We start from the raw sequence: 52,105 nt of genomic DNA on the forward strand, positions 1-52,105 counted from the left end.
TGGTAGAGCAAGTGACTGTTAATCACTGGGTCGCAGGTTCGAGTCCTGCTCGAGGAGCCAGCTTCACTCCCGAGGCATCAGGTACACTGCAGCAACCGGCCATTCCTCGATAGCTCAGTTGGTAGAGCAAGTGACTGTTAATCACTGGGTCGCAGGTTCGAGTCCTGCTCGAGGAGCCATCCAGCGCCAAGCGAAGGTCGCTGCCTGCCGCAGCTGCATGACCTCGTCTTCGTTACTATCCTCTTCTTCATTACTATCCGATGTTCCTGCTTCCGGCACTTCCGCGCCAGCCCCTTTCGGCCAGTTTCCATCGATAAGTCCTTGGTAAGTTCTCTTCGATTGGCTGGCAGGGAAGGGCAAGCATGGACGGCGGGAAGATTCCCCTCCGGAGCGAGCCCGGAGGGGAGGGGGTCAGAACCGAGTCGCCAGCCGCCGCCGGGTAAGCTCGGCATAGTCGGCAAGGATGGCGGCCGCTTCGGTCACCTGGACCCGTTCCACGGGCTCGTCTTCATCGCTATCCTCCTCGCGAGCGTCGATCAACTCTTCGAGAGGGTCGAGGCCCAGCGCTTCGCGACGTTGATTCTCCAGCGCAAGCTGCTCGGCATCCCTGGCCTCCACTTCACGCTGTCGCAGCTCGCGGTTGAGGCTGACACTGGTGTGTTCCTCGCGAAGCCGTCGAGCCAGTTCGGCGCGGCGCTCCAGGTAGACGAAGTTGGGTTGTATGTCGGCCCGCTCACGATGCCGCGAGCGCAGGGTTTCCATGTATTCCCACGGTTCTCCGTAGAGTCGGTACTGGACCTCTTGCACGGTGTCCCACTCGAGTGCGTTGTCCAGGCTGCTCTCGCCGATCCGCTCGGGGTCCACCAGGTCGGGGAAGAGGATGTCCGGTTCAACGCCACGGTGCTGGGTGCTCTCCCCGGAGATGCGATAGAACTTGGCGCGAGTGAGCTTGATCTGACCATGGCTGAGGTCGCTCAGGGTCTGGACCGTACCCTTGCCGAAGGTGGCGTTGCCGAGTACCAGGCCGCGACCATAATCCTGGATGGCGCCAGCGAAGATCTCCGAGGCCGAGGCGGACAACCGGTTCACCAGTACCGCCAGGGGGCCGTCATAGAGGGTGCCGGTCTCGGTATCGCCATAGAGGCTGATACGACCACGTGCATCACGCACCTGCACGGTGGGGCCGCGATCGATGAAGAGGCCGATCAGGGAATTGGCTTCCTGTAGCGCTCCGCCGCCATTGTTGCGCAGGTCGAGCATGATGCCGTCGATGCCTTCGGACTTGAGTCGTTCGACTTCACGGGCGACGTCCCGGGTGGTACTGCGGAATTCCTCCTCGCCGGCCTGCCAGGCATCGAAGTCGACGTAGAACGTGGGGATCTTGATGACGCCGATGCGCTTGGTGCCGCCTTCCTGCTCGACCTCGATCACCTCGCCTTTTGCCGCCTGATCCTCGAGGTTCACGGTGTCGCGGGTAATCTCGACCTCATGGGAGCGGGTCATGTCCACGGCTTCGGCTGGCACGACTTCCAGGCGAACCACGGTACCCTTGGGGCCGCGAATGAGGTCCACGACCTCGTCCAGGCGCATGCCCACCACGTTGACGGTGTCGTCACTGTCCTCCTGGCCCACGCCAACGATGCGGTCGGCGGGCTCCAGCACGCCGGCTCGATCGGCGGGGCCGCCGGGCACCAGGCTGGAAACCTCCACGTACTCGCCGTCGGACTGCAGCATGGCGCCGATGCCCTCCAGCGACAGCCGCATCTGGATATCGAAGGACTCGCCCTGACGGGGAGACAGGTACTCGGTATGTGGATCGATGCTACTGGTCACCGCGGCCATGAACAGCCCGAAGACATCCTCGCCATTGGTCTGGCGAAGGCGTGACAGCTGACCCTCGTAGCGCTGCCGCAGGTTGGCTTCGACCTGCTCGTCATCCTGGCCACTGATGTCCAGGGTCAGGGCCGCGTTCTTGAGTCGCTTGCGCCACAGCTCGTCCAGTTCGTCTTCACTGTCGGCCCAGGATGCGTCGCGCCGATCGATCTCGAGACGCATGTCGTTGTCATAGGTGAAGTCCAGTCCGTGGTCCAGCTTTTCCAGCAGCCACTCGAAGCGAGACTCGGCCCGGTCATGATAGCGCTGATACAGCTCGTAGGCGGGGGCGAGATTGCCTTCGAAGACCATGTCGTCGATGCGATCTTCCAGGTGTCGGAAGTCGTCCACATCGTGGCTCAACAGGAAGGCCCGCTGTCCATCGAGAACGTCGAGGTAGCGCTCGAAGGCCAGGCGCGACCATTCATCATCAAGGGGGGCATCGGAATAGTGGCCATAGCGTAATGATTCGGCCACCTCCACCGATGCCTGACGCTGAGCGTCGCTGGGCTGAATCTTCGCCCATGCCGCGTTGCTGGTCAGCATCAGCAGCACCAGCAGAGTGACTGAATGCCGGAAAACGGCTGTCAGGCTCATCAATGAAGGACTCCTGGTTTCGTGTACACTTCCTTCCCTAGACACGCGCATGGCTTGCGAGTTGCGTAAGGCCGATGTGGCATTGTAGCAGTTGTCTCGTCAACCACGACCCCCCTGAAGAGGATTCACATGTCTCGGGAAGCCCGTCTTGAGCGGTTGCTCGATTTTCTGCAGCGTTCTCCTACCCCCTGGCACGCCGTTTCGGCCATGGCCGAGCGCCTCGAGGCCGCCGGCTTCCGCCGGCTCGACGAGTCGCAGCCCTGGGAGCTGTCTGCGGGGGAGCGGGCCTACGTCACTCGCAATGATTCGTCGATCGTTGCCTTGCAGTTGCCCCGGGCTGGGCTCGACGCCCTGCGCATGATCGGCGCCCATACCGATAGCCCCGGGCTGCGCCTGAAGCCCAACGCCGGCCAGGTTTCGGCCGGCTGGTTGCAGCTGGGTGTCGAGCTCTACGGTGGGGCGCTGCTGTCGCCCTGGTTCGACCGCGAGCTTGGCCTGGCGGGCCGTGTCCACCTGCGTCACGCCGATGGGCGGATCGAGGGATGGCTGCTGCGCGTGGAGCGCCCGGTGGCCATCATCCCGAGTCTGGCGATCCACCTCGACCGCGACGTGAACAGTGGGCGTCCCATCAATGCCCAGACGCAGATGGCGCCGGTCTTCCTGCAGGGCGGCGAGGAAGCCGATCTGCAGCGGCTGCTGCTGGAGTGGCTGGAAGCCGAACATGGCATCCGCGATGCCGAGATCCTCGACTTCGAGCTGGCGTTCCATGATATTCAGCCGCCGGCGAGGATCGGAGTGCAGGGTGAACTGATTGCCAGCGCCCGCCTCGACAACCTGCTCTCCTGCTTTATCGGCCTGGAGGCCTTGCTCGAGTCCGATGGAACCCAGGGCGCCTTGCTGGTAGCCAACGATCACGAGGAGGTCGGCAGCGCCAGCGCCTGCGGCGCCCAGGGGCCGTTTCTCGGCGATGTGTTGCGGCGGGTCAATGCGCAGCTCGGTGAGCCCGGCGACGAAGGCTTCATTCGGCTGATCCAGGCTTCGCGCATGATTTCCTGCGACAACGCCCACGGTCTGCATCCCAATTTCCTCGACAAGCACGATGCGGCTCATGGGCCGGCCCTGAATGGCGGGCCAGTGATCAAGGTCAATGCCAATCAGCGTTACGCTACCAACAGTGCCACCTCTGCCCTCTTTCGCGGCCTATGCCGCGAGGCCGGTGTGCCCGTGCAGACCTTCGTGACCCGGGCCGACATGGGGTGTGGCAGCACCATCGGGCCGATCACCGCCACCGAGCTTGGAGTGCCGACCCTGGATGTGGGGGTGGCGCAGTGGGCGATGCACTCGATCCGCGAGACTGCCGGCGCCCTGGACGTGGAATACCTGACGCGGGCGCTCATGGCCTTCTGCAATCGTGCCGAGCTGGCCTGAGCGACGTGCGAGAGGCGCCGGGGGCAGGGCGAAGAGGAGGTCCTGCGCCAGGGATGGCGTCGGTAGCGTACAGGGATGTATTTACAGCGCCTCCTCGCAGGCCTGGTCCCGGAGCTCAAATAGCGAGGATGCTGGTCGTACAAAACCCCCACGCCTGGGGGCGCCGGGGGTTTTTTCGGACTCTGGTGGCTACGCCCTGATTCGAACAGGGGACCCCATCATTATGAGTGATGTGCTCTAACCAGCTGAGCTACGTAGCCTTCTAGCGGGGGCAGATCATACCGACAAGCATATGGTGCGTCAATTATCTTGCCGCCGATGTATGCGTATTTGCCCAAGGGACAGTGGATCGGATAAGAAGATGTTTTCCTGGGCGCCAACCAGACAGTATGCGGAGAGTCATGAAACCACACCATTTGTCATCACGACCCGCCGCCATGTGGATGATCGCCAGCATTCTTGGCGTGGCGGCACTCCATTGGATCCAGGTGATCGCCGTGCCGATCGCCTTCTCCCTGTTCCTGATCGCGCTCGTATGGCCCATACATGACAGGCTCACGGCACTGACCCGTCAATGGGTCGCGCTGACGGTGTCGGTGCTGTTGTTGATCTTGGTGATGGTGGGGTTCTTCCTGGCGACCGGTTACGGCATCAATGCCATCACCAAGGGTCTTTCACCATACGCGCCGCGCATGCACGAAGTCTATGCGGCCGTTGCGCACTGGCTGGAAGGGCAGGGCATGCCGCTTTCCCCCGCCCTGGCCAACCAGATCGGCCCCGGTTGGGTCTTCGGGCTACTGCAGGGCGCGGCGACACGTATCAACGCTGTCGCGGGTTTTCTCACCCTCATCCTGATCTTCCTGATATTGGGGCTGCTGGAGGTCGCCGACGTTCGGAGTCGCTTGCCTCACGCCTTCGGTGACGCCACCGCGGCGCGGCTGGCGGAGGCCTGCGGGGAAACCGCCTGGAAGTTTCGCCGCTACATCCTTGTCAGAACCTTTATTAGCGTGTTGACGGGGCTGCTGACCTGGCTGTTCGCGCTGCTGGTGGGACTGGACCTGGCCGGCGTCTGGGGCGGGCTGGCATTCGTGCTCAATTACATTCCGTTCATCGGGCCGATCATCGCCGTCATCCCGCCGGTGATCTTCGCCTTCGTCCAGTTCGAGCCCTGGCTGTTGCCGCTGCTGGTGCTGGCTGGGATGACCCTCATCCAGTTCTCGCTGGGCAATCTTCTCGAACCGCGTCTTGAAGGCCGCGCACTTGCTATCTCGCCCTTCGTGGTGGTGGTGTCGGTGTTCTTCTGGGGGCTGGTATGGGGCATTCCCGGTGCCTTCATCGGGGTGCCCCTGACGATCGCATTCGTCACCGTCTGTCACCAATTTCACGAGACCCGCTGGATAGCACGGCTGCTCACGCCAAGGATGGAGCGACAGGAGGTTGCGGAACGCGATAGTGAATAGGCGGTCTGCGATGGCGCCCAACCTGTTGAACCGCCAGTTCACGGTGGCGGCACCGAATCGGGCCTGGGTGGCCGATATCACGGCGATCTGGACACTGGAAGGATGGCTCTATCTGGCGGCGGTGCTCGACCTCCACGATCGGCAGTTGGTGGGCTGGGCGATGGCCGACCACATGCGTACGCAGCTGGTCCTGGACGCCTTGGAAATGGCGGTAGGTCGCCGGCAGCCCGAGAGAGGACTGAGCCATCACAGCGATCGCGGTAGCCAATACGCGTCGCACCAGACGCCGAGGGAGATTGAATTGGCAGCTGCGGCTTGAAAATGTGTTCGCTCTGACTTGACCAGAACATTACCCGGAGACGCCGGGAAATGTCCACGGTGCGGGCGTGCACCTCAGAACAAGTTTCTTAGTCGTATGCCGAGCCGCTCAGCCGCGCGGACCATATGCATTTGAATGTAATAGGCTGCGCCGTCCGGGTCGCGCTGCAGCATCGCTTCCAGAATTTTTCCGTGCTCCATAACAGGTTCCCAAAGCCTTTGATGACGAGAAAAGGGAAGAATCTGACTTTGATGGAACACCTCTTGGAACTTTTCATAAAGGCTTGAATATACGCGGTTGCGAGAAAAAATCATGATCGAACGATGAAAAAGACAGTCATACTCGCCGCTTGCAACCAAATCGAGAGCCTGAATGGCTTTCTTGTAGTTTTCATGCAGCTCCTTCAATTCCTTCAGCTCGCCTTCGGTGGCCTGGAGCGTCGCCAGTCGTATCGCCGATGCCTCGGTGAAATAGCGAAATTCGTAAACTTCTTCCAGCTTGAATCTTTCCGAAAAGCGCCAGTTTCCTATGGGCTGCATATCATCGTCACTGTTATACGTGACGAATGTTCCTCTGTTCGCTTCCGTGCGTACGAATCCAAGCGCTTCGAGAGTGGACAATGCCTCACGAAGCGAGGCGCGGCTGACATTTAAATCTTCCGCAAGAACTCTCTGTGCAGGCAGCTTTTCCCCTGACTTGTAGACATGGCGACGAATGAGGTCCTGAATGGCCCTTGCCGTCTTCTGTGGAACCGGGTCACTACTGCCTTTCTTGCTCTGTTCCATTGAGTTTTCCGATGAATGCCGAGGGTCCGTGTGTCAAGGATAGATATGCCGATCTTATCGGCATGCCGGATATCCCGGGAATGTTCGATTCGATGGATATGTTTGGTTCAAACGAGCCTGGAGATCGTGGGTGTTCGAGGAAGAGCGACATGAACCGCTACCGGGCCTTTGGATACCACGAAACGAAAATTGTGTCAATCTGTTTTCAGGCGGTGGTTTGTTAGTTGCAAAAGATTTTCTTGTGTAATTCGTGCCTGACGCCAGGGCGAGGCGGACGGTACCCGTTCGCATCATGCCGAAGCCATTTCAATGGCATGTTTCAGTGCGTCGCCGGACATCCCCGCGCCCAGGAGAATGGCCAGCAGTATTCTCGCCTTGATGCCGCCCAGATCTCCGGCAAATACGGCGCCGGCCCGCGAGAGGGCAACTCCGCCGCTGATGCCGTAAACGGGAGCCACGCGGCCACGTGGACAACGCGAGGCAATGACGACTGAGACACTGGCGGCGATGGCTTGTTCGATGCCATTCAGCACGTCGGGCGTCACGTTGCCGCGGCCGAAGGCCTCTATCACTATGCCTCGAGCGCCGCTTTCGATGGCACAGTCGATAAAGCGCCTGTCGCTGCCCATGGCCAGCTTGACGATGTCCACCCTGGGCTCGATCGCTCCATTGGGAAAAGTTGCTCGAATCAGTGGGGCGCGATGAAAAAGGACCGCGTCCTGGTCGATCTCCCCGAGTTTGCCATGTTCGGCGGACTGGAATGTGTTTAGCTGCGAGGTGTGTGTCTTCGTGACATCTCTTGCGGCATGAATCTCGTGATCGAAGACGACGAGAACGCCCTTCCCCTGACTGCTCCCGTCTGCTGCGACCCTGATCGCGTCGAGGACATTGCGTGGGCCATCCGGCTCGAAATCGTCGGCGGCTTTCTGGGCGCCGGTAAAGACGACCGGCTTGGAAGCATCGAGAAGAAGATCTGCCATGTACGCCGTTTCTTCCAGAGTGTCGGTGCCATGCGTGACCACCACTCCCATGATGTCCTTTCGTTTCAGCAAGTCTCCGATCATTCGAATCAATTCGAATGCTCTCTCGAGGCTCATCATATAACTGCCGATGCTGGAAAACTCGAAAGTCTCCACAGGGATACTGGGAAGCCGCAGAGCCGCTAGTTCCTGAAAGGGCTCGCTGGAGTTGCCAACGCTCACCTCTCTCGTTTCCGGTTTGAAACGAGAGGCAATGGTCCCCCCCGTCGATATGATTACAACTTTCTTCATTCGGAGTTCCTCGTCTCGGGTGTCGGCATGAGCGGCCCATATCTACCATGGCCGGTCATACGATATGTTATCCGGTCAGACCAAATCAAGAGGCGGCGCTCCACTCTCGTGGACGAAATGGTGAAAATCCATGAAAATTTTGTTTTAAGTTATTGATATACAATATTTTTTATGCTATTTTTGAGTAGTATCGGAGGTAGGGCTTGACATGTGGAGGGGTTGCTATAGGATGAAATTATGGTCTGACCAATGATGGCCGTTTGAATTCGCTTCTGGTCGTCGATTTACAATTACAAGTGTTAGAGCAAGGAAGATGGACCCATAGAGACTTCATGCGGACGCTGCTTCGTCACCATGCGTTATTAGTGCATGAGCTCTTCGGGATGACGAGAAGTTGTACGAGACTTGCCGCATCGCCTTTTTGGCTTCCATGGATTGTTCAAACAAAAAGTTGAGATGTCATGAATAAAGCGAACCACAGTGCCGATCGTGAAAACCTTTCAGCAGCCTTCAATAGCATCCTTAACAGGTTGCTCAAGGAGACCAAGGCCAGTCGTACGACGCTGCGCATCGACTTGCCGCAGGCCGCTTTTCATGTGGACGACCCGGCAGGCGAAGCCTTGGAGCCAGGGATCAAGCCGCTCTCGGGAGAGACTGCGCTGGATCAGCGGAAACTGGACACGGTGGGATGGCTCGAGCGGCACAGGGAGATACTGATTCAAGCGTCTTGTCTGAACGTCTCCCCCGCGCCTCCGCAAGCGCTCATGGATATCTACGGCGTCAAGGCGCAGATGCTGGGGCCCGTCATTCGAGATGAAGAGCTGGTGGGGTGGGTCTCGGTACATGAGAACAATGCCACAAGAGAGTGGACGCCCGAAGAAGTGGGCTACTTGAAACAGGCCGTTCAAGAGATCCATGAAATTCTGGATTCTAAAAAAACCAATAATTGAGCAAGCGACTTTAAGTGAGGATATTTTTATGAAAATGGTTCGATACGCTACGTTGGCCGCTGCACTGGGCTTTTTGGGAATGAGTGGGCTGACTGCTGCCCAGGAAGTTACGCTGAGGGCTTCGGGGAGTTTTCAGCCCGACCACTCCAGCAGTCTGGCAATGGAGAGATTTCGCGATTCGGTAGCCGAAAGAACCAATGGCGAGGTTCGCATCGACCTCTTCCCTTCCAATCAGTTGGGAGGCGCCTCGCAGCAGGTGGATCAAGTGCGTCGTGGCTCCATTTTCATGTCTTGGTCGGGCCCATCGTTTTGGACGGGCGTGGTGCCGGAGATAGAGGCCCTGTCCCTTCCGTTCGTGCTGCCCGACCCGGAAAGCGCTTTCAACCTCGTGGATGGTCCCCTGGGGGGTATCTTGTCCGAGGGGTTCGAGGAACGGAACGTCATCGCTCTGGGGTGGGGGGATCTCGGTGCGCGTCATGTGACCAACTCTCGCAGGGCATTGAACTCGGTCGAAGATTTCAATGGGCTCAGGATCCGCATGCAGCCCAACGAGGTGCATCTGAGCACGTTCCGCGCACTTGGCGCCAATCCGGCGCCGCTCGATATCGCGGAGTTGTTTTCCGCGCTTCAGCAAGGCGTCATGGATGGGCAGGAGAATCCTTACAGCATCACCCTGACGAATCGCTTCCAGGAGATACAAGGCCACCTCTCCGACACCGCCCACTTCTACGATTACGTGGTTTACCTGGTGAACAAGGAGGCATTCGAAGGCCTTGATCCCGAGTACCAGGAAGCGATCCGCACCTCCATGGAAGAAGCCATCGAATGGCAGCGCAGCTACAATCAGGAAGCTAATGAGGCGGCATTGGAGGAACTCATCGAGGCCGGCATGACCTTTACTCCCATCTCGGATGAGCTGCGCGACGAAATGCGTGAAATGACGAGTGGTGTCATCGACGATGTCCGCGCGCGCATTGGTTCCGACTTGGTCGATATGGTCCTCGAGGAGGCCGGTGTTGAACAATAACCCCAAAGATTCCAAGTCTCCTGCGGCATATACTGCCGCAGGACTTTTTCTCAATCGCCTTCTCGACATGTTGGATGAGGCCGTATCCCGTGTGGTCATCGCTTTTCTGGCCGTACTCGTTACGGTCGTTTCCGCGCAAGTCGTATTGAGGTACTTTTTCAACTCCTCCATAGACTGGGCGTGGGAGTTTTCCCGGCTCTGCTTCGTGGCGGTGATCTTCTTCGCCATTCCCTTGGCTCTCAAGACGAGGGGGCATGTGGGAATAGATATCTTGCAAAAATGCCTTCCTCCTCTTGTTCAAAGGGGACTTATCATCGGATTGAATGTCATAGGAATTTTCTTGATGATGGTCGTGACGCTCGTAGGAGCACGGGCGACCATGTCCACTTGGGATCAGACGCTTTCGTCCCTGCCCTTGAGCAGCGGATGGTTCTATATTCCGGTGTTGTGGGCGGGATTCCATTGCTCCTTGCATTTTGCTGCGCAAAGTCTCGACTTGGCTCTTGGTGGTGAGCTGCCAGCAAGCTTCGTGGAAGAAGTGAAGGAGAGGATGGAGTCATGATCGCCGTCGCTATCGGACTTTTCGTGTTGTTGGCGTTGCTGGGCATGCCTCTTGCCTTCGCCATTGGCGCGGCTTCACTCGCGGGGCTCTGGTATGGAGAGATGGGATTGTCCATTCTGCCGGAGCGCATGCTGTATGCCGTGGACTCCTTTCCCCTGATGGCGATTCCCTTCTTTATCTTGGCCGGGGAGCTCATGGTCGCGGGCGGGGCGATGAACCGCATCGTATCGCTTGCCAATAGCTTGATCGGGCGTGTGCGTGGCGGGTTGGCGCATGTCACCATTCTTTCAGCCATGGGGTTGTCGGCCGTTTCGGGAACTGCCATCGCGACGGCGAGTGCCCTCGGTTCCACGCTGGTGCCCAGCCTTTCCCGGTCCTACGATAAGAAATTCGCTGCGGGTGTCGTAATCGCCTCTGCCAATCTCGGGCCCATCATTCCTCCCAGTGCAGGCATGATCGTCTATGCCATCATGGCGGGCCCTTCGGTATCGGTTAGCGCACTGTTTCTTTCCGGGGTATTGCCGGGAATTCTGCTCGCCATTCTCATCATGGGTTACGTTTCCTGGGTGGCATGGCGTCGCGATTATCCGCCCACCGGCGACCCTATCAGCCTCAAGCGGATCCTGTACGAGTGCCGCCGCGGCCTGGTCATCATCCTGATGCCCGTCGTTATCATCGGCGGCATCATCAGTGGGGCGTTTACCGCGACGGAGGGGAGTGCGATTGCGGTTCTGTACGCCCTGTTCATCGGCTTTGCCGTGACACGGGAATTGAAGATAAAGGATATCCCTGGCGTGCTCCTCCGCGCCGCCGTGACCTCCTCGATCGTCGGGGCGCTGATTGCCTTCGCTTCAACCATTACCTTCCTGTTCACCATCGAGCTCGTTCCGCAGACGCTTGCCGAATGGCTGCGCGGCGTGACGGACAACAAATACCTCATGTTGGCCCTGGTGATGCTCATTCTGGCCGTGGTGGGGATGTTCATTGAGGCGAATGCCGCTTTCATCATGCTGGTTCCCCTCTTCGCGCCATTGGCGATCGAGTATGGGCTGGACCCTCTGCACTTCGCTTTCCTGTTCGTGCTAAACATCGTGATCGGGTCCATCACTCCGCCCATCGGCGTGCTGCTCTTCGTCATGTCCGGCATAAGCCGTCTTTCTATTGGGCAGGTCGTGTCGGCCGTCTGGCCGTACGTGATACTGCAGTTCGGTTTTCTTGTGCTTTGCATGTTCTGGCCGGCGCTGGTGACAACACTTCCGAGAATGTTTGGGTTTTGACAAATGAATGCAACCGACTCACTGAATGTGCTTGTGACTGGCGTGTCCGGCATGCTGGGCCGCAGTCTCGCCATGAGACTAGCCACTTCGGGCCACGAGGTTCTAGGCATGGATATTCACCCTTGCGATTTGCAGCACGCGAGGATAAAGACGGAAGTTCTAGACGTCAGGGATCTCCATCAACTGTATAGGCTCTTAAAAGATAGCCCACCCATTGATGTCGTCGTGCATGGAGGCGGCATTTCAGGCTCCATGGTACTGAAGGATCGGCCTGCCGAAGTGGCGGATATCAATGTTGGCGGGACGATGAATCTCTTGGAAGCGATGCGCCTGTATGGGATTCCCCGGATCGTGCAGTGCTCTACGATCATGGTCTACGGAGAAGTGGAGGAGGGTCCCGTGGACGAAGAGCGTTCCCTGGCACCGACCAATGTATACGGGGCGACCAAGGCCGCATGCGAGGCATTGATCACCAGCTACGTGGCTCAGTTCGGCATGTCCGCCGCGCTACTGCGCATCGCTCATGTCTATGGGCCTGCCAGGAAGACGTATTGTCCGTTGCGGGCCATGATCGAAGGGGCTCTCGACAAGCGCGACGTGAGCATGCATGAGAATGCTGGGGCGAAACGGCAATTGATCCATGCCGACGACGTCGTGCATGCAATGGAACTGGCGACGCTCGACAGGAACCCCGGGCGAGTCGTGGCGAATATCGCGCCTGGAGTGGAGTGGCGGATGGATGAGGTCGCAGAGATCGTGCGCGGAGAGATTGGGCCGCTAGCTGTCGAGTTTGGCAATGAGGCGATAAAAAGGGAGTACCTGACCGCACCCCTGGCGATTGATCGAGCGCGCGAACGCTGGGGCTGGTCTCCCAAGGTGTCTTTGTCTGAGGGTGTCGCCGATTTCTTGCGTGCCGGGCAGTGAATGAGGTGCGCACCGGACACCTAAAACGATGCAATCGACGGGGTGACCCTTCCCCGCAGACACAACCAGACAGGAGATCGACAATGTCCAAGAAGGAAATTTTCATCGCGATCGGCGTGGATGTGGATGCCGTGGCCGGTTGGCTGGGCTCATATGGCGGCGAGGACTCTCCGGACGACATCTCCCGGGGCCTGTTCGCGGGCGAGGTCGGTGTGCCTCGCCTGCTCGAGCTGTTCGAGCGCTATGACATCACCACTACCTGGTTCGTGCCGGGCCACTCGGTGGAAACCTTCCCCGAGCAGATCGCGGCGGTGGCCGCTGCCGGTCATGAGCTGGGTGTGCATGGTTATAGTCACGAGAACCCGATTGCCATGACGCCTGAGCAGGAAGAGGCAGTCCTGGACCACTGTATCGAACTGATCGCCGACGTTTCGGGCAAGGCGCCTACCGGCTATGTCGCGCCCTGGTGGGAGTTCAGCCCTGTCACCAATGAGTTGCTGCTCAAGAAGGGCATCAAGTACGACCACAGTCTGATGCATGACGACTTCACGCCCTACTATGTTCGGGTCGGCGATAGCTGGACCAAGATCGATTACAGCCAGCACCCCTCGGCGTGGATGAAGCCGCTGGTGCGCGGTCGGGAAACCGACCTGGTGGAGATTCCCGCGAGCTGGTACCTGGATGACCTGCCTCCCATGATGTTCATCAAGAATTCCCCCAATAGCCACGGTTTCGTTAACCCCCGCCACCTGGAGGAGATGTGGCGTGACCAGTTCGATTGGGTCTATCGTGAGATGGATTACGCGGTATTTCCGATCACCATCCACCCCGATGTCTCCGGACGCCCCCAGGTCTTGCTGATGCTCGAGCGATTGATCGAGTATATGCACAGCCATGATGGCGTGAATTTCATGGCCCTGGATACCATTGCCGACGATTTCATCCGGCGCTTTCCTCGCCAACGTTGAGGCCGTCCCGGCGATCTTCGGGCGGCTCGTCCGATATGCAGCCTTTCAGGAGGGAACCATGTGTGGACTCTGCGGCTTGCTGGACGGTGGCGCCCATTGGGGCGATCCGCTGACCGGCTCCGGGCGGCCCGCCCGTCAGCAGCGCCTGAGGCGGCTCCAAGCCCTGAATCGGATACTGAGCCACTATCGTTTGACGCTGAGCGACTTCCACGGAAGCGGTTTTCTGCTAGCCAGTGCCACCGGCAAGCAGGTCATGGTCGCCAACCTCGACGACCTCTGGCACCGGGTCGAAGCGCTCTGCGGACGCCATCCCGACCCGCTATCCGCCGAGCTGCTGGCCCATCTGGCGGAGGAAGCGAGCCCATGAGCCGATTGCTTCCCGACATCGACTACGGGCCTCTCCCGGTGGTGGTGCTGACGGGCTTTCTCGGGAGCGGAAAGACCACGCTGCTGCGGCGATTGCTCGCGGAACAACCGCTCGGTGAAACGGCGCTGCTGATCAACGAGGTCGGTGAGGTGGGCATCGACCACCGTCTGGTCACCGAGGTGGCGCCGGAAACGCGGCTGTTGCCCAGCGGTTGCGTCTGCTGCTCGATTCGCGGCGAGCTCAAGGAGGCGCTGCTGGAACTGCTCTCGCTACGCCAGACGGGCCGGCTGCCTCCCTTCTCTCGTATCGTGCTGGAGACTACCGGCTTGGCCGACCCGGCGCCGGTACTGGCCACCCTGAGCCACGACCCGCAGTTGCGTCATCACTTTGGTCTGGCGCGTACCGTGACTCTGGTGGATGCTCTCAATGCTCCCTATCAGGAAGGCTCCCAGCCGGAGTGGCTGGCCCAGGTCGCCGCCGCCGACCTGCTGCTGCTCGGCAAGGACGATCTGGTCGACGAGATGGCCGGCGGCGCGCTGTTGAAACGCCTGGGAGAGCTCAACCCCACTGCCGAGCGTGGATTGGCCGCGCAGGTGGCATCGGGCGACCCACGCCTGCTGCCCAAGCGCTTCGATGCCGGGCCCGGGCCTCGCGCGGACGGTGCCCAATGGCCGCTCATGCTGCGCCGGGCGGCGGACACTCTAGGCGCTGCCCCCGGCGTTTCCGGGCGTCACGCCCGGATCGTCAGCTTCGTTCTCGAATTCGATGCCAGCCTCGAATGGGACCACTTCGCGCTATGGTTGTCGCTTCTGCTCAACGCTCACGGGGACAAGGTGCTGCGGGTCAAGGGAATACTGAACCTCGGACCGGGGGAGCCTCCGGTGGCGCTGCATGGCGTTCAGCATGTGCTTCACCCTCCGCAACACTTGGCCGCCTGGCCCGATGATGATCGTCGTTCGTTGATAGTGTTCATCACCCGCGGCCTGGCCAAGCCCGAGATCGAGCACTCACTGCGGATATTCCTGGCCGCGCTCGGGACCCCGGTGAGCGAGAGACGACGGAGTCCCTAGGAGGGTTCCTGAACGCAACGCCCGCGTGGACAGAAGCGCCATGATCGCCACCGGACGGTGCCAAGGTAGAATGAGCGGCGTCATTCCACTGACCTTAGCCAGGTCTCGCAGCGAGAACTGCCGGAACCCCATCACGTGTTTGATGATCCCGAAGACCGGTTCCACGGTATGTTTGCGCAATGCGTAGGGCGTTCGGCCTGCCCGCGTATTCAAGCGGTGGGCCATTTGCTCAACAGGGTCCTTACTCGATGGCGCCGGCGGATCATCCTTGTCCGCCGATTCGGCCCGCTGAGTTAGCGCTTTCACCTCGGCCTTGAACTGGGCCTCCAGCTTCTTGGCATGGCCGTACGACAGCAACGACAATCTCTACTCGGAGGCGCTGCTCCGGACCTGCAAGTACCGGTCCTGCTACCTCGTTGACGGGGTCGCGACGGTCGACGCGGTGCGTGGCCGGCTTCGTGCCGTGGTACAACCACGAGCATCGTCACAGCGGGATCCGCCTGGTGACACCGGCCCAGCACCATGCCGGCGGCGATGCCGAGGTGCTGGCCAAGCGGCACGCCATCAATCAGGCAACTCGCGAGGCCAACCCCCGCTCGTTGGAGCGGCAAGACCCGCAACTGGTCGCCCATTGGCACCGTCTCACTCAACCCAGAGCGGGAACTTCAGGTCACTGTATTGCGGGGAGAAATACCCCCACGGTTGAACACGAGAACCCCCAACGCTACCCCCTGAATTTTTCAGGGCTGGGTGAACAATAGGAACGCTCCGCAGACCGTATTTTTTCACAATCCATTGATTTTAATAAACTTTATCTATCCATCGATGCTGCTGAACGTTCCTGAGTTCAGAAAAAATCGTCAGACGTTGAAGCGGAAGTGGATCACGTCACCATCCTTGACCACGTATTCCTTGCCTTCCAGCCGCCACTTGCCGGCATCCTTGGCGCCCTGTTCGCCGCCCAGGGAGATGAAGTCGTCGTAGCTGATGACTTCGGCACGGATGAAGCCTTTCTGGAAGTCCGTATGGATCACCCCGGCAGCCTCCGGTGCGGTGGCACCGATCTTGACCGTCCAGGCGCGCACTTCCTTCACGCCGGCGGTGAAATAGGTCTGCAGGCCGAGCAGGGCGTAGCCGGCACGGATCACCCGGTCGAGCCCCGGTTCTTCCATGCCCATCTCGTCGAGAAACATGGAGCGTTCTTCATCGTCGAGTTCGGCGATCTCGGCCTCGAGCTGATTGCAGACCGGCACGACAGCGGCACCTTCCTCGGCGGCAATCTCATTGACGACATCGAGGTAGGGATTACCCTCGAAGCCATCCTCATTGACGTTGGCGATGTACATGGTCGGCTTGAGCGTCAGAAACCCGAAGCTCTTGAGCTGACGTTGCTCTTCATCGCCGAGGCCGACGCTTCTCAACGGCAGGCCTTCCGCCAGGTGGGGCTGGATGCGTTCCAGGATCGCCTTGGTGGCGATGGCTTCCTTGTCACCGCCCTTGGCGACTCGCACCAGGCGCTGGATGGCACGCTCGACGGTATCGAGATCGGCCAGGGCCAGTTCCATGTTGATGATCTCGATGTCGGCCCGTGGATCGACCTGGTTGGCCACATGGATGACGTTGTCGTTATCGAAACAGCGCACCACATGGGCGATGGCCTGGGTTTCGCGGATATTGGCCAGGAACTTGTTGCCGAGCCCCTCGCCCTTGGAGGCGCCTGCCACCAGGCCGGCGATATCGACGAATTCCATGGTGGTGGGCAATATCTTCTGGGGTCTCACGATCTTCGCCAGTGCGTCGAGGCGCGGGTCCGGCATCGGCACGATGCCCACATTGGGCTCGATGGTGCAGAAGGGAAAGTTCTCGGCATCGATGCCGGACTTGGTCAGGGCGTTGAAGAGCGTGGACTTGCCGACGTTGGGAAGGCCGACGATACCGCAGTTGAAACCCATGGTGTTGTCCTGAAAGTGGTGTCAAGAAGACGTTGACGAGTCGCGGATCAGCCCTTGAAGCCGTGCAGGCGGCTCATGGCTCGGGCCCAGTCTCCGGCAATGGCCAGTGGCAGGGTGGCCAGGCATTCGCCGATGGCGCCGCCGATGGCGCCTAGCTCGGTCTTGCCGGGACGACCCAGAACGTAATTCGTGACCTGGCGGGAATCGCCGGGATGGCCGATGCCGATACGCAGACGATGAAAGCTCTTGTCGTTGCCGAGGGCGCTGATGATATCGCGTAGTCCGTTGTGCCCGCCATGGCCACCGCCTTGCTTGTAGCGGGCCGCTCCGGGCGGGATATCCAGCTCGTCGTGCGCGACCAGCAGCTCATCCGGTGCGATCTTGTAGAACTGGCACAGCGCTGCAACGGCACTGCCGCTGCGGTTCATGAAGGTGGTGGGTTCGAGCAGATGCAACTCATGACCGTCGAGCTGCACTTTCGCGTAGAGGCCCAGAAACTTCTTTTCCGGGCGAAGTTCCGTACCGGCCTGGCGCGCCAGTATCTCCACCAGCCAGGCGCCTGCATTATGGCGGGTCTCGGCGTAATCGGCGCCGGGATTGCCCAGCCCGATGATGGCTTTCACCTGGGGCATGTGCGGGGTCTCCAAACGAAACAAGCGCCGCAGCGCTTGATAGGGTCGGAAGGGGCCGCCGCAGGGGCGGCCCCGACAGGGCCGGTTACTCGGCCGAGCCTGCGTCTTCCTCGCCTTCACCTTCCTCGCCTTCGGCCGCTTCGCCGCGTACCTTGGGCTTGTTGATGCTCAGCACGGCGTTGTCATGGTCGGCGCCGTGGGAGAGCTCGACCAGGGTGACACCGGCCGGTACCTTGAGGTCGGAAAGGTGCAGGGTGGTGCCCAGCAGGATTTCGGAGATATCGACTTCCAGGAAGTCGGGCAGATCCTTGGGCAGGCAGCTGATCTCGATTTCGTTGGAGAGTACGTGCAGTTCGCCGCCCTCGTCCTTGATGCCCTTGGACTTCTCTTCACCGACCACGTGCAGCGGCACGCGAATGGTGATCTCGTGGGTAGCGTCCACGCGCAGGAAGTCGGCATGGGTGACCAATGGCTTGTACGGGTGGCGCTGCAGGTCGCGAACGACGACCTGCTCCTTCTTGCCGTCGACGACCAGGTTGAGCACCGAGGAGAAGAAGGACTCGTCTTCGATCGCCTTGTAGAAGGCGGCCTTCTCGACGGAGATCGGCTGAGGTGCCTTCTCGCCTCCATAGATGATAGCCGGCACCTGGAGGTTCTCACGACGCAGGCGGCGGCTCGCACCTTTCCCCAGGTCGTTGCGAACGCTGGCATTGAGGATGAAATCAGACATGGTATTGCCTCTTGCTTGAGATAAGGAAATCACGGCAGCCCGCGACCTGGCTCCGTGTTTCCGAAAGCCCCGTGGGGCACTTTTCCGGCACCTGGTTTCCGATGAGAGGTCTCAGTGGAACATGGCGCTGACGGATTCTTCGTTGCTGACACGGCGGATTGCCTCGGCAATCAGCCCCGCGACGCTAAGCTGACGGATCTTGCCGCTGCGCCGGGCGACGTCGGACAGCGGGATGGTATCGGTGACGACCACTTCGTCGAGCACCGATCCGGTGATGTTGTCCACTGCCGGTCCGGACAGGATCGGGTGCGTGGCGTAGGCCACGACGCGGCAGGCGCCGTGGGCCTTGAGTGCATCGCCGGCCTTGCACAGGGTGCCGGCGGTATCGATCATGTCGTCCACCACCACACAGGTCCGGTTCTCGATCTCGCCGATGATATGCATCACCTGGGCCTGGTTGGCCTGGGGGCGACGCTTGTCGATGATGGCGAGATCGGCGTTGAGCTGCTTGGCGATGGCACGGGCCCGGACCACGCCGCCCACATCGGGGGAAACCACCACCAGATCATCGTAGTTCTGGCGTTCGATGTCATCGAGCAGGATCGGCGAGCCGTAGACGTTGTCTACCGGGACGTCGAAGAAACCCTGAATCTGGTCGGCATGCAGGTCCATGGTCATGACCCGGTCCACGCCGGCCTTGACCATCATGTCGGCGACCACCTTGGCCGAGATCGGGACACGAGCCGAGCGAACCCGCCGATCCTGACGAGCGTAGCCGAAATAGGGCACCACAGCCGTGATACGGGTGGCGGAAGCACGACGCAACGCGTCCACCATCAGGATCAGCTCGAGCAGGTTGTCGTTGGTCGGCGCGCAGGTGGACTGCAGAATGAAGACGTCCTTGCCACGAACGTTCTCGTTGATCTCGACCGCGATTTCGCCATCACTGAACTGCCCCACTGTGGCATTGCCCATTCGGGTGTCCAGACTCTCGGCGATCTTCTGGGCGAGTTCGGGATTGGCATTCCCGGCAAAAACCATCAATTTTGACACGCGCATCCACCTATGCAGTGTTGGGAGGCTCTCGGAGTTCATCGGCGTTCGGCACCTCTTCCGCAGCGACCGGCAGGTCGCGAACCCCGGGAGGCTCCGCGATCAACCATCCAGAGCAGCATGTAGCGGGGAGAGATTCAGGCCGCGAGCCTTGAATGCCGTGAAACGACAGGGCAAGTTGGTCAATATGCGTTTTGCCTCGGTTTCCGAGTCGACCCAGGCGAAAACACACGCACCGGTGCCGGTCAGCATGGCCGGTGCGCGAGCGCCGAGCCAGTCTAGCACTTCTGCGACTTCCGGATAGAGCAGCCTGACCGTCGGCTCGCAGTCGTTGCGCCAACTGGACGCTCCCCCCTGCAGTGCGCGCGCCATGGTAATCGGGGGGGTGTTACGTGTCAATTGCGCTGCTCCGAACACTGCCGCTGTGGGAACCGGGATGCCGGGATGAACGACCACGAACCAGGGGGTATCCAGCGCTACCGGTGTCAGGCGCTCGCCAATGCCTTCGGCCCAGGCCGAACGGCCGCGCACGAAGACCGGGACATCGGCACCCAGGCGAAGGCCCAGCTCGGCCAACCGGTCTTCATGCAGCCCGAGGCCCCACAGTCGGTCCAGGCCCAGCAGCGCCGTGGCGGCGTTGGAGCTGCCGCCGCCCAGACCGCCCCCCATGGGCAGGCGTTTCGTGAGACTCATGTCCACACCCGACCGGCAGCCCGTCTCCGACTGGAGCAGTCTGGCGGCACGCACGACAAGGTTCTGTTCGGCGGATACGCCGGGCAGGGATGGTACCAATCGAATCTCGCCATCCCGGCGCAGGGTCAGGGACAGTTCGTCACCGTGGTCGAGAAACTGAAACAGGGTTTGCAGCTCATGGTAGCCGTCGGGGCGCTGTCCAGTGATGCGCAGCAGCCGGTTGAGCTTGGCTGGAGCCGGCAGCGTCAGGGTATCGGTCGTCATTGATCAGTCGTCGTGAGCGGGGCGCCAGTCGGTTACCACCAGGGTCACCCGGAGGTCGTCATATTCCATCATCATGCGGCGTGGCAGCCACAGCGACTCGACCAGGACCCAGTCACGGTATTCGATCTGCCAGCCGTCCTGCGCCAGATGTCGAGGAAAGCCGAGCTCGTCGTTATCGAGGCGATATTGGCTGTGTTCCGCGGGCAGCCCACGGACCCAGTCGGAGAGTGAGCTGACCGGTAGCGACCAGCCCAGCTGCCGCTGCATGAGCGCTTCGGGTGTCTCGGCCTCGAAACGCCCCTCGGATGTGGTCAACGAGAAGCGACCTTCCCGGCCTTCCAGGGTGCTGCGCCCGCTGCCGAAGGGGCCACTGATGAGCAATCGGTAATAGTGAGGGTGCTGGCTCCAGTCGAGGTTGGCGCTGGTGGATTCATCCGGTGTGCGCAGACCGGCCTTGCCGGCCAGCATCCAGGTGTTCAGTTTCTCCAGGCGTTCCTGTTGCGCTTCCCATTGGCCGGCCTCGCGGTCGCCGTCCGGGGCTGGCATGCGGCCGGCGCAGCCGGCAAGCAGGGTCAGGATCAGGCATAGAAGTATCGGTCGCAGGGCGGTGGCGTGGAGCATCATGTCGGTGTCTCGCTTGCTGGGGCGTTGCGGTGTCAGGGTGCCAGTTCGGGGATGCGTTCGAGCAGTTCATCGATGACGGGGTGGGCGTCGAAGCGCCGTAGGGCCTCCTCGGTTATTGCCCTGGCTTCGTCGCGGCGGTCGAGCTCCCACAGTACCTCGGCCAGGTGGGCGGCAACTTCCTGGTCGGGCATGGCCGCATAGGCGCGTTCCAGCCAGGGCAGGGCACGTTCCGGGTCGCCGAGTCGATAGTGGACCCAACCCAGGCTGTCCATGATCGCAGGATTGCCTGGCTCGAGCTCATGGGCGCGCTCTATCAGTTCGCGGGCTTCGTCAAGGCGCTCTTCGATCGCCATGTCTGCCAGGGTATAGCCCAGGGCGTTCAGTGCCATGGCGCTGTCGGGGTCATGCTCGATCATGCGACCCAGGTCGCGCTCCATGGCCTCGAAGTCGTCAACCTCCCAGGCGCGCATGGCACGCTGGTACAGCAGCTGCGCGTCGTTGGGGGTGCGGGCCAGTTCGCGGTCGAGCAGGGTATCCGCTTCCTCGGATCTGCCCGCTTCATCCAGCAGCTCGACTTCCAGGGTGATCAGGTCGTTGAAGTAATCCTCATGGCGCAGCCGTTCGATACGCAGGAAGGCACGGGCATCCAGCAGGCGATCATCTTCGACCAGCATGCGGGCAGCCCGGAGCCGAGCGGCCAGGAACTCGTTGCCGGGTGCCACTTGGCGATAATAGAGCAGGGCATTGTCGACCTCGCGCTCCGTCTCGGCAATGACGCCGAGCAGGTAATACGCCGCAGGGGGCGGCCGTTCACCGCTCACCATGGGCAACAGCAAGCGGCGGGCGGCTTCCAGGTGGTCATCATCTACATAGAGGCGCGCCAGGGAGATGCGCAGCTCACTGTTGTCGTCGTGCTGTTCCAGCAGCGCATCGGTATGGGCCTCGGCGGCAGCGACATTGCCCAGCTTCAACTCGGCCTGGGAGAGCAACAGCAGGAAGCGGGGATCATCCGGTGCGATGGCCAGGCCACGGCGGGACATATCGCGGGCCCTGGTGTTGTCGCCAGCCTCCAGCGCCAGGCGGGCGCGTGTCATCCACAGGGCCGGCAGTTCGGAGTGGTCGCGAGCCAGGGAATCGAGGCGAGCCTCGGCACGTCGTGTCTGTCCTGTGGCGGCTTCGAGTATGGCCATGGCCAGTGCCGCATCGTAGTACTGGGGATGGCCGTCGGCGCCCGGGCGTTCAAGGTGAGCGGCCAGACGCTCCCTTAGCGGTAACGGAGCGACACCGGCGTCCAGAGCCATCTCCATGAAGAGAGTCAGTTCGCCATGTGCGCCCTGCTCGACCAGGTTCAACCGATACTCGAGTGCCGTCACCCAGTCGCCGCGCTGCAGAGCCAGCCCCGCCAGCAGGCGAAGGGGAGGCTCTGCAAGCGGTGCGAGCTCATGCCAGCGCTGGACAGCCTCCTCGAGCAGCAGGGGGTCGTTGCCGAAGCGGGCGGCAAGCGTGGCGCGTTCGGCAAGGCCGGAGGCCTGGTAGCGCTCGGCCATGGCCAGATAACCCCGAGTGGCCCGGTGATAGTCGCCACGCTGGCCGGCCAGCTCGGCGGTCAGCAGTGTCGAGAGACTATCGGCATCCAGCCCTCGCTCGATGGGAGGCGCCGAAGCCATGGGGTCGGCATGGGGAGCTTGCTGTGCCATGGGTAACCCCTGGCAACCACCCAGCAGGGTAGCGAGGCCAAGGGTCGCCAATCCATGGCGAACGGAGCGTGTCAGGGTTGCGGGCATGCGTATCTCATCCGGGATGCCGAGATGCCAGCATACCGGGTCGAGCCCAGTGGGCAAAGGGAGGATGCCTGAGGCAGTCGGTGGGTAACGTCCTCTCCCTTGCCATGCATCAATAGTGGCCGGGTGGGTTCATGGCGCCGGAAGCGCAAGGCTGTGGTAGAATGCAGCGCCGCAGAGGTGGGTTTTTCATACCTGATACCGCCGGACGACATCACGCGAAGACGCTTAACGCATGACGCTTCTTGCCCTTGGAATCAACCACAAGACGGCCACCGTCGCGGTGCGCGAGCGGGTTGCCTTTACGCCCACTCAGCTGGAGTCGGCGCTGACCCAGCTTCGCCACATCCCCCAGGTGCGCGAAGCCGCCGTGCTGTCTACCTGTAACCGTACCGAGCTGTATTGCGTTACCGAGCCCAGCGGTGAGCGCATCATCCTCGACTGGCTGAGCCACTTCCATGGCTTGCCGGTGGACGACCTGACTTCCTGTGCCTATCACTACTTGGACAACGATGCCGCCCGACATCTCATGCGAGTGGCCGTAGGACTGGATTCGATGGTTCTGGGTGAGCCGCAGATTCTTGGCCAGCTCAAGGATGCCTATCAGTCGGCCCGCCAGGCCAGCGGCCTTGGCGGTGAGCTCGAGCTCTTGTTCCAGCACACCTTTTCGGTGGCCAAGCAGGTACGCACGCGAACCGGTATCGGACAGAATCCGGTTTCCGTGGCATACGCGGCGGTGAGCCTGGCCAGCCGCATCTTCGACGATTTCGGTCGCTCCCGGGCGCTGCTGATCGGTGCTGGCGAGACCATCGAGCTGGTGGCGCGCCATCTGCGCGAAGCCGGTGTGCGTGACATGGTCGTCGCCAACCGGACCCGTGAGCGCGCGGAAGTGCTGGCCAGCGAGTTCAATGCCGAGGCGATTTCGCTCAACGAGATTCCCGATGCCCTGGCCCGCTCGGATATCGTCATTTCGTCGACGGCCGCTCCCTTGCCGATTCTCGGCAAGGGCATGGCCGAGCGCGCCCTGAAGAAGCGTCGCCACCGGCCGATTTTCATGGTCGATATCGCCGTGCCGCGGGATATCGAACCGGAAGTCGGCGATCTGGACGATGTCTTCCTGTATACCGTGGATGACCTCAACGAGGTCATCCAGGAGAATCGGCGCCACCGGCAGGCCGCCGCCGATCAGGCCGAGTCGCTGATCGAGCATGGAGTCAATGTCTGGCTGCACGAGCGGCGGATTCGAGGCGGCGGCGGGCTGATCCGTCGCTTCCGGGACCAGGCCTCGGAGGTGCGTACCCACTCCGAGCAGCAGGCGCTGGCTCGCCTGGCGCGAGGCGAGGACCCGGAGACGGTGGTTCGCCTGCTGGCGCACCAACTGACCAATCGCCTGCTGCATCGCCCCACGGTCGCCTTGCGTGAAGCCTCCGGCAGCGAGCGTCGTGATCTGCTGGCCGCTGCCGAATCGCTGCTGCTGGACCCCTCTTCCACAAAACCCTGACAGGACACGCCATGAAAGCGACCTTGCGCCAGCGTCTCGATACGTTTGTCGAGCGCTTCGAGGAGCTTGCCGCCTTGCTGGCGGAGCCCGAGGTGATCGCCGACCAATCCCGCTTTCGCGACTATTCGCGCGAATACGCTGAACTCGAATCCCTGGTAGACGCCTGGCGTGATTACCGGGGCACCGAGGTCGATCTGGCGGATGCCGAGCAACTGGCCGAAGACAGCGATGCCGAGATGCGCGAGCTCGCCGGAATGGAACTGGTCGAGGGGCGCGAGCGTCTCGCGGCGCTCGAGATTCGACTAAAGCGGCTGCTTGTGCCCAAGGACCCGGACGACAGTCGCAACATCTTTCTGGAAGTGCGCGCCGGCACCGGTGGCGACGAGGCGGCGCTCTTCGCCGGAGATCTATTCCGCATGTACTCCCGCTATGCCGAGAAGCGTGGCTGGAAGGTCGAGGTGGTCAGTGCCAGCCACGGCGAGCAGGGGGGGTACAAGGAAATCATTTCCCGGGTGAAGGGGGAGGGCGTCTATGCCCGTCTCAAGTTCGAGTCCGGGGCCCATCGCGTGCAGCGTGTACCGGCCACGGAATCCCAGGGGCGCATCCACACCTCGGCCTGCACCGTGGCGGTGATGCCCGAAGCCGATGCCGTCGGCGACGTCGATATCAATCCCAATGACCTGCGCGTGGACACCTTTCGCTCCAGCGGAGCCGGCGGGCAGCATGTCAATACGACCGATTCCGCCATCCGTCTGACGCACCTGCCGACCGGCGTGGTGGTGGAATGCCAGGAGGAGCGCAGCCAGCACAAGAACCGGGCCAAGGCGATGTCGCTGCTGGCGGCCAGGCTCAAGCAGAGCGCCCATGACAGCCAGCGGCGCGAGCAGGCCGATACCCGCCGTTCCCTGGTGGGCTCGGGTGATCGCAGCGAGCGTATTCGAACCTACAATTTCCCCCAGGGCCGCCTGACCGATCATCGGATCAACCTGACGCTCTACAAGCTTGGAGAGGTCATGTCCGGTGAACTCGATGAAGTGATCGAGCCGCTGATCCACGAGCATCAGGCAGAGCAGCTCGCAGCCTTGCAGCAGGAGGGATGATGCGGCTCGATACCCTGCTGGTTCGTGCGGCTGAGCGGCTCTCGGAATCCGGTTCGACCAGCCCGAGACTGGATGCCGAGGTGCTGCTGGCCCATGTGCTGGGTGTCGATCGAACCTGGCTGTATACATGGGGTGACAAGGTGGCGCCGAGCGGTGAGCGGGCCCGCTTCGAGGCGCTGGTGGCGGCCCGGACCGAGGGCCACCCCGTCGCCTATCTGATCGGCGAGCGTGAGTTCTGGGGCCTGCCGCTGGCCACCTCTTCCCACACGCTCATTCCACGGCCTGATACCGAAACCCTGGTCGAAATCACGCTGCGGCTGGCCGATACGGCTGAGGGGCGCCTGCTTGACCTGGGTACCGGCACCGGCGCCATTGCACTGGCCTTTGCCAAGGAGCGTTCCAGCTGGCAGGTGACCGGTATCGACCGGGTGGCCGAGGCGGTGGCACTTGCCGAGACCAATGCCGAGCGACTGGGCATGGCCAATGTGCGTTTTCTGGTGAGCGACTGGTTTTCGGCACTGGGAAGCGAGCGGTTCGAAATGATCGCCGCCAATCCGCCCTATATCGCCGAGAACGATCCACACCTTCGACAGGGGGATGTGCGCTTCGAGCCGCTCGGCGCGTTGGTGGCCGGCGATGATGGGCTGGCCGACCTGCGCCATTTGTCCCGGGCCGCCTGGTCACATCTCGTTCCCGGCGGACACTTGGTCATGGAGCATGGTCATGATCAGGCCGCGGCAGTGTGCGAACTGCTGGAGGGGGCCGGGTATGTCGAAATCGGCAACTATCGGGATCTGGCTGGCCAGGAGCGGGTAACCCTGGGGTGCAAGCCGAAGCGTTGACGGCGGTTCACTGGAGACTACGGCACTCGCTGTGGTACATCTATTCAGGAAATCTTTCCGACTGTCGTCATGATCTTGACGCTGAACACCACTAGTGTGCCGCGATGCCGCTGATTTTCAGGTCGATCTACTGGCATGGCGATATCGTTCTTCCACCGACCGGTTTAACCAACAAGACAATGAAAGCCAAGACCCGCTCGCTCGACCGTATCGATCTCAACATCCTGCGCTGCCTGCAGGAAAATGCCCGCATCTCCTACGTGGACCTGGCCTCCCAGGTCGGGCTTTCCACGACTCCCTGCCTGGAGCGCGTCAAGCGGCTCGAGAAGGCCGGCGTCATTCGTGGCTACAAGGCCGTGCTCGACCCGCGTGCATTGAAAGCCAACCTGCTGGTGTTCGTCGAGATCAGCCTGGAAACCCAATCCCCCGCGGTTTTCGACGAATTCCGTCGTGCCGTGGCCAGGCTGCCCCAGATTCAGGAGTGTCACCTGGTGTCGGGGCAGTTCGACTATATCCTCAAGTGTCGAATCCCGGAGATGTCGGCCTATCGTCAACTGCTCGGCGACGTGGTGCTGACCCTGCCGGGCGTCAAGGAATCCAAGAGTTACGTGGTGATGGAGGAGGTCAAGGAGGAGTTCTCGCTCTACGTGCCCGATATCGAGGAACTGGAGGGCAAGTGATCCCATGAATGACGAGGCATTGTTGCGCTACAGTCGCCAGATCATGCTGGAGGCGATCGACATCGAGGGCCAGGAGCGTCTGCTGGCCTCGCGCGTGCTGGTTGTCGGCGCGGGAGGGCTGGGTTCGCCGGTGGCGCTCTACCTGGCCGCGGCGGGAGTGGGGCGGTTGACCCTCGCCGATGCCGACAGGGTCGAACTCTCGAACCTGCAGCGCCAGATCGCCCACGGCATGGTGGATCTCGACCGCAACAAGGCCGAATCGGCGCGTGAGACGGCCCTGGGTCTCAACCCCGGCTGCACGATCCATGTGTTGACCGATCATCTGGAAGGGGCGGCCATGGACGACGCGGTGGCGAATGTCGACCTGGTGCTGGACTGCACCGACCGGTTCTCCAGCCGCTACGCCATCAACGCTGCCTGCCGCAAGGCGGGGGTGCCGCTGGTCTCCGGTGCGGCGATTCGCTTCTCGGGACAGTTGGCGGTGTTCGATCCTCGCGATCCCGAGAGTCCCTGCTACGCGTGTCTCTATCCGCCTGGAGAGGGCGGCGACGAGGAGCTGCGCTGCGCCGAGAACGGCGTCGTGGCCCCGCTGGTCGGATTGATCGGCTGCTTCCAGGCGCTCGAGGCGATCAAGTGGCTGAGTGGTGCCGGCAGGCCGCACCGGGGCCTCTCCACCTTCGACGGGATGAGCGGCCAGTGGCGGCACTTCCAGGTGCCCCGGGACCCGGCCTGTCCGGTATGCGCCACGCGCTGAGGGTTCGCATATGGTCGACCTTGCAGGGCTGAGGCTGGGACAGGTCAGCGATTTCGATATTCGTCTGGTCCGGGTCTTCAAGGCCGTGGTCGAGTGCGGCGGGTTTTCTGCTGCCGAATCAGCCTTGGGCATCAGCCGGCCAGCCATCAGCCAGCATATGAACGACCTCGAGAAACGCCTGGGATTGAAGCTTTGCCAGCGTGGGCGTGGCGGCTTCGCCCTGACCGAAGAGGGGCGCCAGGTCCATGAGGCGACCCTGACGCTGCTGGCGGCGCTCGAAACCTTCCGCACCGAGGTCAACGGGCTTCATCGAAGCCTGCGCGGCGAGCTCAATATCGGTTTGACCGACAACCTGGTCAGCATGCCGCGTATGCACGTTACCGATGCCTTGGCCGAGCTGAAGGTGCAAGGTCCGGATGTACGCATCAATATCCACATGGAGGCGCCGGACAGTATCGCCAAGGGCGTACTGGATGCCCGCCTGCACGTGGGCGTCGTGCCCGAGGTCAACCTGCCCGCCAGCGTCGTCGTCCGGCCCCTCTATGACGAGACCCTGCGGCTCTACTGTGCCGACCGTCACCCGCTCTTCCAGATGGCCGATTCGATGGTGAACGAAGAGAGGCTTGTCGAGCACGAAGCGGTACTGCCAGCCTACCCGCTGCCCGAGGCCGCCCGCGAGGCGCATGCCCGGTTGCGTGGGACGGCAACCGCCTCCGACCGGGAAGGGGCGGTCTTCCTGATTCTCACCGGCTGTTACATCGGCTATCTGCCGGACCACCTGGCATCACCCTGGGTGGAAGCCGGGCGATTGCGCGTGCTCTGTCCACAATCCTGTACCTACCGTATTCCCCTGGTGACCATTACTCGCCGCGACCGGCGCCCCCATCGGGTGCTCGAGGTCTTCCTGGCGGCGGTTGGCGCCACGCCTTCCTGACGGTGTTGACTTGACACCTCGGCTTGGTGGGGATGCCCATGTGGCGGCGGATTGGACCGAGTGTTGAAAGATTCGTTAGTGGATACAGCAAGGACCGCTTCATGGCCAGCATCACGACTCTCGATATTCCGGCTTCCTACTACCGCGATACCATTGCGGTCAGTCTCGGCGCCTGCCTCCCACTGGAAGGGGAGCGGCGGACGGATGTCTGTGTGATCGGTGGCGGCATCACCGGTTGTTCCGCCGCTCTGCACCTGGCGGAACGGGGTTATTCGGTGGTGCTGCTGGAGTCCCGGACACTGGGTTTCGGTGCTTCCGGGCGCAGCGGCGGGCAGATCCTGCCGGGCCTGGGCACCGATATTGCCACGGTCGAGCGGGCATTGGGGCGTGAGCGGGCCCGGGAAATCTGGCAAATGAGCCGCGAAGCGGTGCGATTGACCACCGGCCTGATAGAGCGGCACGACATTCCCTGTGATCTTGCCTGGGGCTATCTCCATGCCGCCGTCAAGCCGCGTCACGTTCGTGAACTGCTCGATTTCCGGGATCGCATGGCCCGGGATTACGGATACGAATCGCTGGCCTGGCTGGAGGGGGGCGCGTTGCGTGACCATGTGGTCACCGACGCGTATCGGGGGGCGCTGTACGAATCGGAAGGCGGGCACCTGCATTCGCTCAACTATACGCTGGGCCTGGCGCGGGCCGCGCAGCGAGCGGGCGTGACGATCCACGAGAACACTGCCGCGCACAGCATACGGCACGGCCAGCCGGCTCGTGTCGTGACCGGTTCCGGCTGCGTTACCGCCGACTATGTGGTGGTGGCAGCCAATGCGTACCTGGGCAGGCTGGTGCCCGAGCTGGATGGCCGGATCATGCGGGCCGCCAACTACATGGTGGCCACCGAGCCGCTGAACGAGGCGCGGGTCGCCCAGGTGCTGCCGCGCAACGATGCCCTGGCTGACGCCAATTTGGTACTCGACTACTATCGTCTTTCCGCCGACCGACGACTGATCTATGGGGGCGAGGTAAGCTACGATGGACGTGAGCCAAGGGGGTTGCGTGCGCGCATGGACGCCAAGATCGCCCGGCTGTTTCCCGTTCTCGAGGGGGTGCGCATCGACTATCGCTGGGGTGGCGATGTCGCCATCACCCTCAATCGTGCGCCGGACTTCGGTCGCCTGGGGCACAATCTTTATTATGCGCAGGGCTATTCCGGCCACGGTATGGCCCTGGCGGGGTTGGCGGGCCGGCTCATGAGCGATGCCATTGCCGGGCAAAGCGAGCGGTTCGACGTCTTTGCTGCCATGCCCCATCGTCGCTTTCCCGGTGGTGAACGCCTGCGCACCCCACTGCTGGTACTGGCAACGGCCTTCTATAAACTGCGCGACCGACTATAACGAACGAGCCCGGGACGGGCAGGACAGAGGTTCTCATGAAAGATCTGGAAAGCTGGCTCAAGGAGCGACGCATCACCGAGGTGGAGTGTCTGGTCAGCGATATTACCGGTATCGCCCGCGGCAAGATCACCCCCGTTTCCAAGTTCGTGGCCGAGAAAGGCATGCGCCTGCCGGAAAGCGTACTGCTGCAGACGGTGACCGGTGACTACGTGGAGGACGATCTTTACTACTCCCTGCTCGATCCCGCCGACATCGATATGCTCTGCAGGCCCGATATTTCCGCCATCTATCCGGTGCCCTGGGCGCTGGAACCCACGGCTCAGGTCATTCACGACTGCTATGACAAGATGGGCAACCCCATCGAGCTCTCCTGTCGCAACCAGCTCAAGCGAGTGCTGGCGCTCTATGCGGAGCAGGGGTGGAAACCCGTGGTGGCACCGGAAATGGAGTTCTACCTGACCCGCCGCTGCGAGGACCCCGACCTGCCCCTGCAGCCGCCCATTGGACGCAGCGGGCGTCAGGAGACCGGGCGGCAATCCTTCTCCATCGATGCGGCCAACGAATTCGACCCACTGTTCGAGGACATGTACGACTGGTGCGAGGCCCAGGGACTGGATATCGATACCCTGATCCATGAGGAGGGCACCGCCCAGATGGAGATCAACTTCCGTCACGGCGATCCTTTGATGCTGGCCGATCAGGTGTTCCTGTTCAAGCGTACCTTGCGCGAGGCGGCGCTGAAGCATGATGTGGCGGCCACCTTCATGGCCAAGCCGGTGACGAACGAGCCCGGTAGTGCCATGCACATTCACCAGAGCGTGCTGGATGCCACGACAGGGCGCAGCATCTTTGCCAATGACGATGGCACCATGAGCCGGCTGTTCCTGCACCATATCGGTGGACTGCAGCGTTTCATACCCGAAGCGCTGCCGCTGATGGCGCCAAACGTCAATTCCTTCCGCCGTTTCCTGCCCGACACCTCGGCGCCGGTCAACGTCGAGTGGGGCGAGGAGAACCGCACCTGTGGCCTGAGGGTGCCCGATTCCACGCCCCAGAATCGCCGTGTCGAGAACCGTCTGCCCGGTGCCGATGCCAATGCCTATCTGGCCATTGCGGCAAGCCTGCTGTGCGGTTATCTGGGGATGATTCAGGGTCTCAACCCCTCCGCACCGGTGCAGGGAAGGGCTTTTGAACGGCGCAACATGCGGCTGCCTTTCACCCTGGAACAGGCACTCGAGCGCATGGAGAACTGTGCCGAGTTGGAGCGCTACATGGGTCACCGGTTCGTGACCGGCTACGTGGCGGTCAAGCGGGTGGAGAACGAGAACTTCAAGCGGGTGATCAGTTCCTGGGAAAGGGAGTTCCTGCTGTTGAGCGTCTGAGTACGCATGACGACACGGTTACCGCTCGATGGCCGGAATCGACCTCGGGAGGCGGTAACACCTTGGTGGAGATGAGCCTGGGCGCGGGGTGGCCGGGCAGCCAAAACAATGTGAATCATATCGCGAAGAGGTGCCATGATGTCCTGTCAACGCAAGCTGTCCCTGGCCGTGGCCTCACTGACGCTGGCCGCTACGGCGGCTCAGGCCAACGAGGTACGCGTCTACAACTGGTCCGACTACATCGCGCCGGATACCCTGGAAAAATTCACCGAGAAGACCGGCATCCGCGTCATCTACGACGTCTATGACAGCAATGAGGTGCTGGACGCCGCCATGCTGTCCGGACGTTCCGGCTACGACGTGGTCATGCCATCCAACCACTACCTGACACGGCAGGTCAGCGCAGGGGTCTATCTGGAGCTGGACCATGACAAGCTGCCCAACATGGAGAACCTCAACCCGGAACTGATGGACGATCTCGAATTCATCGACCCCGGCAGCCGCCACTCCATCCCCTACATGTGGGGCACCAACGGCATCGGTTACAACGTCGAGCGGGTGGAGGCGATACTCGGCGAGGATGCCCCCGTCGATTCCTGGGCGCTGCTGTTCGATCCCGATATCACGACGGCGCTGAACGAGGGCGGTTGCGGCATCTCCATGCTCGATTCCGGTGACGAGATGCTCTCTCCCGCGATGGCCTATCTGGGGCTGTCGCCGCTTTCCGAGGAAACCGCGGACCTGGAGGCGGCAGGCGAACTGATCGCGGCGGTGCGCGACAACATCACCTATTTCCACTCTTCGCGGTACATCTCCGATCTCGCCAACGGCGATATCTGCGTGGCAGCCGGGTACTCCGGCGACATCTTCCAGGCCGCCGATCGCGCCGAGGAAGCCGGGCGTGACTTCACCATTGCCTACTCGATTCCCAAGGAGGGCGCGGCGCTGTGGTTCGACATGATGGCGATTCCCGCCGATGCGCCCAACCCGGACAACGCTCACGCCTTCATCAACTTCATTCTGGAGCCCGAGGTCGCCGCCGCCATCACTGAGTACGTCGTGTACGCCAACCCCAACGTGGCCGCCAACGAGTATCTCGATCCGGATATTCTCAACAACACCTCCATCTATCCCGATCAGGAGGTGATGGACAATCTCTATGTGGAGGAAGAGAAGCCGCTTGCGGTACAGCGAATGCGCACCCGTACCTGGAACCGCGTGAAGTCCGGCATCTGACAGCGACGTGCCGGCCTTTGGACCGGCCACCCATCCGTTCGCCCAACAGGAGGCGCTGCGATGCCCCAATCCCCCCTGCACGAGTCGGCCTCGGTTCGGCGTGTCGATACGGCGATGCCTGCCGCTGCGGGCAGGCCACGGCCCGCCCGTGAGGAACCGCTGATGGAGATACGCCGAGTCAGCAAGCGCTTCGATGGTGTGCTGGCGGTGGATGACGTCACGCTGTCCATCCGCCGGGGCGAGATATTTGCGCTGCTGGGCGGTTCCGGCTCCGGAAAGTCCACCCTGTTGCGCATGCTGGCGGGGTTCGAGAAGCCAAGCGAAGGGCAGATCGTTCTCGACGGCGAGGACATCACGACCATGCCGCCCTATGAGCGGCCGATCAACATGATGTTCCAGTCCTATGCCCTCTTTCCCCACATGGACGTGTCTCGGAACATTGCCTTCGGCCTCAAGCAGGACCGGTTGCCCAAGTCGGAAATCGATGGTCGGGTGGCCGAGATGCTCAAGCTGGTGCACATGGAGGCTTTCGCCCGGCGCAAGCCGCATCAGCTTTCCGGTGGCCAGCGCCAGCGCGTGGCGCTGGCCAGGTCGCTGGCCAAGCGACCCAAGCTGCTGTTGCTCGACGAACCCATGGGGGCGCTGGACAAGAAGCTGCGCACCGAAATGCAGCTGGAAGTGGTACGGATCCTGGAGCGGGTCGGGGTGACCTGCATCATGGTGACCCACGACCAGGAAGAGGCCATGACCATGGCCGACCGCGTGGCGATCATGTCCGACGGACGGATCGCCCAGGTGGGGACCCCCATGGATGTCTACGAAAGTCCTGCGAGCCGCATGGTGGCAGAGTTCGTCGGCACGGTGAATCTCTTCGAGGGGGAGATCGTCGTCGACGAGGCCGACCACTGCATCATCGACAGTATCGGGCTTGGCCGGCGGATACGCATCGGTCACGGGGTCAGCACCCTGGCGGATGAACGGCGCGTGTGGGCGGCCATTCGCCCCGAGAAGACCTGGCTGAGCCGTGAGCGCCCCCCCGGCGACTACAACTGGGCAGCCGGCATCGTGGAGGACATCGCCTACCTGGGGGGCTTCTCGGTCTATTTCGTGCGAACCGAGCAGGGCCAGTTGGTAAAGGCCAGCATGGCCAATACCGAACGCCGGGGGGAACGGCCCCGTTGGGACGAGCCGGTCTTCATCCACTGGGACGACCAGAGTGCCATCGTGCTGCATGACTGAGCCCCGCACGACGGGCCGTGGACACCGGGGGAAACCTTCATGACCAACGCCATCCTTCGCCTGCGGCGGTTGCTCAGGCCTCGCCGCGGCTGGGTCATTGCCGTGCCGCTACTCTGGCTGACGCTGTTCTTTCTGCTGCCCTTCGCCATCGTGCTCAAGATCAGCCTGTCGGAGGCGGCCATTTCGGTGCCGCCCTATGGCGCCATTCTCGAATACGGTCACGAGACCCTGAACATCGTCGTCACCGTCGGCAACTATCTCTTTCTCGCCTCGGATTCGCTCTACGTCTCGGCCTACTGGGGATCGGTGAAGATTGCGCTGCTGGCAACGGTGCTGTGCCTGTTGCTCGGCTACCCCATGGCCTATGCCATGGCCAGGGCGCCGGCCCACTGGCAACTGGTCCTGCTGCTGCTGGTCATGCTGCCTTCCTGGACCTCGTTCCTGATTCGCGTGTATGCCTGGATGGGCATCCTCAGCAACAACGGACTCATCAACAACCTGTTGATGTGGGCGGGGCTGATCGACTCGCCGATTCGCATGTTGAACACCAACTTCGCGGTGATCCTGGGGATCGTCTACGCCTATCTGCCCTTCATGGTGCTGCCGCTGTATGCCAACCTCACCCGGCTCGACCGCTCCCTGCTGGAAGCCGCCTCGGACCTTGGTTCGCGAAAGGTGAACACCTTTCTCAAGGTGACGCTGCCGCTGTCCATGGGCGGGATCATAGCCGGCTCGATGCTGGTCTTCATCCCGGCGGTGGGGGAGTACGTGATCCCGGAGCTGCTGGGTGGGCCCAATACCGTGATGATCGGCAAGGTGCTGTGGGAGGAGTTCTTCCATAACCGCGACTGGCCGGTGGCCTCGGCGCTGGCCATGGTGATGCTGGCGATCCTGATCATTCCCATTGCCCTGTTCCACCGCTACCAGTCACGCGAGCTGGAGGAGCGAGAGTGAGGAAGCCATCCTTTACCACGGTGATGCTGATTGTCGGTCTGGTGTTTCTCTACCTGCCGATGCTCATCCTGGTGATCTACTCCTTCAACGCGTCACGCCTGGTGACCGTATGGGCCGGCTTTTCCGGGCGCTGGTATATCGAGCTGTTCAGGGACCGGCAGATTCTCTCCGCGGTCTGGACCAGCCTGCGCATCGCCTTCTTCTCGGCGTCCATGGCGGTTTGCCTGGGAACGTTGGCCGCCTTCGTCATGACCCGCTTCTCGCGCTTTCGCGGCAAGACGGCGCTGTCCAGCATGGTCACCGCGCCGCTGGTCATGCCCGAGGTGATCACCGGCCTGTCGCTATTGCTGCTGTTCGTGCACATGGCGCAACTGATCGGCTGGCCGGCGGATCGCGGCATGGTCACCATCTGGATCGCCCATACCACGTTCTGCAGTGCCTACGTGGCGGTCGTGGTCTCGTCGCGGCTGCGTGAAGTGGATCTTTCCATCGAGGAGGCGGCCATGGATCTCGGAGCGAGGCCGGTCAAGACCTTCTTCCACATCACCCTGCCGGTCATTGCGCCGGCGCTGGCGGCGGGCTGGCTGCTGGCCTTTACCCTGTCGCTGGACGACCTGGTCATCGCCAGCTTCGTCTCCGGCCCCGGTGCCACCACGCTGCCCATGGTGGTGTTCTCCTCGGTGCGGCTGGGGGTGTCGCCCAAGATCAATGCGCTGGCCACGCTGATCATCCTCGCCGTGTCGCTGGCGACCTTCATTGCCTGGTACCTGATGCGCCGAAGCGAGGCGAGGCGTCGCCTGGCCATGCGGCAGGACATGTCAGCAGACAGCTGATGAAACACTCCAGATCGATCGAGAGGTAAGAGCATGGCACTCAGCCCGGTCAACGAGCATGTGGCCTCCTATTATGCCGCCACGGCCAACAGCGCCAGCAGGCGTCCGGCCCTGGCCGAGGATATCGACTGCGATGTATGCGTGGTGGGCGCCGGCTTCACCGGCATCTCGGCGGCGCTTCACCTTGCCGAGCAGGGGCGCCGGGTCGTCGTGCTGGAGTCGGCGCGGGTCGGCTTCGGCGCCTCGGGGCGCAACGGCGGCCAGATCGTCAACGGCTACAGCCGGGACATGGATGTGATCGAGGCGAAGTACGGTGCCGAGACCGCCAGGGCACTGGGGGACATGGCCTTCGAGGGCAATCGCATCATTCGCAGCCGCATCCGCGAATACGACATAGCCTGCGACCTGAAGGATGGCAACCTGTTTGCCGCCTGCAATGCCAGGCAGATGCAGGGGCTGGTCGAGCACAAGGCGCTCTGGGAGCGCTACGGAAATCGCGAACTCGAGCTGCTGGAAGGCGAGGCCCTCAAGCGGGAGGTCAATTCCGAGCGCTATGTGGGTGGGCTCGTCGACCACTCCGGGGGGCATCTGCATCCGCTCAACCTGGTAACGGGACAGGCCTCGGCTTTTGAGACGCTTGGCGGGAAGATCTACGAGCAGACGCCGGTCATCGAGGTGAGCCACGAGGAGCCCGTGACACTGCGGACCCCGGGAGGCGTCGTGAAGGCCGAGCGGGTGGTGATGGCCGGCAATGCGTACCTGCAGGGCGTCATGCCGGCGCTGGAGGGCAAGTCGATGCCCTGCGGCACCCAGGTCATCACGACCGAACCGTTGCCGGAAGCCCAGGCCCGCGAGCTGATACCCCACGACATGGCGGTGGAAGACTGCAACTATCTGCTCGACTACTACCGGTTGACCGCCGACGGGCGCCTGCTCTATGGAGGCGGCGTCAACTATGGTGGCCAGGATCCCGCTGATATCGAGTCGGTGATCCGGCCCAAGATGATGAAGACCTTTCCCCAACTCGCGGGGGTCGGAATCGAGTATGCCTGGAGCGGCAACTTCCTGATGACGCTCAATCGGCTGCCGCAGTTCGGCCGGATCAATCGCAATGTCTACTATGCGCAGGGCTACTCGGGGCATGGCGTCACCTGCTCTCACCTGGCAGGACGCCTGATCGCCGAGGTCATGGGTGGCGAGGCGGGGCGATTCGATGCGTTCGCCGGGCTGCCCCATCTGCCTTTCCCGGGGGGGCGCCTTCTTCGGGTGCCGCTCTCGGCACTGGGCGCCTGGTATTACGCCACTCGCGACCGCCTGGGGTTCTAGCAGACAGAGCGCAGACCTGTCGCCATCCGCTGACGCCTGGTCAGAAATTGTGGAACCGGGCGGAGAGCGATCTCTCGCGCCTCGCGGCAGCGTATACTGCTCCTCATACCCTCCGACGGCGCAGGATGCGCCGTCCCTCATCGCACCCAACCGCACATCGACCGGAGCCGAACCCATATCATCGGCAAGGCGCCTGTGCGCCACCCTGGAGGTGACAGATGAACAAATCAATCGTGGTAGGTGCGACGCTGGCCGTGTTTGGCCTTGGTGGCCTGGCGTTTGGTGCCTGGCAGGTCCAGCAGCAGCCTCAGGAGAGCGGCCCTCACTATGCCGACATCGTCGGCATGGAAAGCGTGACACGCCGCATCGAGACACCCCGTGAGGTGTGCGAGGACGTCGTGGTGAGCCAGGCCGCGCCGCGGCAGCCCAGCCGTGACCCGCATCGTATCGCCGGTGCGGCCGCCGGGGCCGTCGTTGGCGGCCTGTTGGGCAACCAGATAGGGGGCGGCAGCGGCAAGACGCTGGCTACCGCGGCCGGTGCGGTAGGCGGTGGCCTGGCTGGGCGCGAAGTGCAGGGGCGCATCGAGGCCAATCAGGCGCCCCAGTACTACACGACCACGCAGAGGCAGTGCAACACGGTGATGGACTCCCGCCAGGAAATCATCGGCTATGACGTTACCTGGCGCTACGGCGAGGTGGTGCAGACCAGCCGTGTGGAAAACCCGCCGCAGGGTGATCGCGTGCTCATCGAGGAGGGCCGGCCCCGCTGGGACAGCCCGGTCACCAACGAAGGCTGATGGCTCTCTGCAATGAGGGCTGATGGCTCCCTGACGATTACGCCTCGGCACAAGCCGGGGCGTCATCGTTTTCGCTAGACGTGGCGCAGATACCAGCCGTACTCCAGCTGACTCACTTCCCGCATGGCCTGGGCTCGCTCGGCGCGACGATTGGCGATGAAGACCCGCATGAAGTCATGGCCGAGCGCCTCGCCCAGTACGGCGTTGGCTTCGAGCATGTCGAGCGCCTGCTGCCAGCTATTGGTCAGGCTGGGTGGGAACTGGTCGTAGGCATTGCCCATCACCGGTGGGGGCGGTGTAAGCCGTTGCTGGATGCCATGGTCGATACCGGCCAGCAGGGTGGCCAGCAGCAGGTAGGGGTTGGCATCGGCGCCGGCTACCCGGTGCTCGATGCGACGCGACGCATCGGGCCCGGAGGGAACACGCAGTGCCACCGAGCGATTGTCGAAACCCCAGGTGGGTGCCATGGGCACGTAGAGCCCCGGCTGGAAGCGTCGGTACGAGTTGAGATTGGGCGCGCAGATGGCCATGGAGGCCGGCATCAGCTCCAGCAAGCCGGCGATGGCGTGTTGCAGGGTCGAGGAGCCGAGCGGGCCGCCATCTTCGCTGGCAAAAACGTTCTTTCCCGCATCGTCCAGCAGGCTGACGTGCACATGGGTGCCGTTACCGGCTTCCAGCCCGTAGGGCTTGGCCATGAAGGTGGCCTCGAAGCCATGGGTCAGCGCGACCCCCTTGATCAGGCGCTTGAGAAGCACGGCGCTGTCACAGGCTTCGAGCGCATTGTCGCAGTGCATCAGGTTGATTTCGAACTGCCCCGGAGCGCACTCCTTGAGGGCCGTATCCAGCGGCAGGTTCTGCACGCGGGCCGCGGACTGGGTGTCGTCGAGGAAGTCGGCGTACTCATCGAGCTCCTGGATCGAGTAGAGCTGGCTCTGGGTCGCGCGCTCACCGCTGCAGGGTGAGCACGGCGGCTGAATCAGGCCGCCGGCGGTTCGGGCCCGATCCACCAGGTAGAATTCCAGTTCGACCGCGACTACGGGGGTCAGGCCGGCTTCCTGGAAGCGATTCAGGACCCGCTTCAGGACCTGGCGCGGGTCGGCAAAGAAGGGGGTTTCATCGGCTTCGACCATGGTCATCAACAGCTGCGCCTGGCGGCCCTTGCGTAGCCAGGGGACGGGCATCAGAGAGCCATGCAGCGGACGGCAGACGCGGTCGCTGTCGCCAATGGCAAGCCCCAGGCCGGTCTCCTCTATCGTATTGCCATTGATATCCAACGCGAAGACCGACGCCGGCAGGTTGACCCCGTCGCGGCAGACCTTGCCCAGGTTGGTGCTCGGGATACGTTTGCCGCGCATCACACCGTTGAGATCGCTGATCAGCAGGTCGATGCTGTCGATATCGGGGTGGCGCTCGAGAAAGTCCCGAGCCTGATCGGCGGTAAGCGACGACATGGTGCCACCTGTTCGGTCGGTTTCATTGTTGATGCGTGATATCTTTCCGGCACCCATCGTGTGTTGTCAAATACTTTACGAATTGTCTTGGCGGTTCGGTACGCTTTTTATTGTTACCTGTTTATTTTCAATAGATTGATAAAAAATTCCTGATTGCCGTTGCTGAGCCTGGATTTTGGTCTTGCGTATGCTGGAAAGATTAATCAACGCCGGCGGGCACGAAGGCGCCGCGTCCGGCGGGTGAGCGCAGGATCTCCACGTCCACCCGATACAGGCGGCGTATCGCTTGCGGCGACAGCACCTCGGCCGGCGGGCCGTCGGCTTCGATACGGCCTTCGTGGAGCAGGGCGACGCGGGAGGCGCAGGCCAGCGCATGGTCGGGGTGGTGGGTGGTCTTGAGGATGCCGTAGCCGTCGGCGGCAAGCCGTTCGAGGCGTTCGAGCAGACGCATCTGATGGCCGAAATCGAGGCCGCTCACCGGCTCGTCCATGATCAGCAGGCGCGCTCCCTGGGCCAGGGCGCGGGCGATCAGCGTGAGTTGACGTTCACCGCCGGAGAGTTCGGTATAGGGCCGCTTGGCCAGGGCACCGATACCGAGCTGGTCGATCGCCGCCTCTACCGCCGCGCGGTCGGCCTCGCTCGGCGCGGCGAAAGGGCCGTGGTGTGGCAGACGTCCCAGGCCGACGACTTCGCGCACGCTGTAGGGGAAAGGCGCGGCATGAACCTGGGGCACGTAGGCGATGCGCCGGGCCAGGGCGCGCCGCGACAACGTGGCGAGCGGCACGTCGTCCAGGCTGATGCCGCCGGCGTGGGGTCGCAGCAGGCCGAGCAGACAGCGCAGCAGCGTGGTCTTGCCGGCGCCGTTGGCTCCGAGTAGGGCGAGGATGTCGCCAGGCGCCAGGGTCAGGTCGACACCATCGAGCACCTTGCGCTGGGCGCGGCGGAACAGCAGCCGGCTGGCGCGCAGGGCGCCCCGCTGTGCCGCCATCAGCTCCAGCCCTTGCGCGCGCGGCGCAATACCAGCAGGAACACCGGGATACCGAGCAGTTCGGTGACGATGCCGATGGGTATCTCGCTGTCGGTCAGAGCACGCGCCAGCAGGTCGGCGGCGAGCAGGAAGCTTGCCCCGAGCAGCGCCGAGGCGGGCAGCAGCAGGGCGTGGCCGGGGCCGCACAGCAGCCTGGCGACGTGTGGCACGATCAGGCCGACCCAACCGATCATGCCGGCCAGCGAGACGGTCAGAGCGCCGAGCAGGGTGGCGCAGCCGATCACCACGTAACGCACCGCCGTGACCGGTACCCCAAGGCTGCGCGCCTCGTCGTCACCCATTGCCAGGGCGTCCAGCCAGCGTCCGGCGGCGCACAGCGCGACGATCGCTCCACCCATCGGGATCGACACCCACAAGGCATCGCGGATATCCACCGAGGCCAGGCTGCCCATCAGCCAGATGACGATGGCCGGTAATTCGTTGTAGGGGTCGGCGACATACTTGATCACCGACAGCAGGGCGGCGAACAGCGCGCCGGAAATGATGCCACCGAGCACCAGCATGACCAGCGAGCCTTGACCGAAGGCGCGCGCGATCATCAGGGCCACCGCCACCGCGATCAGGCCGCAGCCGAAGGCACTGGCCTGCACCAGCAGCCAGCTGCCACCGAACAGCATGCCGGCCGCCGCCCCGAAGGCCGCGCCGGAGAGCACGCCGAGCAGGTTGGGTGAAACCAGCGGATTGCGGAACACGCCCTGGAAGGCGGCGCCGGACACCGCCAGGGCGGCGCCCACCAGGATCGCGGCGAGTACCCGTGGCAGGCGGATTTCCACCAGCAGGTTATAGAGCAGGTCGTAGCGCTCGGGGTCGAGCAGCGGCCAGCCGGCGGCACTGGCGAAAAAGCGCAGGACATCCGCGGCGCTCAGCGGATAGCGCCCCGAGCCAAGGGCAACCAGAGCGGTGGCAACGAGCAGTAGGACGAGCATCGGTAGCAAGGTGAGCGTGCCACGGCGCGGTGTGTCGGCCACGCTTGGAGGCACCGGTCGGGCGAGGGGCCGGGTCATCGGCGCGCCCTGGAGAGCGGGTATGACGCCGGGGCGAGGGGCATGGCGAGATTCAGGCATTCGTGGGGGACGGTGGGGAGGATGAATCCTCGGGTCATGGCGAGCGGTCCTCGTGTCGCGGGTGGTCCGGCATTCGAGATGGGCCGGTCGCCATTTGAATTGCATATAGCCTGCCAAATGCCGGCGATGTCTCCGAAAAAGCCGCCCGTGCTGGTCACGGCGAGGGTAGCGGTCGCAAATCGCTCCATCATCGGGACAGGAATCCGACATTCGCTTGTCGAAGATCTTACATTTTTATATAGCAATGTAGATAACGAAACATTGTTGCTGGAGTGGGAAGATGTCGTCGAAGCAGTGGGATTGGCTGACAGTGGGGCTGCATGAATGGCGATGTTTCACCGGATTGGGTGTCGCTGCTCCGTTTCGCTATATATTGGTATGCATATTGCAATGACCCTTGCCACTCAGAGGATCTCCGCTTTCGTGCGCAGGAGGCAACATGCTTTTCTCACTCATTCGCTGTACTCGCCATGGTGTCGCATTCTCGCCATGGTGTCGCATCCCCGACGGGGTATCTCGCCCCTTGCCGTCCAGCGTTCGCCGGTCGCGGCGCTGGTCCACCCTGGCCGTCGCCTGGATCGGCCTGACGCTGACGTTCACCGCTCAGCAGGCCATGGCGCGGGAAGTGACCGATATGCTCGGGCGCACGGTGCAGGTACCCGAGCGCATCGAGCGCGTGCTCGGTGTCGCACCGCCGATCACCGCGTTGCTCTACGCGCTGTCGCCGCGGCACGTCATCGGCCTGAACCTGCCATTCCAACCCGGCGACGAGCACTTCGTCGATCCGCACCTGACCGAACTGCCGCTGGTCGGTGCGATGCTCGGCCATGGCCGGCGGCTGCAGGCTGAAACCGTGCTCGAACTGCGTCCGGATGTGGCCATCTCCTGGGGTGGCTCCGTGCCTCAGGCCAGCGTCGACGAAACCATCAGGCTGTTCGAGCGTGCCGGCGTGCCGGTGCTGTTCGTGAATATCGATACCCTTGCCGACTGGCCGGCGGCGTTCGAGTTCGTCGGTAGCCTGATCGGTTACGAGGCGCGCGCCGGAGAACTGGCCGCCGAGGTGAATCGTGCGCTGGACACGGTGAGTGCCGCGGTCGGTGACATTCCGGAGGCGCAGCGTAAGCGGGTGTACTACGCCCAGGGCATGGATGGCCTGGCCACCGAGTGTCACACTTCCTTCCACGTCGAGCCGATCGAACTTGCCGGTGGCTACAATGTGCATCGCTGCCAGCAGAGTTCGTACGTCGGTATGGAACTGGTGAGTCTGGAACAGGTGCTGGCCTATGACCCCGAGGTGATGGTGGTTCAGGAGCCGGGGTTTTTCGCCCGTCTCAATGGCGCCGATGGCCCCGGTGCCTGGCGCAACGTACGCGCGGTGCGCGACGGTAATGTGCTATTGGTGCCACGCCGCCCGCTCAACTGGCTGGATCGGCCGCCATCTTTCATGCGCGCACTGGGCATCCGGTGGCTCGCCAGCGAGCTTTACCCGGAGCGCATGTCCTTCGATGAGCGCGGTGCGCCCCGCGACTTCTACACGCGTTTCTTCGGTGTCACGCCAAGCGATGCCGCTCTCGATGCGGTGCTGGCCGTGGAGCCGGCGGCCGAGCCGTCCGGCCATCACCACCATGCGGCCGAGCCGTCCGGCCATCATCGACATTGACCCAAGGAAAAGCGCATCGTTTCCATTGAGAGAGCCAAGTGCCATGGGCGTGGCCAGCGTGCCGCCAGGGCATGGAATTTCAAGGTGGTCCGGCTCGAATCGAAAGATGCCGCTAGCAGCAGTTTTCTTCCAACCAGGTCAACATATTGAGTGCCTCGGCATCTTCGCACTCCTCGAAGAACTCGTAGATCTGGTTGATGTTGGTGTGAATCAGGAACAGGTCGTCCGGCTTGGGGCCGGATTTCGGATGCCGTTTGTTCAGAAAGTAGTCCCAGAAGGGGGATGCGTAGCGTGGGTCAGCGGCATGTTTTTCGATGATGGCCATGATTCGGGCGGCGTTACCGTCACAATCGATACCCTTGAACGTGACATAGCGATCGATTGTCGCGTTTTCGTCGTTGTTGAAACTCATCGGCTTCGTCTCCCATTGTCCGTAGGCCGCCATCGGCGTGCCTGTCGCGCATGCCACGCAACGCTTGTGCCAGACTAGGAGGATGCATCCAGTTCAAGGAACAAACCCTGTCCGACATCAAGTTAGTGGCACGATTCGCCATGCGAACGTGCCGACTTCTTGTGGGCCGCATACGGCTGAGGTGGTGGATACGGGGATGGTGGCGTGAGGGATATGTCGCAATTCCGACAATTGTCATGTCCGCCGGTGGGTCGCTTCACAAATCACTGTGGCGCAGCGATGATTCGCGTAGACATTTATTCAGCATTTTCCTAATCCCTGACAAAAGAAACCGCGATGGACACCTCCATCATCGGCCTGCGTGGCCGCTCGAACGGCACGCTGGCGGCGGCCGCCGCCAGGGCGCTCTCGTCCAGGGCCCGATGGCCGCTGCTCCTGGTCACCCGCAGCGTCCCAGGCTGGATGTCCCCGCTCTCGGTGATACTGAAACTGACGATCGGAACTCCCTCGACCCCGGCCCGCCGGGCCTCGGCGGGGTAGGTGAGGTTGTCCTGCACCGTCCGCCGCAGGTTGCGTAGATACTCCCGAAGCAGGTTCGCCTCCTGCTCCTCGTGGCTGATGGTCTGCTGTAGCTGCTGAAGCTCGGTCCCCGATCTGGCGTCGGCGTTGGCGGCCGACTGAACCGGCGGAGTCGGCTGGGCTGGCGGAGCCGGCTGGGCCGAAGGTGCCGCCTGGGCCGGTGGCGTCGGCTGGGCCTGCGGTGCCGGCTGAGCCGGTGGCTCCCTGACCTCCTCCTGTCGCGGGGGTGGCGGCGATGGTGCTTCCTCCTCCACGATCACCGGCCCGCTGTCCTGGGTTTGCTCGACCGGCGGCGGTGGCTCGGCGACTTCCCGAGGGGTTTCGGCGACCTCCGGCGGTGGCTCGACGACCTCTTGCGGTGGTTCGATGACCTCCTGTGGTGGCTCGACGACCTCCTGCGGCGGCTCGACGGCTTCCTGCGGCGTCACTTCGGCGACGGCTTGCCGCGCTTCGACGGCCTGTTGCGCGGCTGCGCTGGCATCGGGTTGCTGCTCGCCCAACACTCTCTCATCCATCTGCCGTTCGGCGATCATGCCATAGACTTCCAGCAGCAGCGTGTCCCGCTCTTCCGGCTCGGCCCCGAATGGGTCGAGCAGCAGGAACGGCGCGGCCAGCCCGGCATGCAGGGCCAGGGACAGAACGATGGCACGGGACAGCCCGAGGCTTCCAGGGGCATCCGATACCCGAGCCTTCCCGTGCTCGTCCGGCGCCAGATACAGGCCCGCCGTCATGGACAGGGGCCATGGGCCGAGCTTCGAGGGAGCCATGGTCTTTTCCTTTCTAATGACGGGTTTCGGTCTGTACGGCGACCTGGGTGAAGTCGAGTCGCTTCAATAGATCGACCACGTCGATGAAGCTCTGCAAGGCGATCTCACGGTCGGCGCGGACGAGGAACGGCGTCTCACGATCGAACGTCTCCAGTTCGACGGCGAGGCTCTCGGCGGTGGAGGGGGTGCCGTTGAAGTGGATCTCCCCCGCCATGTCCAGCTCGATGAGCTGTGCCTGGTGCGCCTCCTCGGCCACGCTGTCCGACACCTGCGGCAGGTCGATCGGAATCCTGCCGGTGGCGATGAAGCTCGAGGTGGTCAGAACGATCACCAGCAGCACCAGCATGATGTCCACGAGGGGGATCACGTTCATGCTTTCAAAGGGCTTTTCGTCCATTCTCGATCTCCCATTCGAGGCTGATGACCTTGGCCTTGCGCAGCAGGGCGTTGTAGAGCACCACCGCGATCAGCGCCACCAGCAGGCCGGCCGCCGTCGCCTTCAACGCCAGGGCCAGGCCGGTCATGATCTGCCCGGTATCCATCGCGGCGTCGAGTCCCATCTGGTAGAACGTCAGCATGATGCCCATCACCGTACCCAGCAGTCCCAGGTAAGGCGCGTTGCTGGCGATCGAGGCGACGATTGTCAGGCGCCTCGTCAGCAGCAGCTCCAGTTCCTTGATATCCCGTAGTTCGCTGAGGTCGAGCTTGCGGTAGAACGCCGCCCGTTCGAAGAACACCGCCACCGCGACCACGTTTAGAAGCGCCAGAAGACCGATGATGCCGTATTCGACCGCCGCCCCTAACCATTCCATGCTCATTGTCGTTTCCCCCTGATCGTTCGTTCCGGGCGGCGCGCCCTCGGCTCGCCGCCGCGTCCTCGGCTGTTACAGTTCCTGCTCCTCGCAGTCCGGCCCCTCGCAGTCGTCGATCTCCAGGTCGTAGATCACGCCATCCACCTCGATTTGCTGGATATTGGCCGAGAAGCTGGCGGGAGTGGTGTCGTCGGTGCTGCCGCCATCGGCATCGATTCTGGCGTTGAGCAGGCCCAGCGCCTGGGTGCTGTTGCCCTCGAAGCCGCGTTGCACGCCGGTGGCGGGCGGCGTGAGCTGCCGGGCGGCCTGGGTGGCGGTGGTCAGCGAAACCTGCATGCGGCCATCCAGGCCGCCGTCGGCGATGGTGCCGCCGTCCCCTATCGGGGTGGTGGGGTTGGCTGGGCTGACGGGAGTGCTGCCACCACCCGTGCCAGGATCGCTGCCGCCACCGCTCGTACCGGGGCCGCTGCCGTCGCCCGTACCGGGTGCGTCCCCATCGCCCATATTCGCAATCTCTTCTCTGACGGTGTCCAGATCCTTGCTTCCGCTGGTCAGGTCATCGACATGCTCGAACTCGGCCGCCGTCAGGCCATGCGCGCCGTGGTGCAGTTGCGCTGGCGTCAGCCCCAGGGCATCGGCGATGGGCGTGCCACCGCCGCCGCCATGGTGGCCGCTGTGGTCCGGGATGACGCCACTGCCCCTGCCCTCGGTGACCAGCCCGCTGGTTTCCTGGTTCCAGTAGTTGTTGACCGAGAACACCCCCTCCCAGTACGCCGTATAACCGGAGAATCCGCCCAGAAGTTCCGTTCTCCCGGATTCCGATGTCACCCGGCCACTGGAATGCGAGCGGGCGACCACCCCGCCGTTGCTGCCGATGAAACCACCGGCACCTACGGCATGACCGTACAGATTGTCCAGCGACGCATAGGCACCGCCAAGACTGCCATCGAGCAGGTGAACATCGCCGGTCGCATAGCTGTCGTAGACATGCCCGCTGATCCCCGCGTTCACCAGGGCGCCCAGGAATCCGCCGACATAATGGGTGCCGGTGACGTTGCCGGTGGCGTAACTGTTCTTGACGTCTCCAATGTTCAAGGTGCCGGCGAATCCGCCTGCGGAGACGCCCGAGGCGACGCCAGACTCATTGGTGGCCGATACGTTCCCGGTCGCATAGCTGTTCTGCACGTCGGCGGAGAGTTCTCCGGTAAAGCCGCCCACCCTTGTATAGCCTTCCGTAACGATATCCACTCTGGAATAGCTGTTGTCCACATAGCCGGTAATGGCGCCAGCCATGCCACCGACACTCCCCGAGTTGCGATTGATCAGGTCATCGTCTCTGAAGGGTGTGGTCTGCCGTGCGGAAATGGTTCCAGTGGTGAAAACGTTGTAAAGCGATGAAACCCGGCCCGCCAGGACCCCTATCTCCAATACCCTCTGTTCGGCGACATCGATGGCGGCGTCGACCAGCCCCAGATTGCTTACCCTTGCCCGCCCCAGCATCCGGTTGCCCGCCAGGGTACCGCCGGGATTGGTCGCCTGGTCTTCCCAGCCGGTCTGTCCGCCGCCGAGGATGCGCTCGAACAAACCGCCAGTGTCGGACGTAAGGTTCGATATCATATGACCGAATCCGTCCAGGGCCCCGGTCAACGTCCCATCTATGGTTTCCCAGTTGCCCAGCGGTCCGAGGTCGATATCGCTGCCTAGTACATAGTAGCCGCCTAATGATTTTTCGAGACAACCCTCGGGATAATTGCATTGCTTCGAAGAGTTAAGACGCGAGTCGTAAGCGGTCTCCCCATAATCGGCTTCGTAGGTAATCGTCAACTCGTTTCGGAGTGAATCGAGTTCCTGCGCAGTGTTGATGACCCGGTACTCGATCAGATCGTTGCCTTCGCCCATCAGCACCTTGCCTGTGCTGTCGAAGTTGATCTTGCCCTTGAAGCTATCGTCGTTGTTGCCGGCCTCGTCCTTCCCGAACGACATCTTGACGCCATTGAAATTGATCTCGAATTGCGGATCGATGATGAGGTCGGCTGCGTTGTCGTACTGGTTTAGCGTTTCGAAACTCCTGCCATGCGACAGGGTAAGGCTTCCGGCTCCCGTCACCGTGAGTTCCTCGCCCACGTTGATACTTCCCGGGGTGTGGAAGGCAAGGGTGTTCGAAGACCAGTCGATTTTATCGTCGATATCGATGTCGTGTTCCAGCGACTCCAACCGCACGTTGGCTTTCGCAAGAGCGCTCGAAAGCGTTTCACCACTCATGCTGCCATTGCCGCCGACCTCGATGGCGGCGGCCGCGACGCGCCAGGAGCCATTGTCGCCGGATGGCCCGCTGGCATCGATGAGGGTGGCATCGGCAACGCGTACGACCTCACCGGCAAAGGTTATCTGGCCACCAGGCGCATCACTGGACGATACGTCGAACGTGCCCGCCGCCGCCACGCTGCCTTGGGAACTACCCCGCGCGAGATTGCTCAGGCCGCCATCGACCGTTAGAGAAGCACCTTCCCCGGCGGCGAGAACGATCGTTCCACCCGATGCGACGATGTTGCCACTGCTGGCCGCATTGCCACCGATGAGGGCGGCATGGCCCCCATCGACGATGACGATATCGCCTTCGTTGATGACCGCCGAATCGCCACCTTCGGCCACGAAGACATGGTGGCCGTTGTCGAAATCCTCATTCGTGAGATTCAGGCTGCTGGCGACCAGCCCGGCGACGTTCACCTGGGAGCGCGCGCCGAACAGCACGCCGTTGGCATTGAGAATGAAGACCTTGCCATTGGCCGTGATGGCCCCTTCGATGATGCTGGTCTCGTTGCCGATGACCCGGTTGAGGGTGATGGCGGCGGCGTTGGGTTGGTCGAAGTTCACCAGCATCGATTCGGGAACCGAGAAGGATTGCCAGTCGATGATGGCCTTGTCGGATGCTTGATGGATGCTGGTCACCGTCCCTGTCTGGCTGATGCTGGCCACACCGCTGACTACCGTGCCACCTTGAGGGCCACTACCGGCGCTGGCGCCGGGGGCGTGGACGAGCACGGTGCCGGTCGCGCCATCCAGGGTGTAGTTGGCGCCGCTCTGCTCCAGGCTCAGCCCCAACAGGTCGGTGAGCGTGCGCAGGCCCGGCTCTCCCGCTGGCAGCGCGACCGAGCCGCCGAGCGCGATCGAATCGCCGTCGGCGAGATTGGTGACCACCAGGTCGGCGGACGAGATCATGTCGCTGCCATGGGCGAGCGAGCCGCTCAGGTGGAGCGCCGCCGGCACGATGTCGCCATTCGCCGTCGCGGTGGAAAGCAGGTAGTTACCGCTGTCACCGCCGCCCAATACGCCTTCCACCGTCACCAGGATGTCCTGGCCTACGTTGCGGTCGGCGAATGTGGCCGAGGTGTGCGCGATGGTCACCAGGTCGCCGGAGACGACGCCATCGAGTTCCCAGTCCGCGACCGAGGCCTCGACACCGCCGTCGTAGACCTTATCGGCGATGGTGTAATCCACCGTCAGCGTCTTCGGGGTGATGTTCCCCGTCGCCGTACCGCTGCTGGAGGCCACATAGTTGCGGGTTTCCTGGTCGCCATAGGCGAACGCATAATCGAACTCGACTTCGATGCCCTGGCCCACGTTCCTGTGGGCGAAGCTCGCGGAGCGGAAGATGGCCGACACCTCCTCTCCGACGATGCCATCGATCTCGCCGCCGATCACGATGGCATCGAGCGTGCCGTCGTATACCTTGTCCTCGACACTGGCCCCGGTGACCGTCACCACCTTTGGATCGACGGCGATGTGTCCCAGAAGGGTCGAGTAGGCGGGCGACGCGAGAACCCGCGATGCCGAATGCACCCCCGCATTGAGGCGCGCATAGGGAGACAGCAGCGCCGCATCGATAGCGTCGCTATGGAACGCCGCCGCCGTATCGCCCCACTGCAACCCCGAGAAGACCAGCTTGCCGAGAATATCGTCGTCGCCATACTCCAGCGAGGCGGTACGGCGCACGTACACCAGCATCATCCGTAGAAGGGGACGTCCATCGCTGGAGGAGGCCCAATAGGCACTGTCGAAGCCTGCGTAGTTCGTCAGGTCCCTGGCCTCGGCTTCGCTCAGCTTGACGGCCTGGCTGTCGCTCAGGCCGTTGTTGTCCTGCCAGTAGGCATTGCTGATCGCTCCCCCCGACACGACGCCGACGAAGCCTTGGGCCGTTCCCGAATCGGTGCCCTGAACGCTGCCGGTGGCGTAGGCGTCGTGTATCGTCGCCGCATTGGTCCCGGCGAACCCCCCGACCCGTGCCAGATTCTGTGCATTGAAATCAGAACCCGTGACATTCCCCGTGGCATAGGCATTGCTCAGTTCGCCCAACTCGTTGTTGCCCACGAATCCACCAGCGGTTTGCCCCGTCACATCTCCCGTGGCATAGGCGGTGTCGATCTGCCCTCCCGCCCTGTTCAAACCTGCAAACCCGCCAGCCGTTGCCCAGGCGCCCTCGTCGCCCACCGACCCGGTGGCATATGACTGGGTGATCGTCCCTACGTTGCGACCGACGAAGCCGCCCATGTTGATGGGGACAAAAGCGGCGGTGCCGGATATATCGCCCATGGCATGGCTGTTTATCACCAACGATCCGGCACCATTCTGACCGACCAGCCCGCCAACCGCGATTCCAGAATCATTGGTGATGTCAACGTCGGCATAGCTGGCAGCAATGAGTGAAGATGTGTTGGCTTCGCCAACGAGGCCGCCACTGGCTATTGCCGATGCAGTTCGTATGGCGACATCTCCCGTTGCGAAGGCATTGACCAGACGCGTGTCACTTATCTGGCCCGCAAGCAGTGTTCCATGAAAGCGTATCCCCGAACCGGTTGCCGTCAGGTTGCCGTTCCTGATGCCGATATTGCTGATGTCACTGCCATAGGTATATCCGAACACGCCGTTCTGTGAGAAATTGACGTTCTCCAGAACATGGCCCAGGCCATTGAAATCTCCCTGGAAGCGGACGGTCAGCCCTGCTCCGGTTCCAATCGGGTCGAACGCCGCCAACCCGGAAAAGTCGATATCGCTTCCCAATACGTAGCGAGCATCCGGATTGTTCAGGTCGTTGCGCATCAGATCGAAATCCGCCGCGCTGGTGATGACATGGTATTGCTTCATGTCGGTCGCCGTTCCCATATGAACGGTACCGTTACCACTGAAATCGACCTTGCCGGAGAACTCCCCGGTGGCGCCCTGGGCGGTATAGAGACCAAAAGGCGCGGCCTCGTAGAATCCACTGGTATTGGTGCCCTCGCCGTAGGTGGCGACCAGGCTGGCTTCGTCGGTGGCGGTCAATACGCCATTGACCAGAATGTTCCGGGCGGAGGTCAGGGTCAGGGTGTTCCGGTACCAACTGATGTCGTCATTGACGACGATGTCGCCGTCGGTGGACAGCACCTCGAAATCGCCCTCGGTGGCCAGATAATTGCTGATGAAGCTACCCCGCAGGTCGCCGCCGGCGCCGATGGTGAAGTCCATCGGATCGATCAGCCAGGTACCGTTCTCGCCGTGCTCGGCGCGGGTGGAGATGGTGGCGCTGTCGCCGATCCTCACCGTCTTGCCGGAGGTCTCGACCAGGCCGCCGTTGCCGCCCTGGGTACCCCCTTTGGCGGAGAAACCGCCCTGGGCGATAGTCTCGCCGTCGGACCAGACGACGATGCTGCCGCCGTCGCCGTGGTGCGTGGCATCGGCGCTGAGGGTGCTGGTGGCGTCCACCGTGGCGCTGCGGGCGTGGGGCAGGTCGCCGCCGCCACGGTAACCGCCGCCGATCTCGATGCTGCCACCGCCCGTGGCGCCGGAAACGTCCAGGGTGGCGCCGCTCAGGGCGATATGTTCGCCGCTGACCTGGATGCCGCCGCCGCTGCCGGTATCGCTGCCCGCGTCGAGGCTGCCGGCGATCTGGACGCGGCCGCTGTCGCCGCCTTCGAGCACGATCTGGCCATTGCGGGTTTCCAGGCTGCGGGCGCGCACGATGCCTTGCTGGTTGACGACGTTGTTGAGCAGGCTGTCGGCGGCGCTGGCGGTGAGCAGTACACGACCACCGTCGGCCTGGATCAACTGGCGGTTCTCGACCAGCGCGTCCAGGGCCGGCTGGTCGATCTCGACACTGAGCAGGCCGTCGCCGGCGAAGTCCAGCGTCATGGCGTCACCGGCGGCCAGGGCCACGCTGCCGAGCTGGGCCTGAATCACCCCCTCGTTGCTGACCCGGCCACCGAGCAGCGCCACGGCGCCGCCGTCGTGGGCGGTGATGGTGCCCTGATTCAATACCTCGGCGGCGTTGCCATCGGCATCAGCCTGGAAGCGGTAGTGGCCGTTGAGGAAGTCCTCGTCGCGGATATCCAGGGTGGACGCCACCAGGCCGGCGGTGTCGACTCGGGCGTTGGGACCGAACAGCACGCCGTTGGGGTTGACCAGGAACACCTGGCCGTTGGCGTCGAGCTGGCCCATGATCCGCGAGGCATCGCTGCCGAGTACGCGGTTGAGGGCCACCGAGGCGCTGCCGGGCTGGTCGAAGGAGACGCGGTGGCCCTCGCCGATGTCGAAGCTGTCCCAGTTGGCGATCAGCTTGTCGCTGGCCTGGGCGACGCGCAGGTGCTGGGCGCCGGGGGTGGAGATCGTGCCGCTGCCGTGGACGATCTCGCCGCCGCTGGGCAGGTTGGCGCCGTGGGCGGTGCCGGCGAGCAGCAGGCTGGCGGCGAGCAGGGAGCCGC

Annotated in this window: 44 protein-coding genes, 2 tRNA genes and 3 pseudogenes; 29 read left to right on the forward strand and 20 right to left on the reverse strand. The window is 62.7% G+C overall.

What is annotated here, in order from left to right:
* The first annotated feature begins 103 nt into the window (after positions 1 to 103).
* A tRNA-Asn gene (locus C1H69_RS00480) sits at positions 104 to 179 on the forward strand.
* A gap of 232 nt (positions 180 to 411) precedes the next feature.
* On the opposite strand, the gene C1H69_RS00485 is transcribed toward C1H69_RS00480, so the two are convergent.
* Positions 412 to 2,469 (reverse strand): carboxy terminal-processing peptidase, encoded by a 2,058-nt coding sequence (locus C1H69_RS00485; RefSeq protein ID WP_102651457.1) that lies wholly within the window; start codon positions 2,467 to 2,469, stop codon positions 412 to 414.
* A gap of 129 nt (positions 2,470 to 2,598) precedes the next feature.
* Here C1H69_RS00485 and C1H69_RS00490 point away from each other — a divergent pair, with 129 nt between their 5' ends.
* Positions 2,599 to 3,897: a M18 family aminopeptidase gene (locus C1H69_RS00490; protein ID WP_102651458.1), complete on the forward strand. Its 1,299-nt coding sequence runs from the start codon at positions 2,599 to 2,601 to the stop codon at positions 3,895 to 3,897.
* A gap of 183 nt (positions 3,898 to 4,080) precedes the next feature.
* Here the strand turns inward: C1H69_RS00490 and C1H69_RS00495 are convergent.
* Positions 4,081 to 4,157 (reverse strand) — tRNA-Met (locus C1H69_RS00495).
* Positions 4,158 to 4,298: 141 nt separating this feature from the next.
* On the opposite strand from C1H69_RS00495, the gene C1H69_RS00500 reads away from it, so the two are divergent.
* Positions 4,299 to 5,357, forward strand: a complete 1,059-nt coding sequence (locus C1H69_RS00500) for an AI-2E family transporter (protein ID WP_165789386.1) — start codon at positions 4,299 to 4,301, stop codon at positions 5,355 to 5,357.
* Between the two features lie 10 nt (positions 5,358 to 5,367).
* A pseudogene (locus C1H69_RS00505) lies at positions 5,368 to 5,634 on the forward strand (DDE-type integrase/transposase/recombinase); the annotation flags it as partial.
* A gap of 116 nt (positions 5,635 to 5,750) precedes the next feature.
* Here C1H69_RS00505 and C1H69_RS00510 read toward each other — a convergent pair.
* Positions 5,751 to 6,461, reverse strand: a complete 711-nt coding sequence (locus tag C1H69_RS00510) for a FadR/GntR family transcriptional regulator (RefSeq protein WP_102651460.1) — start codon at positions 6,459 to 6,461, stop codon at positions 5,751 to 5,753.
* 290 nt (positions 6,462 to 6,751) lie between these two features.
* The gene (locus C1H69_RS00520; RefSeq protein WP_102651462.1) at positions 6,752 to 7,732 is read right to left on the reverse strand and encodes an asparaginase; all 981 of its coding nucleotides are present in this window, start codon (positions 7,730 to 7,732) and stop codon (positions 6,752 to 6,754) included.
* Positions 7,733 to 8,193: 461 nt separating this feature from the next.
* Here C1H69_RS00520 and C1H69_RS00525 point away from each other — a divergent pair, with 461 nt between their 5' ends.
* The 8 genes from C1H69_RS00525 to C1H69_RS00560 all read left to right on the forward strand — a co-directional run bounded on the left by C1H69_RS00525 (position 8,194) and on the right by C1H69_RS00560 (position 14,877).
* Positions 8,194 to 8,682: a GAF domain-containing protein gene (locus C1H69_RS00525; RefSeq protein WP_102651463.1), complete on the forward strand. Its 489-nt coding sequence runs from the start codon at positions 8,194 to 8,196 to the stop codon at positions 8,680 to 8,682.
* Positions 8,648 to 9,709 (forward strand): TRAP transporter substrate-binding protein, encoded by a 1,062-nt coding sequence (locus tag C1H69_RS00530; protein ID WP_102651464.1) that lies wholly within the window; start codon positions 8,648 to 8,650, stop codon positions 9,707 to 9,709. The genes C1H69_RS00525 and C1H69_RS00530 overlap by 35 nt, the downstream gene beginning before the upstream one ends.
* The gene (locus C1H69_RS00535) at positions 9,699 to 10,271 is read left to right on the forward strand and encodes a TRAP transporter small permease (protein ID WP_165789387.1); all 573 of its coding nucleotides are present in this window, start codon (positions 9,699 to 9,701) and stop codon (positions 10,269 to 10,271) included. Before C1H69_RS00530 ends, C1H69_RS00535 begins: the two co-directional genes overlap by 11 nt.
* The gene (locus C1H69_RS00540; RefSeq protein WP_102651466.1) at positions 10,268 to 11,548 is read left to right on the forward strand and encodes a TRAP transporter large permease; all 1,281 of its coding nucleotides are present in this window, start codon (positions 10,268 to 10,270) and stop codon (positions 11,546 to 11,548) included. The genes C1H69_RS00535 and C1H69_RS00540 overlap by 4 nt, the downstream gene beginning before the upstream one ends.
* A 3-nt stretch (positions 11,549 to 11,551) precedes the next feature.
* Positions 11,552 to 12,472: an NAD-dependent epimerase/dehydratase family protein gene (locus C1H69_RS00545; protein WP_102651467.1), complete on the forward strand. Its 921-nt coding sequence runs from the start codon at positions 11,552 to 11,554 to the stop codon at positions 12,470 to 12,472.
* Between the two features lie 83 nt (positions 12,473 to 12,555).
* A complete protein-coding gene (locus C1H69_RS00550; RefSeq protein ID WP_102651468.1) occupies positions 12,556 to 13,440 on the forward strand; it encodes a polysaccharide deacetylase family protein in 885 nt (294 codons plus the stop codon).
* 58 nt (positions 13,441 to 13,498) lie between these two features.
* Positions 13,499 to 13,807, forward strand: coding sequence for a hypothetical protein (locus C1H69_RS00555; RefSeq protein ID WP_102651469.1), 309 nt, complete (start codon positions 13,499 to 13,501; stop codon positions 13,805 to 13,807).
* Complete coding sequence (locus C1H69_RS00560; protein WP_102651470.1) at positions 13,804 to 14,877, forward strand: CobW family GTP-binding protein; 1,074 nt, start codon at positions 13,804 to 13,806, stop codon at positions 14,875 to 14,877. The genes C1H69_RS00555 and C1H69_RS00560 overlap by 4 nt, the downstream gene beginning before the upstream one ends.
* Before the next feature lie 57 nt (positions 14,878 to 14,934).
* On the opposite strand, the pseudogene C1H69_RS00565 reads toward C1H69_RS00560, so the two are convergent.
* A pseudogene (locus C1H69_RS00565) lies at positions 14,935 to 15,141 on the reverse strand (transposase); the annotation flags it as partial.
* A gap of 79 nt (positions 15,142 to 15,220) precedes the next feature.
* Here C1H69_RS00565 and C1H69_RS23205 point away from each other — a divergent pair.
* Positions 15,221 to 15,612: pseudogene (locus C1H69_RS23205) on the forward strand (hypothetical protein); the annotation flags it as partial.
* A 125-nt stretch (positions 15,613 to 15,737) separates the two neighbouring features.
* On the opposite strand, the gene ychF reads toward C1H69_RS23205, so the two are convergent.
* The 7 genes from ychF to C1H69_RS00600 all read right to left on the reverse strand — a co-directional run bounded on the left by ychF (position 15,738) and on the right by C1H69_RS00600 (position 22,609).
* Entirely contained in the window at positions 15,738 to 16,829 is a 1,092-nt protein-coding gene (ychF, locus tag C1H69_RS00570; RefSeq protein WP_102651471.1) for a redox-regulated ATPase YchF, read from the reverse strand.
* Positions 16,830 to 16,876: 47 nt separating this feature from the next.
* Complete coding sequence (pth, locus tag C1H69_RS00575; protein WP_102651472.1) at positions 16,877 to 17,461, reverse strand: aminoacyl-tRNA hydrolase; 585 nt, start codon at positions 17,459 to 17,461, stop codon at positions 16,877 to 16,879.
* Positions 17,462 to 17,546: 85 nt separating this feature from the next.
* The gene (locus tag C1H69_RS00580; protein WP_102651473.1) at positions 17,547 to 18,191 is read right to left on the reverse strand and encodes a 50S ribosomal protein L25/general stress protein Ctc; all 645 of its coding nucleotides are present in this window, start codon (positions 18,189 to 18,191) and stop codon (positions 17,547 to 17,549) included.
* Between the two features lie 111 nt (positions 18,192 to 18,302).
* Complete coding sequence (locus C1H69_RS00585) at positions 18,303 to 19,244, reverse strand: ribose-phosphate pyrophosphokinase (RefSeq protein WP_205738372.1); 942 nt, start codon at positions 19,242 to 19,244, stop codon at positions 18,303 to 18,305.
* Between the two features lie 102 nt (positions 19,245 to 19,346).
* Positions 19,347 to 20,201, reverse strand: a complete 855-nt coding sequence (gene ispE / locus C1H69_RS00590) for a 4-(cytidine 5'-diphospho)-2-C-methyl-D-erythritol kinase (protein ID WP_102651475.1) — start codon at positions 20,199 to 20,201, stop codon at positions 19,347 to 19,349.
* A gap of 3 nt (positions 20,202 to 20,204) precedes the next feature.
* Entirely contained in the window at positions 20,205 to 20,825 is a 621-nt protein-coding gene (gene lolB / locus C1H69_RS00595) for a lipoprotein insertase outer membrane protein LolB (RefSeq protein ID WP_240609746.1), read from the reverse strand.
* Positions 20,826 to 20,857: 32 nt separating this feature from the next.
* Positions 20,858 to 22,609: a tetratricopeptide repeat protein gene (locus C1H69_RS00600; RefSeq protein ID WP_240609748.1), complete on the reverse strand. Its 1,752-nt coding sequence runs from the start codon at positions 22,607 to 22,609 to the stop codon at positions 20,858 to 20,860.
* Positions 22,610 to 22,841: 232 nt separating this feature from the next.
* Between C1H69_RS00600 and hemA the strand changes: the two genes are divergently transcribed.
* The 14 genes from hemA (at position 22,842) to C1H69_RS00670 (ending at position 37,578) form a co-directional block, all read left to right on the forward strand.
* Entirely contained in the window at positions 22,842 to 24,107 is a 1,266-nt protein-coding gene (hemA, locus tag C1H69_RS00605) for a glutamyl-tRNA reductase (RefSeq protein WP_102651476.1), read from the forward strand.
* A gap of 11 nt (positions 24,108 to 24,118) precedes the next feature.
* Complete coding sequence (prfA, locus tag C1H69_RS00610; RefSeq protein WP_102651477.1) at positions 24,119 to 25,207, forward strand: peptide chain release factor 1; 1,089 nt, start codon at positions 24,119 to 24,121, stop codon at positions 25,205 to 25,207.
* Positions 25,207 to 26,049, forward strand: a complete 843-nt coding sequence (prmC, locus tag C1H69_RS00615) for a peptide chain release factor N(5)-glutamine methyltransferase (protein ID WP_102651478.1) — start codon at positions 25,207 to 25,209, stop codon at positions 26,047 to 26,049. The genes prfA and prmC overlap by 1 nt, the downstream gene beginning before the upstream one ends.
* Positions 26,050 to 26,228: 179 nt before the next feature.
* A complete protein-coding gene (locus C1H69_RS00620; RefSeq protein WP_102651505.1) occupies positions 26,229 to 26,729 on the forward strand; it encodes an Lrp/AsnC ligand binding domain-containing protein in 501 nt (166 codons plus the stop codon).
* A 4-nt stretch (positions 26,730 to 26,733) separates the two neighbouring features.
* Positions 26,734 to 27,483: a HesA/MoeB/ThiF family protein gene (locus tag C1H69_RS00625; RefSeq protein WP_102651479.1), complete on the forward strand. Its 750-nt coding sequence runs from the start codon at positions 26,734 to 26,736 to the stop codon at positions 27,481 to 27,483.
* A gap of 10 nt (positions 27,484 to 27,493) precedes the next feature.
* Positions 27,494 to 28,417 carry a LysR family transcriptional regulator gene (locus tag C1H69_RS00630; protein ID WP_102651480.1) on the forward strand — a complete coding sequence of 308 codons (924 nt, stop codon included), beginning with the start codon at positions 27,494 to 27,496 and terminating at the stop codon, positions 28,415 to 28,417.
* Positions 28,418 to 28,518: 101 nt separating this feature from the next.
* The gene (locus C1H69_RS00635) at positions 28,519 to 29,811 is read left to right on the forward strand and encodes an NAD(P)/FAD-dependent oxidoreductase (protein WP_102651481.1); all 1,293 of its coding nucleotides are present in this window, start codon (positions 28,519 to 28,521) and stop codon (positions 29,809 to 29,811) included.
* A gap of 35 nt (positions 29,812 to 29,846) precedes the next feature.
* Positions 29,847 to 31,193, forward strand: a complete 1,347-nt coding sequence (locus C1H69_RS00640; protein ID WP_102651482.1) for a glutamine synthetase family protein — start codon at positions 29,847 to 29,849, stop codon at positions 31,191 to 31,193.
* Between the two features lie 138 nt (positions 31,194 to 31,331).
* The gene (locus C1H69_RS00645; protein ID WP_102651506.1) at positions 31,332 to 32,429 is read left to right on the forward strand and encodes a polyamine ABC transporter substrate-binding protein; all 1,098 of its coding nucleotides are present in this window, start codon (positions 31,332 to 31,334) and stop codon (positions 32,427 to 32,429) included.
* A 114-nt stretch (positions 32,430 to 32,543) separates the two neighbouring features.
* Positions 32,544 to 33,668, forward strand: coding sequence for a polyamine ABC transporter ATP-binding protein (gene potA / locus C1H69_RS00650; RefSeq protein ID WP_165789390.1), 1,125 nt, complete (start codon positions 32,544 to 32,546; stop codon positions 33,666 to 33,668).
* A gap of 39 nt (positions 33,669 to 33,707) precedes the next feature.
* Positions 33,708 to 34,622, forward strand: a complete 915-nt coding sequence (locus C1H69_RS00655; RefSeq protein WP_102651484.1) for an ABC transporter permease subunit — start codon at positions 33,708 to 33,710, stop codon at positions 34,620 to 34,622.
* A gap of 23 nt (positions 34,623 to 34,645) precedes the next feature.
* Positions 34,646 to 35,455 (forward strand): ABC transporter permease subunit, encoded by an 810-nt coding sequence (locus tag C1H69_RS00660; RefSeq protein ID WP_102651485.1) that lies wholly within the window; start codon positions 34,646 to 34,648, stop codon positions 35,453 to 35,455.
* A 33-nt stretch (positions 35,456 to 35,488) separates the two neighbouring features.
* A complete protein-coding gene (locus C1H69_RS00665; RefSeq protein WP_102651486.1) occupies positions 35,489 to 36,781 on the forward strand; it encodes an NAD(P)/FAD-dependent oxidoreductase in 1,293 nt (430 codons plus the stop codon).
* 218 nt (positions 36,782 to 36,999) lie between these two features.
* Positions 37,000 to 37,578 (forward strand): glycine zipper 2TM domain-containing protein, encoded by a 579-nt coding sequence (locus C1H69_RS00670; RefSeq protein WP_102651487.1) that lies wholly within the window; start codon positions 37,000 to 37,002, stop codon positions 37,576 to 37,578.
* Between the two features lie 74 nt (positions 37,579 to 37,652).
* Here the strand turns inward: C1H69_RS00670 and C1H69_RS00675 are convergent, their stop codons facing one another.
* The 3 genes from C1H69_RS00675 to C1H69_RS00685 all read right to left on the reverse strand — a co-directional run bounded on the left by C1H69_RS00675 (position 37,653) and on the right by C1H69_RS00685 (position 41,081).
* Positions 37,653 to 39,029, reverse strand: coding sequence for a glutamine synthetase family protein (locus C1H69_RS00675; RefSeq protein WP_102651507.1), 1,377 nt, complete (start codon positions 39,027 to 39,029; stop codon positions 37,653 to 37,655).
* A gap of 199 nt (positions 39,030 to 39,228) precedes the next feature.
* Positions 39,229 to 40,017, reverse strand: coding sequence for an ABC transporter ATP-binding protein (locus tag C1H69_RS00680; protein WP_102651488.1), 789 nt, complete (start codon positions 40,015 to 40,017; stop codon positions 39,229 to 39,231).
* The gene (locus C1H69_RS00685) at positions 40,017 to 41,081 is read right to left on the reverse strand and encodes a FecCD family ABC transporter permease (RefSeq protein ID WP_102651489.1); all 1,065 of its coding nucleotides are present in this window, start codon (positions 41,079 to 41,081) and stop codon (positions 40,017 to 40,019) included. The genes C1H69_RS00680 and C1H69_RS00685 overlap by 1 nt, the downstream gene beginning before the upstream one ends.
* A gap of 81 nt (positions 41,082 to 41,162) precedes the next feature.
* Here C1H69_RS00685 and C1H69_RS23210 point away from each other — a divergent pair, with 81 nt between their 5' ends.
* Entirely contained in the window at positions 41,163 to 41,465 is a 303-nt protein-coding gene (locus tag C1H69_RS23210; RefSeq protein WP_133154941.1) for a hypothetical protein, read from the forward strand.
* 115 nt (positions 41,466 to 41,580) lie between these two features.
* Positions 41,581 to 42,801, forward strand: coding sequence for an ABC transporter substrate-binding protein (locus tag C1H69_RS00690; protein ID WP_102651490.1), 1,221 nt, complete (start codon positions 41,581 to 41,583; stop codon positions 42,799 to 42,801).
* 112 nt (positions 42,802 to 42,913) lie between these two features.
* On the opposite strand, the gene cowN is transcribed toward C1H69_RS00690, so the two are convergent.
* The 5 genes from cowN to C1H69_RS00715 form a co-directional block, all read right to left on the reverse strand.
* On the reverse strand, positions 42,914 to 43,213 hold the full coding sequence (gene cowN / locus C1H69_RS00695; protein ID WP_102651508.1) for a N(2)-fixation sustaining protein CowN: 300 nt from the start codon (positions 43,211 to 43,213) through the stop codon (positions 42,914 to 42,916).
* A 311-nt stretch (positions 43,214 to 43,524) separates the two neighbouring features.
* The gene (locus C1H69_RS00700; RefSeq protein ID WP_102651491.1) at positions 43,525 to 44,559 is read right to left on the reverse strand and encodes a TonB family protein; all 1,035 of its coding nucleotides are present in this window, start codon (positions 44,557 to 44,559) and stop codon (positions 43,525 to 43,527) included.
* Positions 44,560 to 44,572: 13 nt separating this feature from the next.
* Positions 44,573 to 44,956, reverse strand: coding sequence for an ExbD/TolR family protein (locus C1H69_RS00705; RefSeq protein ID WP_102651492.1), 384 nt, complete (start codon positions 44,954 to 44,956; stop codon positions 44,573 to 44,575).
* Entirely contained in the window at positions 44,937 to 45,377 is a 441-nt protein-coding gene (gene exbB / locus C1H69_RS00710; protein ID WP_102651493.1) for a TonB-system energizer ExbB, read from the reverse strand. Before exbB ends, C1H69_RS00705 begins: the two co-directional genes overlap by 20 nt.
* Before the next feature lie 66 nt (positions 45,378 to 45,443).
* On the reverse strand, positions 45,444 to 52,105 hold a 6,662-nt coding region (locus C1H69_RS00715), incomplete at its 5' end, for a two-partner secretion domain-containing protein (protein ID WP_133154942.1).

This window comes from Billgrantia endophytica, assembly GCF_002879615.1.
In the GTDB taxonomy this organism is placed as follows: domain Bacteria; phylum Pseudomonadota; class Gammaproteobacteria; order Pseudomonadales; family Halomonadaceae; genus Halomonas; species Halomonas endophytica.

What these genes read in the sequence shown, in the direction of transcription:
- C1H69_RS00485 (WP_102651457.1), bottom strand. Translation starts at nt 2,469, where the DNA reads ATGAGCCTGACAGCCGTTTTCCGGCATTCAGTCACTCTGCTGGTGCTG.
- C1H69_RS00490 (WP_102651458.1), top strand. Translation starts at nt 2,599, where the DNA reads ATGTCTCGGGAAGCCCGTCTTGAGCGGTTGCTCGATTTTCTGCAGCGT.
- C1H69_RS00500 (WP_165789386.1), top strand. Translation starts at nt 4,299, where the DNA reads ATGAAACCACACCATTTGTCATCACGACCCGCCGCCATGTGGATGATC.
- C1H69_RS00510 (WP_102651460.1), bottom strand. Translation starts at nt 6,461, where the DNA reads ATGGAACAGAGCAAGAAAGGCAGTAGTGACCCGGTTCCACAGAAGACG.
- C1H69_RS00520 (WP_102651462.1), bottom strand. Translation starts at nt 7,732, where the DNA reads ATGAAGAAAGTTGTAATCATATCGACGGGGGGGACCATTGCCTCTCGT.
- C1H69_RS00525 (WP_102651463.1), top strand. Translation starts at nt 8,194, where the DNA reads ATGAATAAAGCGAACCACAGTGCCGATCGTGAAAACCTTTCAGCAGCC.
- C1H69_RS00530 (WP_102651464.1), top strand. Translation starts at nt 8,648, where the DNA reads ATGAAATTCTGGATTCTAAAAAAACCAATAATTGAGCAAGCGACTTTA.
- C1H69_RS00540 (WP_102651466.1), top strand. Translation starts at nt 10,268, where the DNA reads ATGATCGCCGTCGCTATCGGACTTTTCGTGTTGTTGGCGTTGCTGGGC.
- C1H69_RS00545 (WP_102651467.1), top strand. Translation starts at nt 11,552, where the DNA reads ATGAATGCAACCGACTCACTGAATGTGCTTGTGACTGGCGTGTCCGGC.
- C1H69_RS00550 (WP_102651468.1), top strand. Translation starts at nt 12,556, where the DNA reads ATGTCCAAGAAGGAAATTTTCATCGCGATCGGCGTGGATGTGGATGCC.
- C1H69_RS00555 (WP_102651469.1), top strand. Translation starts at nt 13,499, where the DNA reads ATGTGTGGACTCTGCGGCTTGCTGGACGGTGGCGCCCATTGGGGCGAT.
- C1H69_RS00560 (WP_102651470.1), top strand. Translation starts at nt 13,804, where the DNA reads ATGAGCCGATTGCTTCCCGACATCGACTACGGGCCTCTCCCGGTGGTG.
- ychF (WP_102651471.1), bottom strand. Translation starts at nt 16,829, where the DNA reads ATGGGTTTCAACTGCGGTATCGTCGGCCTTCCCAACGTCGGCAAGTCC.
- pth (WP_102651472.1), bottom strand. Translation starts at nt 17,461, where the DNA reads ATGCCCCAGGTGAAAGCCATCATCGGGCTGGGCAATCCCGGCGCCGAT.
- C1H69_RS00580 (WP_102651473.1), bottom strand. Translation starts at nt 18,191, where the DNA reads ATGTCTGATTTCATCCTCAATGCCAGCGTTCGCAACGACCTGGGGAAA.
- ispE (WP_102651475.1), bottom strand. Translation starts at nt 20,201, where the DNA reads ATGACGACCGATACCCTGACGCTGCCGGCTCCAGCCAAGCTCAACCGG.
- lolB (WP_240609746.1), bottom strand. Translation starts at nt 20,825, where the DNA reads ATGATGCTCCACGCCACCGCCCTGCGACCGATACTTCTATGCCTGATC.
- C1H69_RS00600 (WP_240609748.1), bottom strand. Translation starts at nt 22,609, where the DNA reads ATGCCCGCAACCCTGACACGCTCCGTTCGCCATGGATTGGCGACCCTT.
- hemA (WP_102651476.1), top strand. Translation starts at nt 22,842, where the DNA reads ATGACGCTTCTTGCCCTTGGAATCAACCACAAGACGGCCACCGTCGCG.
- prfA (WP_102651477.1), top strand. Translation starts at nt 24,119, where the DNA reads ATGAAAGCGACCTTGCGCCAGCGTCTCGATACGTTTGTCGAGCGCTTC.
- prmC (WP_102651478.1), top strand. Translation starts at nt 25,207, where the DNA reads ATGCGGCTCGATACCCTGCTGGTTCGTGCGGCTGAGCGGCTCTCGGAA.
- C1H69_RS00620 (WP_102651505.1), top strand. Translation starts at nt 26,229, where the DNA reads ATGAAAGCCAAGACCCGCTCGCTCGACCGTATCGATCTCAACATCCTG.
- C1H69_RS00625 (WP_102651479.1), top strand. Translation starts at nt 26,734, where the DNA reads ATGAATGACGAGGCATTGTTGCGCTACAGTCGCCAGATCATGCTGGAG.
- C1H69_RS00630 (WP_102651480.1), top strand. Translation starts at nt 27,494, where the DNA reads ATGGTCGACCTTGCAGGGCTGAGGCTGGGACAGGTCAGCGATTTCGAT.
- C1H69_RS00635 (WP_102651481.1), top strand. Translation starts at nt 28,519, where the DNA reads ATGGCCAGCATCACGACTCTCGATATTCCGGCTTCCTACTACCGCGAT.
- C1H69_RS00640 (WP_102651482.1), top strand. Translation starts at nt 29,847, where the DNA reads ATGAAAGATCTGGAAAGCTGGCTCAAGGAGCGACGCATCACCGAGGTG.
- C1H69_RS00645 (WP_102651506.1), top strand. Translation starts at nt 31,332, where the DNA reads ATGTCCTGTCAACGCAAGCTGTCCCTGGCCGTGGCCTCACTGACGCTG.
- potA (WP_165789390.1), top strand. Translation starts at nt 32,544, where the DNA reads ATGCCTGCCGCTGCGGGCAGGCCACGGCCCGCCCGTGAGGAACCGCTG.
- C1H69_RS00655 (WP_102651484.1), top strand. Translation starts at nt 33,708, where the DNA reads ATGACCAACGCCATCCTTCGCCTGCGGCGGTTGCTCAGGCCTCGCCGC.
- C1H69_RS00660 (WP_102651485.1), top strand. Translation starts at nt 34,646, where the DNA reads ATGCTGATTGTCGGTCTGGTGTTTCTCTACCTGCCGATGCTCATCCTG.
- C1H69_RS00665 (WP_102651486.1), top strand. Translation starts at nt 35,489, where the DNA reads ATGGCACTCAGCCCGGTCAACGAGCATGTGGCCTCCTATTATGCCGCC.
- C1H69_RS00670 (WP_102651487.1), top strand. Translation starts at nt 37,000, where the DNA reads ATGAACAAATCAATCGTGGTAGGTGCGACGCTGGCCGTGTTTGGCCTT.
- C1H69_RS00675 (WP_102651507.1), bottom strand. Translation starts at nt 39,029, where the DNA reads ATGTCGTCGCTTACCGCCGATCAGGCTCGGGACTTTCTCGAGCGCCAC.
- C1H69_RS00680 (WP_102651488.1), bottom strand. Translation starts at nt 40,017, where the DNA reads ATGGCGGCACAGCGGGGCGCCCTGCGCGCCAGCCGGCTGCTGTTCCGC.
- C1H69_RS00685 (WP_102651489.1), bottom strand. Translation starts at nt 41,081, where the DNA reads ATGACCCGGCCCCTCGCCCGACCGGTGCCTCCAAGCGTGGCCGACACA.
- C1H69_RS23210 (WP_133154941.1), top strand. Translation starts at nt 41,163, where the DNA reads ATGAATCCTCGGGTCATGGCGAGCGGTCCTCGTGTCGCGGGTGGTCCG.
- C1H69_RS00690 (WP_102651490.1), top strand. Translation starts at nt 41,581, where the DNA reads ATGCTTTTCTCACTCATTCGCTGTACTCGCCATGGTGTCGCATTCTCG.
- cowN (WP_102651508.1), bottom strand. Translation starts at nt 43,213, where the DNA reads ATGAGTTTCAACAACGACGAAAACGCGACAATCGATCGCTATGTCACG.
- C1H69_RS00700 (WP_102651491.1), bottom strand. Translation starts at nt 44,559, where the DNA reads ATGGCTCCCTCGAAGCTCGGCCCATGGCCCCTGTCCATGACGGCGGGC.
- C1H69_RS00705 (WP_102651492.1), bottom strand. Translation starts at nt 44,956, where the DNA reads ATGGACGAAAAGCCCTTTGAAAGCATGAACGTGATCCCCCTCGTGGAC.
- exbB (WP_102651493.1), bottom strand. Translation starts at nt 45,377, where the DNA reads ATGAGCATGGAATGGTTAGGGGCGGCGGTCGAATACGGCATCATCGGT.